Consider the following 57,671-nt stretch of genomic DNA (forward strand, 5'->3'; position numbering starts at 1 on the left):
TCCTTGCCGCCGGAGAACAGGATCACCGGCCGTTCGAACTCGCCCGCCACCTCACGCAAGACATGGACCGCCTCGGACTCCAGCGCGTCCAGGTGGGACAGCGTGAAGGTGCTCATGCCAGCCCTCGCTCCACCAGCAGCGCGTGCACCGCGTCCGCCGACTCCTGCGGGGTCTGGTCCTGGGTGTGCAGCACCAGCGCCGGGTCGGCGGGTGGCTCGTACGGGTCGTCGACACCGGTCAGCCCGGTCAGCTCACCCGCGGCCTGCCTGGCGTACAGGCCCTTCACATCCCGCTCGTTGCACACCTCGACGGGGGTCGCGACATGTACCTCCAGGTACGGCGTGCCGCTCTTCTCGTGCCGGTTGCGGACCGCCTCGCGGCTGTCGGCGTAGGGGGCGATGACCGGGACCACGGAGAGCACGCCGTTGCGCGCGAGCACCTCGGAGACCAGTCCGATGCGCTGCACATTGGTGTTGCGGTCCTCCCGGGAGAAGCCGAGGCCGACCGAGAGGAAGCGGCGTATCTCGTCGCCGTCGAGAACCTCCACGCGATGTCCCTGGGCCTTGAGCCGATCGCCCAGCAGCCGGGCGATCGTCGTCTTGCCCGCGCTCGGCAGCCCTGTCAGCCAGACCGTGGCCCCCTGAGCCCTTGGCGTGGTGGTCATGCGCAACAGACCTCTTCCTTACCGTCTCGTCAAGCTCGCGTACGACCTGTCGAAGAGTAGGTAAGAAATCTGAGAGGAGTGGTCAAGGAAGCTGAGGGTTAGCTGAGTGACGCGTGGTATGCAAGAGGTCACGGGGCCGTGCAATGAACATTTCGCAATCGTCGGTCTGTTCACAGACCGACGAAGGCACCGCCCGCATCCCGAAGCCGCTCGTGCAGCGCCCGGAAGACGGCGGCCGAACGGGTGCCCGGCCAGTCCGCGGGCAGCAGGCTCGTCGGCAGCCCGGGATCGGTGTACGGCAGATGGCGCCAGGAGTCGAGGGCGCGGAGATAGTCCCGGTAGGCGTCCTCGGGCGCGGTGTCCGTCCGGTGCTCCCAGTCGCGCAGCACCGGCTCATGGGCGTCGAGGAACTGCTCGTGCGCCTTGGCGATCGCCGTCAGGTCCCACCAACGGGCGACCGCCTCGGCGGTGGGCGCGAACCCGAGATGCTCACCGCGGAAGAAATCCACGTACGGATCGAGGCCGAGCCGGCGCAGGGTGTGCCGGGTCTCCTCGAACAGCCGGGCCGGGGCGATCCACACCCCGGGGGCGGCCGTGCCGAAGCCGAGTCCGGCGAGCCGGGAGCGCAGCACGTGCCGCTTCTGCCGTTCCGACTCGGGCACCGAGAACACCGCGAGCACCCAGCCCGCGTCCTCCGGCGGCGCCCCCGCGTACACCCGGCGGTCGCCGTCGTCGAGCAACTGCCGTGCTTCGGCGGAGAGTTCGTAGCCGGCGGCGCCCTGTGCGGTGCGGGCCGGCGCCAGCAGCCCGCGGCGTTTCAGCCGGGACACCGACGACCGTACGGAGGGGGCGTCCACGCCGACGGCGGCCAGCAGCCGGATCAGCTCGGCCACGGGCACCGGGCCGGGCAGGAAGCGGCCGTACGCGCCGTAGAGCGTGACGATGAGGGACCTCGGGGCGTGTTGCTCGGACACGTTGATCATTTTAGGTCCCCGGCATCGCTGCTGGTCACCTTGGATACGCGCCTGAACGTGAGTCAGGATTCCGGGGACCGCCCGCGGGCGGCGGCCGGGGCGCGTCGAAGGGACCGGCGGGCAGGCCGGCGGCCGTGCACCCAGGGGTGTCCGGGAGCCGGGTCAGGCGGCGACGGAGAGCCGGCCGGCCGGGCCGCGGTGCGGCTCGACCACGCTGCCGTCGGCGTGCAGCTCGCCCGTGTCGTCGAAGACGATCGCCCCGTCGCACAGCAGGGTCCAGCCCTGCTCGGGGTGGGCGGCGACGATGTGCGGGAGGCCGCGGTCGGCCGTCGCGCTCGGGAACTGGTGGGAACACATGGCGCACCTCCACGGGTCTGCCTCCGGCGCGGTCGCCGACCGGCATGACCAGACCATGCTCCTGTCGTGAACGCCGTGGAACCTCCGGTCGCGACCTGTGACAACACGCGGACAACTCGCGGACGCTCCCACGACGACCGCCGCACGGCCAGGACGGACCGGTGGGACGCGCCACCGAAGGAGTGACGGTCACGCTTCCCGGGCCGGGCGCCCGGTATCCAGGGCATGCCCCACCCACGACCTGGGAAGGATGTCATGCCCCTACGCCCCGTCCTCGCCGCGGCCCTCGGTTCCGCCGCCCTGCTCTGCGCCGCCGTCGCCCCCGCGACCGCCGCCCCCACCGAGTCCGTCACCGTCGACCCCACCGGCCGTCTCGCCGACGACGGCACGGTCACCCTCTCCGGCACCTACACCTGCACCGATGCCGCGGGCCCCGTGTTCGTCAGCTCGTCGGTCAGCCAGGACTCGCCGAACTACCGCCACGGCGTCGGCGGCACCCGTGCCGTGTGCGACGGCGCCAAGCATCACTGGGAGAACAGCGGCAAGGTGATCTCGGAGAAGCTGAAGACCGGTGCGGCCCATGTCGAGGCCACGATCATGGAGCTGCGCCCCCAGGGCGGCCTGCCGCTGCCGTCCTTCCACGCCCTCCAGCAGCAGGACGTCACCCTCAAAAAGGCCTGAGGCGCGTTCCCGGGCGGCCCGGCACCCCGGCGGTGCCGGGCCGCCGCTCACCACGACTCCGTGGCCTCCATGGAAGACCGAGGCTGGAGAACGTGTCCACCACCCGGTCGTGCCGGGCAACGGGTCAGCAGCTTGCGCAGCGCGGAGGTGAGCTCGTCCGGCGCTTCCTCCGCCATGAAGTGCCCACAGCTCACCGTGTGGTGCTCCAGGTCCGGCGCGCAGGCCCGCCACAGCGCGGCCGCGTCGTGGCCGAGGGCGGCGCGGACGTCGGCGGGGACCGCCGAGGGGTCGCGGGTCCACAGGTCGAGAAAGTGGCCGAAGAAGAGGTCCGGGGCGGCGCCGATCAACTGCTCGGGCAGGCCCGGCGTTTGGGCCATCATCGCCCGCCGCGGGCATGGCTCGAGTGCACGACGAACGTGGTGTACGTGACGGAGCCCGCGCGCGGCGGTCACTTCGCTCCGTTCGAGGAGCCCGAGCTCTACGCGGAGGAGCCACGCGCGTTCTTCCGCCCCTACCGGGCGACGCCGAAGGGCTGAGGGCGCCGCCGCACGGGGGGGGGCCAGGGCCTGCCGGTTGCCGTCCTCGCCCAGCCGGGCGGCCATCGGCTCCACCGACTTGCGCCGCCCGTCCAGCGGCAGTCCTCGCAGGTACACCTGACCCCACCGGCGTTGATCCGCCCGCGCGAACGGCTCGAACACCTCTGCCGCGAAGTCCGCCAGATCACACCGGACCGCGGCCAACTCCCCGCCCAGCACACCCGGTCGCGGACACACCCGATCAAACGGACACGCCACCAGCGAATGAACCTGACCAAGCACTACTGGGCGACCGGCGGCCGGTTGTTCACTGGGGGCTGCACACCGACCGCGGTGCCGCTCTGCCAGGGGTGCCCTGTGCGTCCTGAACCCGCTGGAGGTCCCGGAGGAGGCCCGGGATGCCGGGGCCCTGGCCGGCGGCGACCCTGGCGATGGTCTGCAGGACGGCCTCGTAGAAGGCGTCCCGTACGGCGGGTGCCATGACGTCCGAGGCGTCCAGGCAGCGCGGGCCCTCGCGGAGCCGTGCCGCGATCCTGCGTTCGGCCGGGTGGTTCTGCGGGGTCACCTGCCGGTTCGCCGAGAAGAAGTCCGCCGAGCGGGCCCACTCCTGCTGGCCGTCCTTGGAGGCCAGCCGCCGGATCAGCTCACGTGCCCGGTAGTTGTCGCTGAACAGGGCCGCGAAGTCCCCGGTCACCTCGTGGGCCCGGACCGGGCCGCCGCCGGGCAGCAGCGGAGCGGAGTCCGTCAGGTCCGCGTGCCGCGCCTCGTTCTTGTAGAAGGAACGCGCGAAGGAACCCTGGTGCTCCAGACCGCATCCGCCCCAGCCGTCGAACAGCAGCCCGTCGCTGTCCGGAGCACCGCGATGGTCGGTGAGCAGGGCGTGCCGGGCCCTGGTCCGGTCCTGCCCGAGCAGACCGGCCCAGGCCTCCCAGGCGGAACGCACCGCGGCGCTCTGCCACCACTTCTTCCCGCCGGTGCCCAGCGCCCACGGCTCGTAGCCGGCCGGGCCCGCCCGTTGCAGCACGAGGTCCTCGATCCAGTCGGTGCCGGGCCAGCCGGAGGCGCCGTCGTCACCCATGCCGATGCACCAACTCGCCAGTGGTGCGGGCGAGTCGGCGGGCTTCTCGTCCTGGCGGTACCAGACGATGCTCTTCAGGTCCGCCTTGACCGGCACCCAGTACGCGGACGAGGAGGAGATGCCGGTCGCGTTCCAGGGGGCGCCGTACTGCTGTGGGTCGTAGAGCCCGTTCAGCGGTTTGAGGCGGTTCTGGTCGGCGTACTCGGCGAGTTCACCGATGCCCGGCATGATCACGATGTCCGGGGGCTCTCCCGACTGCACCTTGGAGAGCAGCACCTCGCGCTGGGCCGCGGTGCCCTGGTAGTGGAAGGGAATGCCGAAGTCCCGCAGCACGGACTCGAACTGCTCCGCCTGCTCACCGGTCCAGGTTCCGAGAATGGTCACCGGCTCCCCGTCGTCGTGCCGTGCCCAGGCCACCACCACCCCGACGGCCGCGATCAACAGCATGACCACGAGTACGACCAGTAGCTTGAACCGCCGGGTCATCGCCGCCTCCAGTAGTCGCTGTCGAGCCGGAGCCCGAGGCCCAGCGCGGGCAGGACGACGACCAGCAGGCCGCCGACGACCGTGCCCCGGTACATCCGGTCGGTCCAGCCACCGTCGGTGAGTTCCTGCCGGACCTCGTCCGACTTCTGCGCGACAGTCTGCTGCGCCGTGGCCAGCCCCGGGCCGGTGTGCCGGGACACCTCGGTGATCCGGCCGAGATCCCCGAGCGCTCGGTCCAGGCGGTCCTCGGTGGCGGACGTCGTCATCAGCGGGAACACCGCGAGCAGCACGGTGATGACGAAGGCCGCGAGCAGATACGGGTTCCAGTCGCGGCCGCACCGGTCGCGCAGCACGAACAGCGCCGAGAGCAGGGTCAACGCGAGTGCGGCCAGGGCGAGTTCGGCGAGCCACCAGCCGGGCCGCCGCCACCGCCCCATGGTGGCGGTGGCCTTGGCGTGCCGCAGCTGGACCCGTTGCAGCGCGTCGAGGCGGGGCGCGAGCCCGACCGTGCTGCGGGTGAGCAGCGAGTCCGCCTCGTCGAGTTTCTGCTCCCGCATCAGCGGCTGGTCGCGGTACATGGACGTACCGAGGTTGAGCGAGTTGCCGTAGGTGGCGAGCAGACCGTTGACCGTGCCGAGGTCCTGGTCCGTGCGGTCGGCGATCCGGGACAGGCCCTGGTCGGCGGCGGAGAGCTGGGACCGGTAGGTCTCGCCCGAGCCCGCCACGTCGACCAGGTGCGTCCGCACCAGCGCGTGGGCCTCCTGGTCGGCCCGCAGCGCCGCCAGCCGGGTCGCGGCGAGCCCCTGCACGGCCGGCGCCTCACGGGCGGCGAGGGCGGCGGCCCCGCGCTCGGTCTGCCGGTAGGAGAAGAACAGGGCGGTCGAGGCCACGGCCGCACACAGGAACAGCACCAGCAGATGCGTCTCCAGCAGTCGGCGGGTCCGCCAGTGACCGAGCCGCCCGCGCCAGAACGCGGCGGGGGAGTACCGCCGTAGGAAGGACGTCCGTACGGTTGTCACAGCAGCTTCTCCCCACAGGCGATGCAGTAACGGGCCTCGCTCCCCGCTCGGTTGCGGCAGGTGCCGCAGCGCGGGCCCGGGGGTGCGTCGACGGCGTCGTCCAGTGGGACGCCGGGACGCGAGCCGGCCCGCAGGATCATCGGGCCGAGGGCGCCGGCGTCGACGGCGCGCAGCCGGATCCGCCCCGAGGCCGCGTCCTCGATGTCGGCGACCGTTCGGATCTCGTCCAGCACCCAGTCCGTGCCGAACCGCGCGGCCAGCCGCGCCGCCTGCCCCAGGCACTCCCGGGCGGTGTCGGGCCGGTGCTCCTGGAGGGCGGTGAGCCCCTCGCGCAGCGCGCCGCGCATCCGGGCGGTGGCGTGGAGGCTGCGCACGCTGCCGCCGCCCGCCGGGGCGGGCGGCGCGGACTGCCCAGGGAGGTGCCAGCGGGCGACGACGGGCGCATGGACGTCGCCGATGGAGACCATGGCGAACTGCAGCTCGGTCTCCAGCGGGTCGTCGTCGGCGCCCGCGACCAGGGTGAGCAGGTAGTCGCGGCTGCCCTGCTCCCACTGGTGGGTGGGGAAGCTCCAGCAGTGCGACCGGCCGGGCCGGGGCAGCCCGACGAGGCGGTGCGGCCGGGGCGCCTTCTCGCTGAGCGAGACCTGGCGCACGGAGGGCCGCAGGGTCACCTCGATCGGCAGTTGGGGTGTGGGCACCCGGCGCAGACGAGCGACGGCGTCCGTGACCGCCCGGCCCAGCCCCTCGTCCACGAACTGGGCGGTGCCGTGCAGCCGTTCGGCGAGGGTGAGCAGCGGATCGGGCGCCCATTCGGTGCCCACCGCGAACACATCGCAGGTGAATTCCCCGGCGCAGACGTCCAGTTCCGCCTCCAGACGGGTCTCGCCGGCCGCGCTGCTGCCGTCGGTTATCAGCATCAGATGCCGCACGGACAGTGGGCGGCCGGCGAGCAGGGCCCGCGCCCTGGCCGCCCACGGGGCGTACCCGGCGGGCCGCGGACCGTCCCGGTGCAGCGGCAGCGAGCCCGCGGCGAACGCGGCCCGGCGCCGCTGGTTCTGGTCGGCGACGGCCCACTCGTCGTCGCCGAGCGGATAGCACCGGACCGGCTCGGGGCCGCTGCCGAGCACGGCGAAGGAGATCCGGTCGGGCAGGGCGCGCAGCGCGGCCGGCAGAGCGTGCCGTACGGCCGCCCGGTTGGACTCGGCGACGTCCACCGCGATGATCACCGCGAGTTCGACGGCGGGCAGATCATTGGGGGCGCCGTCGGCGGACACGTCGACCCGCAGATGGGCCTCGATCTTAGCGCTGCGGTGCGGGCGCAGCTCGCCGTCGAGGTCGACGTGGAGTCGGATGCCCGGCTGCGGCGGCCGGGTGTGGCTGCTCATGTCCTGCGTCACCGCTCCTTCGCTTCGTCCCCATGCACACCGCGTCCCCGGTGCCTGCCGATCGATCCCGTCGTGCTGATCGGTCCGTCGTGCTGTGCGGTCCCGTCATGCTGCGCAGTCCCTTTGTGCTGCGCGGGCCCTCCGTGCTGCGCGGTCCCGTCAAGCTGCGCAGTCCCCTGGTGCTGTGCGGTCCCTCCGCGCGTGCGGTCCCGTCATGCTGCGCAGTCCCCTGGTGCTGCGCGGTCCCGTCATGTTGTGCGGTCTCTCCGTGCTGTGCGGTCCTTTCGTGCTGGGGGTCCCGTCATGTTGTGCGGTCCCTTCGTGCTGTGCGGTCCTTTCGTGTGTTGTGCGGTCCCGCTCATGTCGGGCGGTTCCGTCGTGTCGTGCGGTCACACGCGGGTCTGCGGGCGTACCGCGTGGACGAGGTCCACGAGGTGTTCGTGGGTGGCGGCCGATTCCCGGTGCCGCGCCGCCAGTTGCCGGTAGAGCGACTCCATCCGCCTGCGCTGCTCGCGCTCCGGCGGGGGCAGGCGTCTGAGCCGGCGGGCGTCGAGCCGGCCGGCGCCCGCGCCCGGAGCGCCGGCCCGGTCGCTCTGGTGGTGCAGCGCGTCCAGTTTCCATTCGTGCAGCTCGGTCCTCAGCCGCAGCGCCTCGTCCTCGGACAGGCTCGGCTCGCCGGCGCCCGGTCCGCGGCCCACCAGGCCGGGCAGTTCGGCCAGCGCCGCGTCGACCTCGGCGGGCGCGGGCAGCGGATCGAAATTCCTCGGGGGCGCTCCGGCGTCACCGGGCAGGCGGGCCGCGCGGATCCGCAGGGAGGCGATCCGGGCCACGGTGTGGTCCAGGGTGCCGGCCCGGACCCGGCCGAGGACGTCGAGGGCCGCTCGCCGGTCGCCCGCGCGCAGCGCCAGCCTGGCCAGGCCCAGGGCAGCGCCGCCGTGCGCGGGGTTGCGGGCGAACACCGCCTCGTACAGCTCCCTGGCGCTGGGCCCGTTGCCGTGGTCGCCGAGCCGCTCCCGGCAGTAGGCGAGGGCCAGTTTGGGGGCGTACTCGCCGGGCAGTTCGTGGAGGACCCGCAGGAAGTGGGCCTGGGCCTCGGCGACCTGCTGGGGGTTGTGGTAGAGACCGGCGTGGCGCAGCGCGAGCAGCGCGCGGTGCCACTCCAGCCGCCAGCGGCGCACCGCGGACGGACCGGGGATGGAGTCGGCGGTGTCGAGTTCCGCCTGGGCCAGTTCCAGATCGTCCCTGGTGTTCCGGGCCAGCAGGACGCGCACGTTGTGCAGACAGATCTCCACCGACGCCGGCTTCTCGTCCTCCTGGTCGAGGAGCAGCCCGGGGTCGTAACCGCTGCTCACCTCGAACCGCGCCGTCTGCGGGTCGCCCGGATAGCGCCGCGGCACCGGCAGACAGCCGGCGATCTCGGTGGGCGTGGGGGTGCCGAGGTCGAGGGCCGGGGCCACCGGCGGCTCGTAACGGTCGCGGCGGGGCCGCCCCAGCCAGTGCTCGATGCCCGGCACCGTGCCGAGCCGGGCGCCGAGCAGCTGCGGGGACGGACGGAAGTGGTCAGAGGGCTCGGGCGGGTCGCTCTTGCCGCGCAGGGCCCTGATCTCCCGCAGTGCGCCCCGCAGTTGGCCGGCCATCTCGCGGGCGTCGGCGAAGCGCAGGCCGGGGTCGGTCCGCACGGCGCGCTCGACGACCTGCCAGAAGGAGCCGGTGCCGAGGCCCGGCACCTTGTCGACGGCCCAGTGGGCGAGTTCCCGCAGGGTGACGCCGACGGTGTGCAGGTCGTGGGCGACGGTGGGCAGACCGGAGAACGCGATCTCGGGCGCCATGTAGTCGCTGGTGACGTGGGCGGGCGGCCGGCTCTGGCCCTCCTCGCGCATACCGCCGAGGTCGATGACCTTGACGCCGTTCCCGTGGTGCACGACGTTCGAGGGCTTCATGTCGCCGTAGACGAAGACCCGTTCACCGCCGGCGTGCAGGTGCACCAGGGCTTCGAGGATCTGACAGCCGTACGCCGCCACGTGCTCGATGTCGAGGACCGACTCGCCCCGCCGGGTCTCCTCGACGACCTTCTCCAGGGTGCCGTCGCCGACGTCGTCCATGACGATGTAGCCGCCGGTGATCTCCCCGGTGCTGTCGCCGCGGGCGACGAAGTCGCGGATCTGGACGATCCGGGGGTGGCGCATGGCGACCAGGTTGCGGCGCTCGACGTCGGCGAGCCGGGCGCCGTCGTGCTCGTACCGGTTGAGCAGACCCTTGACGGCGACGACGTCCCCGAGATGGGTGTCCTCGGCGAGGTAGACCCAGCCCTGGCCGCCGTGCGCGATCGGCCCCATGATCCGGTACTGGTCGCGCAGCAACTCGCCCTCGGTGAGCTCCGGTTCGTACGAGTAACGCTCGCCGCACGCCGGGCAGTACCCCGTGACGGGCACCGGGCCCTCGGTGTAGGGCGGGGCGAAGGTGATACCGCAGTCGGCGGCCGAACAGCCCATCCGGATGCGCAGCGGCGTCTGCGCACGGACGAGGCGTGCCTCGGCAGGGCGGGGCGTGCGGTCGGGGAGCGCCAGCAGGTCATGGGGGCCGAAGTCCCGCGGGTCCTCGGGCAGGGCGGGCAGTCCTGGACCCTGCTCCGCGCGGCCGCACTGGTCACACCAGCCGGTGGGCAGTACGGAGCCCTTGCAGGGGGATCCGTCGAAGCTCCGGTGCGGGCAGCCGGTCGTCCTCCCATCGCCCTCATTGCCGGGCTCGGTCCGGGCGGCGCCCCGCATCACCGGCCTCCCTGGCGGTCCAGGTCGGTGCGCAGGGTCCTGAGCAGCGAGCGCAGTCGGGTGAGCTGCTGCTGCGGTTCCCGTAACGCGCCGATCCGGCGGAGCTCGGCGCGGCGCAGGTCGGCCGTCTCGGTGACGGAGTCCAGGGAGGCGCTGTCGACGACGTCACGGCGTATGGCGTTGCCGAACTCGGCGAGCTCGAGCCGGCCGAGCAGCGCGTCCGCGTGGTCGAGGAGGGCGGGCCGCAGCAGCTCGTCGCGGGCCGCGCTCCAGCCGGTGCCGCCCTCGTGGCGGAAGACGAGCAGCAGCCGGAATCCCAGCATCCGTAACCGGCTGAGGAGTTCGAGGAGAGGACCGGGCTGGGGCTCTTCGTCGAAGGCGTCGACCACGACCGTGACGGGCCGGACGGGCGTGACATCGGCCGACCGCGGGGGCCGGCGGTCGGTGCCGAGCAGCCAGTCCCAGTACGCGAGGTACTCGCCGACCGGGAAGGAGACCCGTCCCAGGGCGTGGTCGGCGAGGTCCGGTCTGCTGTCGCCGCCGCGACGGACGACGTCGGCGCGGTGCAGCAGATGGCGCAGCGAGCGGTCCTTGCCGCTGCCCGGGGGCACTACGGTGATCTTCACCGGGTCCTCGTCCGGATCGTCGTACCATCGGCTCAGCCGTTCCTCGAAGCCGTGGTCCCAGGCGTCCGGGCTGCACAACTTCTTGACGACGGGCGAGAGTTCGGCGATGCGGTCGACCGGGATCAGATACGAGAAGGCGAGCCGGTTGTCCTCGGGCAGCAGCTCTCCCATGTCCCCGCGCCAGCTGACGACAAGGCCGACCACCCGGGCAGGGCGGCCCTCCCGAGGCCGGGTGCAGACGGCGGCGCCGCTGAACCCGGCCCGCACCACCTCCGCCCTGGTGACGGCGTCGAGCTGCACCTGCTCACCGGTGACGCCACCGATGCGGCCCCACAGGCTCATGCCGTCGTCGAAGCCCTCCGCGTACCCGGTCGCGTACACCTCCGTACCGGCCCTGGGCACCGGTTCCAGCGGAGCGGGACGCGCCTGCGGGCGCGGGCTGTCCAGCCGTAACACGGCGACGTCCTCGCCGTGTTCGCCCTCCTCGAGCCAGCCGCCCGCCATGACCCGTGCGGCCACCGGCTCCAGCGCGCTGTTCTCGGCGAACTCCAGCCACATCACGGCATCCGGGTGGCGCACCACGTGCGCACAGGTCAGCGCCGTGTGCTGGTCGACGAGTACACCGGCCCCGCAGATGGGACCGTGCGCGTCCTCGCGTCGCAGCCTGAGTCTCCAGTCCGCACGCAGTTCCCCCATGCTGTCTCACACTACGCGCGGGGCATGGTGCGTCCCTAGACCCGTGACCAGGTTGGATCGGTCAATCAACGGAATTCGGCGTTGTGTTCCCCTGCCGGACCCGGAACCGAGGAGGACGGCCCCCTCTCACGGGAGTGGGGGGACGCCTGTTCGGGGACGTCGATGCCGGCCGGGCGCCGTGCGCGCATACCGGCGCAGACTTAACTGGGCGGCCAGGGAGGCCACCAGGGCGAGGTCGCCGAGCGCGACCGTCGGACGGGGACGAGGGGGCGGTCCGACGACGTGCTCTGCGGTCGTGACCGGCAAGTTGGCAGCGCGAGCCTGAACGCATCCCGAGAGGGTCCCCAGGGGGGGCGCCGGTCGCTGCCACAGCAACCTGTCTCACCCTTCTCGGTCACTTCAGCCGCTTTTCTCTGATCCGGCTGCCCACGGCCATCCCCGCCGACACCACGCCGTGGGTGGTGTGGCGACGCGGGCGTCCCGTGGAGTCGACGTCCACGGAGGCGCCCAGGCCTTCCTGGTGAGTGCGGCTCTCGGCGTACGGGAGGCGGACCACGGCGTCGAGCCCGCCGTCGGGAGCTTCCTCCAGGGTGACCTCACCACCGCCGGCGCGGACGAGTTGCCGGACCATCGGCAGGCCGAGGCCCGTGCCGTCGTGGTCGGCGTCAGAACCTCTCCAGAACCGGTCGAAGGCCTTCTGCCGTTCGGCCTCGGTCATGCCGGGACCCTGGTCGATCACATGCAGCTCGGCCATGGGCGGTGTGCGGCTGCCGTCTTTCGGGGCGGTGGTGACGCCCAGAGTGATGGCGGTTCCCGGTGGGGACACACGCAGCGCGTTGGAGAGCAGGTTGTCGATGATCTGCTCCAGTGCTCCCGGGACCGCCCACACCCGGACGGCCGTGGCTCCGGAGACGACGATGCCGACGTGTTGTTCGTCGGCGAAGGCCGTCCAGATGGCCGCGCGGTCGGCGACGACGGCGTCGAGATCGACCGCCTCCGGTCTGATCGCGGAGTTCTCCAGTCTGGCGAGTGCGAGCAGCCCCTGCACCATACGACTGAGCCGCTCCATCTCCGCCAGCGCCGTGTCGAGGCTGTCCTGGGCGCAGGGGGCGAGGTGCGGCTCGAAATTCTCCAGGCGCAGGCGTAGTGAGGTCAGCGGGGTCCTCAGTTGGTGCGACACCTCGGAGGCGAACGCCTGCTGAGCCCGGAGCACGTGCTGCAGCCGGGTTGCGGTCCTCGTGAACGACGCGGCCAGCCGGCGCAGTTCCGGCGGCCCGTGATCGGTGGCCGGCGGATCGGTGAGTCGCCCTTCGGCGAGTTGTGCGGTGGCGCGTTCCAAGGCCCGCACCGGGCGGGTGATCGAGCGGGCGAGGACGAAGCCGATCAGGGCGACGGTGGCCAGCACGCCCAGCCCGACGGCGGCCAGCGCCAGCCAGGTGGCATGGACCCTCGCCTTGAGCGGGCCGAGCCGGTACACGGTCCGCACCACACAGGGGACGGCGACGCCGGAGCCACCCGGCACGGTGACGAACAGGACTTCGCCACCTGCGGACGGGTCGCTCCGGGTACCGACAGCGGGCTGATCGCGCAGCGCGTCGGCGATGTCCGGCGCGGCGGACAGGTCCTTGCCGACCAGGGCAAGGGCGGTGTCGGTGAGGACGACACCCTTCTCGTCGGCGACGAGCACGCGGCTGCCGGTTCGCCGCCCGTAAGCGCGGGCCAGGCCGGGGAGGTCGGCCGCCAGACCGTGCTCCATCCTTTCCTCGCAGACCGCGGCGAGCGTCATCGCCCCCTGCTGCGCCGTACGGGAGAAGCGGGACAGCTCGCTGCGGGCGTAGAAGACGCCGAACGGCACTTCCAGCGTGAGCAGGACGAGCAGTATCAGGCTCAGATGGCTGAGCAGGATGCGACGTGTCACCGGGGCCCTCCGTCGTACGCCGACGCCGCCGCGGACGTGGCGGACGTGGCGCCGACCTCGTACGCCGAGGCCGACGCGGACGTGGCGGACGTGGCGGACGTGGTGTCGACGGGAGCCGGCGACACCAGGCGGAAACCGATTCCGCGGATGTTCTCGATCCAGGCGGAGTCCCCGAGTTTGCGGCGCAGCGCGGCGATGTGGACATCCAGGGTCTTGGTGGGGCCGAAGTAGTTCGGCTCCCACGCCGTGTCGAGAATCTGCCGGCGGGAGCAGACGGCTCCGGGGTCTTCCGCGAGGCAGGTGAGCAGGTCGAACTCCTTGGGGGCAAGGGCGACCGGCGCCTGATTGAGGTGCACCTGCCGGGTGCGGCGGTCGATGGCCAGCGGGCCGATCCGCTGGACGTCGGGCATCCCGGGCCGCGCCGGGTCGGCCGACGGCTTCCGCTCGTCGTGGCGCGTGTCCGGCCCTGCGAGGCGGGTGCGGCGGGTGACGGCCCGGATCCGGGCGACGAGTTCCCGTACGCCGAACGGCTTCGAGACATAGTCGTCCGCACCCAGCTCCAGACCGAGCACCCGGTCCACCTCGTCGTCCCTGGCAGTGATCATGATGATCGGCACCGCCGAGCGGGCCCGGAGCGAACGGCAGACGTCAATGCCGTCCATGTCGGGCAGCCCCAGGTCCAGCAGCACCATCGCCGCCTCCGGCGCGGCGAGGCCGTCGGCGCCCCGTCTGGCGTGTTCCACGGTGAACCCGAAACGGCGCAGCCCCTCCATCAGCGGTCCGGCCACCCGGTCGTCGTCCTCGATCAGCAATACACGCATGCCGGAAGGCTCACAGACTTCCGGCGGAGCGTGCGGCGCAAACGCCGGAACCTCCCCCGAGCCGGTGATCCTTGTCTTCGCGGGCAGCTGGATTCACCACGGACGGCGTAGCCGCCGAAACCCGATGCGACGGCGACAGCCAGTAGGTCGCCGGCCGGATCAAGCAGAGAGCCAGGACATTCGAACACCGGCGGATGCCGGCTCCGCCCCCGCGGCAGGCAACTCGGCTCCCAAGCGGCGATGTGCGGGCCACGGCCGGGTTCGGCCGTCCCACCGGAGTCGAAAACTGATCCAGCGTCAGACCTCATCGGTTGAAGTATCGCCGCGGAATCGGCCGGAGGCGGGAAAAGCACAGCACCTCCTCGAACGATTCCGGGATCCCCGCTGTATTTGCTCTGGCAATCCCCTTGATCGTCGTCGCCTAGCGTCGGTTGCACGTCCGGTGCCACTGGACACCGCGTGACAAGCGCCTCCGAGCCCCTGGGACACCTCATGCCCATTGATGAACTGCGCCGCATCCGACCGGACCTGGTGGAGCCGTTCACGGCCGCGCTCCCGGGAGCGCGGGCAACCGTGCTGGGCCGCCTGTGGGGCGCCCTCGCACGAGAACCCGTGCCCGGTGTGGTCGGACATCACCGGGAGTCCGACAGTCTCGTGGTCGACCTGCAAGGGGGTGGCTCACTGTCGGCGGATCAGCGGTGTGCGCTGCCGTTCGCCGAGGTGCCGGCGGGCTTCACCGTGTCCGGTTCCGAGGGACCGATCAGGGGGCCGGCGGAGCTCCTGGCGCAGCTCGGCCTGCACACCCCCGCGGCGGAACGACTGGCGACCGAGCTCGACAACAGCGTGGTCAACCTGGCGCTGGCCAGGGCCGCGAACACAGACCGGACGGCCCCGCCGAGCGACTCGACGGACGCCGAGCAGGCGGTTGTCGACGGCCACCCGCAGCATCCCTGCAGCCGGACGCGTACCGGTATGTCGATCGCCGATGTGCTCGCCTATGCTCCCGAGCACCGCCCAGTCGTCCCGCTGGCGCTGCTCCGGGTCCCGGCCGACCGCTGGCAGGGGGCCGGCGCCTGGCCGCCGCAACTGCGCGACGGCGACACGATCCTGATGCCGCTGCATCCCTGGCAGCACGACCATGTGCTCGCGCACCATCCAGACCTGGCCGTCGCGGAGGAGACGATCCCGGCACGGCCGTTGCTGTCGTTGCGGACCCTCGTACCGCTGGGCGTCCTGCCGGGGTGCCACATCAAGACGGCGCTCGACGTGCAGGTCACCAACTACCGGCGCACCATTTCCCCGGCCGAGGTCGCCGACGGGCCCCCACTGTCCGATCTGGTCTCGGCTCTCCTGGACAAGGCCGGGTACGGGGGCAGCCTCCGCATCCTGCATGAGTTGGGCGGCGGAGCGGTGCGGGCGGACGGACAGCCCTCGGCGAGCCTGGCGGCGATGATCCGGGAATCGACCGAGCGCTACCTCGACCCCGGGGAGATCGCGGTTCCGCTCACCGCCGTCCATGCGACAGGAGCCACCGTGATCTCGGGAAATCCGGTGCGCTGGCTCGCGGACTTCGCCGGGCTCGTCCTGCCGCCCGCACTGACCTTGCTCTCCATGGGCGTGGCACTGGAGGCCCACGGCCAGAACACCCTGGTCGTGCTGCGGAACGGGCGGCCGGTGCGGGTGCTGTACCGGGATCTGGACGGCGTACGAGTCAGCCCACGGCGCCTGGCCCGGTGCGGCTTCGAGCTGCCACCGCTGCTCGGCACCCGCGCGGGCGACGACGTGGGCGAGCTGCACACCAAACTGTTCGGCGGCCTGATCAGCGGAGTCTTCAGCGAGCTGGTCGACGTCCTCACGCGGACGCGGGAGGCCGATCCCCGACAGCTGTGGCGTGCGGTGGCCGAGGTCGGCCGCCAGGTGTACGCCGATCTGCCGGACCACGAGGACGCCACGGCGTTCTTCGGCGACACGATGCCGCTGAAGGCGACCGTCGCCATGCGCCTCTCCGAGAACCCGGGCAAGGCGCAGTGGACGTACATGCCCAATCCGCTGGCCCTGTACCGCTGACATCCGACACCGATCGTCCTGGAGCGACCCCATGACCACCGGCACCGCCCCCCACACCAGGTTCGCCGCCACCACCGTCACCGCATCGGCAGGCGAACCGATGCGGACGGCCGACGCCGTCACCGCCCACACCCTGCTCAACTGCCTGATCCGCGAGGTGTCCGCCCCCGAGCACCAGGTGACCGTCGACAACGGCCACCTCCTGCTGCTCCTGCCCCGCCGGGGCCTTCTGCTCCGTTCCCAACTGCGCCGGGCCTCGCTGATCGGAGCGCACCGCTTCCAGGGCCCGGTACAGCGGCTCGACAACGAAGCCTGGGTGACCGTCGGGTGGAGGGACCTTGCCGGTTACATCCAGGACGAACTGGAGCTGCGCACGGGTGTCGCCAACGAGGAGTTCGTGACCCAGGTCGCCGACAGCCGCGAGACGATCCGCACCGTACTGGAAGAGCGGGCGGGAGCCACTCCGCACACGGACCCGTACCTGGCGTCGGAACAGTCCCTGGTGTTCGGCCATCGCTTCCACCCCACCCCGAAGGCCCGTACCGGCGACCCGGTGGACTGGCTGGCGTACGGCCCGGAGACCGGCGCACGGTTCCGTCTGCGCTACCTGGCAGTGCGCCACGGCCTCGTGCGTGAGGAGGGCGAGCTCCACGAGATGGACGCGCTGCACCCGACGGCCGACCCGGAATACGCGGTACTGCCGGTGCACCCCTGGCAGTACCGGCTACTCCAGGGCCACGCCCGGTTGCGCGAGGCGGTCGCCGCCGGCGATGTCGTCGACACCGGCGTGAGCGGACCGGAGCTGATGCCGACCGCATCGGTGCGCACCCTCTACCACCCGGACACCGACACCTTCCTCAAGTTCAGCCTGAACGTCCGCCTCACCAACTGTGTCCGCAGGCACACACGTGACGAACTGGCCGGCGCCGTCGCCCTCAACCGGCTGCTCCAGCCCGTCTTCGCCGACCTGTCCGGCCGCTTCCCGGGATGCGCGCTCCTGGCCGAGCCCGGTTACCGCACCCTCGCCACCGACGGTGACCTCGACCTTCTGGAAGGTCTCGGCGTCATCGTCCGCTCCGGCCTGCGCCCCCACCTGCGCCCCGGGGTGACACCCCTGCTCGCCGCCGCGGTGGCGGACGAGTACCCCACCGGTCCGGCCCATGTCTCCCACCTGCTCGCGCGCGGTGACGGAGACATCCTCGCCTGGTGGGACGCCTATCTACGGCTGCTGCTCCCACCGGTGCTGGCCGCCTACTTCGAACACGGCGTCGTCCTGGAACCCCACCTGCAGAACGTCGTCGTGGGCGTGCACGCAGACGGCACCCCGGCGCAGATGATCTTCCGCGACCTGGAGGGCACCAAGCTCCTGCCCGGCCATCACCAGCGCACCCTCGCCGACCTGCCGGAGGACGTCCGGGGTCCCCTCACCTACGACGCCGAACGCGGCTGGAACCGGGTCGCCTACTGCCTCCTGGTCAACCACACCGCGGAGCTGCTCGGCACACTGGCCGACCTCGACCCGACGCTGGAACCCGCGCTCTGGGGCCTGGTACGCGACCACCTCGACGCCTACGCCCGCACCGCCGCCGAACCGCCACGCCTGCGCGCCCTCCTGTCCGGCGTACCGCTGCCCGCCAAGGCCAACCTCCTGCTGCGCTGGGCCCGCAAGGCCGATCGGCACGCCACCTACGTCCCCCTGCCCAGCCCGCTCGGCGCGGACTTCCCCCATGAGGTGATCCGGTGAGGCCCGCGGTGTCCGCCCTGCTCGGCGGGATGACCGAAGACGACCTGCCCGCCTATGTCTACGACCTGCCGGGCCTGCGCGAGCACGTTCAGGTGATCCGGGCCGCGCTGCCGGAACGTGTCGAGCTGCTGTACGCGGCCAAGGCCAACTCCGATCCCCGGATCCTGCGGACACTGGCCGGATACGTCGACGGGTTCGAGGTGGCTTCCGGCGGTGAGCTGAGCCACGTCCGCGGGCTCGCTCCCGATGCGCCGATCTCCTTCGGCGGCCCCGGCAAGACGGAGACGGAGCTGACCTGTGCGCTGCACGCCGGAGTGGAGCGCCTGCACGTCGAGAGCGAACAGGAACTACGTCTGGTCGGCACGGTGCTGGGCGACGGGCTCGTCAACGTCCTGCTGCGCGTCAACCTGCCCGTCGACCTCGGCCAGGTCGCACTGGCCATGGGCGGCCACCCCAGCCCCTTCGGTATGGATCCCGCGCAGCTGGACCGTTGCCTGGAGCTGATCGCGACCGACCCGCGCATCCGGCTGCGCGGCCTCCACCTCCATCTGGCCAGCGGACTCCAGGCCCCGGCCCAACTGGCTCTTGTCGACAAGGTCCTGAACTGGGCCGAAGCCTGGGCTCGCGAGCACGGAGTCGACCTGGCCGAGGTCAACGTCGGAGGGGGAATGGGCGTCGACTACGCCCGTCCGCACGAGGTGTTCGACTGGTCCGTCTTCGGCGCCGGACTGCGCCCCGTCCTGGCCCGCCATCCCCGCCTCACGCTGCGCATCGAACCCGGCCGATCGGTCACCGCCTACTGCGGCTGGTACGTCACCCAGGTCCTGGACATCAAGTTCAGCCGCGGGCAGGCGTTCGCCGTGCTGCGCGGCGGCACCCACCATCTGCGCACACCGGCGGCGAAACAGCACGACCAGCCCTTCGAGGTGATCCCCGACGACGACTGGCGGCGGCCCTGGGACCGCCCGGAAGCCCGTGACGAACCGGTGACGCTGGTCGGACAGCTGTGCACGCCCAAGGACGTCCTGGCACGCGGCGTCATGGTGGAGCGACTGCGCGTCGGTGACCGCGTCGCCTTCGCCATGGCCGGCGCCTACGCCTGGAACATCTCTCACCACGCCTTCCTCATGCACCCCCACCCGGCCTTCCATCACCTCGACGATGCGGAGGTGCCCGCCCTGGGCACGTACGCCCACCAGATGTCATGAGCTCGGTGCTCGCCACACTCACCGCACGGCACTTCCGCCGCTACCTGCTCGGACAGCTGACCTCCAACGTCGGCACCTGGATGCAGCGCGCCGCCCAGGACCTGCTCGTCCTCCACATCACCGGTGACAGCGGCACCGCGGTCGGCATCGTGACCGCACTGCAGTTCCTGCCCCAGACACTGTTCGGACTGACCGGAGGCGTCCTCGCCGACCGATACCCCAAGCGGCGGCTTCTGCTGCTCACGCAGACCGCCATGGCGGCACAGTCGCTCCTGCTCGGACTGCTGACCGTCGTCGGAGCGGTGAACCTGCTGTCCGTGTACGCGCTGGCCTTCGCGCTCGGCACCGCAACCGCCGTGGACAGTCCCGCCCGCAACGCCTACATCTCGGAACTGGTCGCCCGCGAGCGCGTGGCCACCGCGGTGAGCCTGAACTCCGCCCAGTTCAACGTGGCCCGTATCCTCGGTCCCGCCCTGGCGGGCCTGACCGTCGCGGCCTTCGGCACGGGCCCCGTGTTCCTCGCGAACGCCGTCTCGTACCTGGCCGTCCTCTACGGCCTGATCACCATCCGTACGGTCGAGCCGCGCGCCCCCGGCCACTCCCCACCCGGCCGCATCCGGCTGCGTGACGCCTTCCAGGCCATCGCAGCCAGCCCAGACCTGCTCCTGCCGATCTGCGTCATCGCCTTCGTCGGCACCTTCGGCCTCAACTTCCAGGTCACCATCTCGCTCGTGGCCGTCACGGTCTTCCACTCCGGCGCCGCCGCCTTCGGCTACCTCTCCGCCGCCTACGCCGTGGGCAGCCTCATCGGCGCGATCTACGGGGCGAGCCGCGGGAAGCCCCCCACCGCACAACGGCTGATCACCACCACGGTCGTCTTCGGGGCGCTGGAAGCCACACTGGGCCTGATGCCGGGCTACGGCACGTTCATCGCCTTGCTGATCCCCACCGGCTTCGCCGCGGTGACCGTCACCACCACCGCCAACGCGGCGACCCAGCTGCATGCCGACCCACGCCTACGAGGCCGCGTCCTCTCCGTCTACTTCCTCGTCCTCCTCGGCGGCACCCCACTCGGCGCCCCGCTGGTCGGCCTGATGTCGGACGCCTTCGGCGTCCGATCCAGCCTCGTCCTCGCCGGCGTCGTATCGGCGTCCTCAGCGCTCGCTCTGTCCGCCTTGATCCCAGCGCGAGCCCGACGGCTCACCCGGACCGAGAGCCCCGCCTCCGCAGCCGGTTCACCCCGCACCGACGGCCCCGGCGCCCCAGTGCCGTGGGACGACTCGCGCCCGGCGGAGACGCCGGGCGCGAGTCCGAACACCGGCGGCCCAGGACGTACAACCCCCTGGTGACGGGTCGTCCCAGCGGCGCCGCCGCGCCCTGTCCAGGCTCGCGTTGATACAGGTCGGACAAGATGCGGCGGCATCCGCAAGTCAGATGTCCCGGAAGATCTCGATCTGCGCCCCGATCGTGTTGAGGCGCTCCGCGAGGTCCTCGTAACCGCGGTTGATGACATACACGTTGCGCAGGACCGACGTGCCCTCGGCCGCCATCATGGCCAGCAGGACCACCACGGCGGGGCGCAGCGCCGGCGGGCACATCATCTCGGCCGCGCGCCAGCGGGTCGGGCCCTCCACCAGAACCCGGTGCGGGTCCAGGAGCTGGAGGCGGCCGCCGAGGCGGTTCAGGTCGGTCAGATAGATCGCGCGGTTGTCGTAGACCCAGTCGTGGATCAGGGTCTTGCCCTGTGCGACCGCCGCGATGGCCGCGAAGAACGGGACGTTGTCGATGTTCAGGCCCGGGAACGGCATCGGGTGGATCTTGTCGATCGGCGCCTCCAGCTTGGAGGGGCGGACCGTCAGGTCTACCAGGCGGGTACGGCCGTTGTCGGCGACGTACTCCTCCGTGCGGTCGTGGTCGAGGCCCATCTCCTCCAGGACGGCGAGTTCGATTTCGAGGAACTCGATCGGCACCCGGCGCACGGTCAGCTCCGACTCCGTCACCACCGCAGCGGCCAGCAGGCTCATCGCCTCGACCGGGTCCTCGGAGGGGGAGTAGTCCACGTCCACGTCGATGTTCGGGACGCCGTGCACGGTCAGGGTCGTGGTGCCGATGCCCTCGACCTTGACGCCGAGCGCCTCCAGGAAGAAGCAGAGGTCCTGCACCATGTAGTTGGAGGACGCGTTGCGGATGACGGTGACGCCGTCGTGGCGGGCGGCGGCCAGCAGCGCGTTCTCGGTGACCGTGTCCCCGCGTTCGGTCAGCACGATCGGACGGTCCGGCCGGATCGAGTGGTCGACCTGCGCGTGGTAATGCCCCTCGGTCGCCGCGATGTCCAGCCCGAACCGGCGCAGCGCGATCATGTGCGGCTCGATGGTCCGCGTACCGAGGTCGCAGCCGCCGGCGTACGGCAGCTTGAAGTGGTCCATGCGGTGCAGCAGCGGGCCGAAGAACATGATGATCGAGCGGGTGCGTACGGCGGCCTCGGCGTCGATCGACGCCATGTCGAGGTCGGCCGGCGGCACCAGCTCCAGGTCGACGCCCTCGTTGATCCAGCGGGTGCGCACGCCGATGGAGTTGAGCACCTCCAGGAGGCGGTACACCTCCTCGATCCGGGCCACCCGGCGCAGCACCGTGCGCCCCTTGTTGAGCAGCGAGGCGCACAGCAGGGCCACGCACGCGTTCTTGCTGGTCTTCACGTCGATCGCGCCGGACAGCCGGCGGCCGCCCACCACCCGCAGATGCATCGGGCCCGCGTAGCCCAGTGAGACGATCTCACTGTCCAGGGCTTCACCGATTCGAGCGATCATCTCAAGGCTGATGTTTTGGTTGCCGCGCTCGATGCGGTTGACAGCGCTCTGACTGGTGCCGAGCGCCTCCGCGAGCTGTGTCTGTGTCCAGCCGCGGTGTTGCCGGGCGTCACGGATGAGCCTGCCGATGCGTACGAGGTAGTCGTCTGCCATGAGGTTGAGGTTATCTCAGATATGAGATGGAGCCTGTTGGGCGGTCCGTTCGGGTGATGCCCTGTCAGCAAGCCCGGCTGTTCGGCCCGTCGACCGTTGTCCCGACGCACACAAGGGCGCGGCGAGAGAACGCCAAGGTGGCTTCCAGTCTTTGGTCGTGCATTCCGGCGGCCGTTGTCCGAAGGCCGTTCCTCCGTACGCTGGTGTGGTGCCCGGTTCGCACAACAGGCACATGTCACCAGGCTCAAGTCGGAGGTACGAGAAATTCCTCGGGTGGCGAGCCGTTCCTCGCGATCATCTACAACGGAATCTGATTCGCGGTTGGTTGTGCTGTCCGCCGCCGGTTTCCTCCTCGAAATGCGTGCCGACGGCGGCCACGGGAATTCCCGCACTCTCTCCCCACGCAGTGGGTATCCCAAATGTCTCGAAGGATTTGGGCGGCGGAAGGCGTGACCGGTGACGGTGACATATACGGCCGCGCCCTGAAGTTGCCGGACGGAGAACCGGAGCCCGGCGCGGATACGGGCGGGGGCGTTCGGCGGCGGACGCCGCCGGTCCTCAAGAGTTGTCTGGGTGACACCCCGACCTGCCCCTGCCTGGCCGCGCCGACGCCCGATGCGTGACGGGCTGCTGGCCAACTTGGGCGTGGTGTTCGCAGGCCAGAAAGCCGGAATCATGACCGACGCCCCCGGCCTGGTGGGCGGTCGCGGTACCGCTGGACTAGTGCCGGGTGCCCTCCCGCCGGGCCCTGCGTGACATCCTTTCCGGGACCAGCGTGCCGTGGATTCCGGTGGCCTCCTTCTCCGCCGATCCGCAGGTGGCCGGATACGGCTCGGAGGGGTTTTCCGAGATCGACATCACTGGCCGCGTCGCGGCGAATCACCGGATCATCTCCCACTTCTCCCGGCCCGCGAAGAAGCACGCATGACCGGCCCCGGAACTGATCACACCATCCGCCTTCCGGAACAACTCCAGCCCTCCAGCCTTACCCGCCCCGAACTTCTCCCGGACCGGCCGATCTGTCCGGCCGTCCCGACACCCGCCCGCACGGTTTCCGGAACATCGCGGACAGATCCCGTTCCCGTCGTTAAACACCGAGAACTGAATGGTGCCCGCGCTGATCGATTCAGGGCCGCCGCCGAAATCGCGGAGAAGATTCGGAAATCCGGGCCGCTCCAGCTGCGGGTCGAGGGTAACCGGTTCGCCGACGGGTCCGGCCCCTTCGCCGACGGCATCCGCGCCACGGGCGCTCCGGAGTGGCGAGGCGCGGTCACCGAGGTCGCCATCGGCACCGGCGTGCTGTCCGCCGACCGGGTGGACCGGTGCCTGAACTGCCTGCTCGACGCGGGTGTGGCGGGCGTCCGTCTGGGGTGGGCAACGGCCTGACCGGCAGGCACTTCGACCCCATCTCCCCGGAGCCCGACTTGACACGCTCTGACACGATTTCCGACACGCCGACGATCCGCCTTGTGGGTTCCCCGCGCCGCCGTCCGGAGCCGGACGGCGGCGCCCAGGTGATCGACGACACGACCTTCACCGCCCCCCATGTGAACAAGGCGGCCCGCACCCTCCTGGGGGCGCTGAGCGAACCCCGCACCGCACAGGACCCGGTGGCAACCCTCGCCTCCGCCGCCGACTGCTCCCCGGCGGAGGCCGGCCGGATGGCGCCGCGGGCCGGACCGCTCACGTCTCCGGTCCGCCCGCGGACGTCATCGCCGACGTTCCCGGGACCTGTGCCGCCACCCGAAGGGTCCGGGCAGATCCATCGACGTCGTCGCGCGTCCCGTGCTGCTGTGCGTGTGGCGGGGCCCGTGCCTGCCCCCGGTGGTGATGGACCAGGAGTGCCGATTGATGTTGAGGCGCACTCCGGGCAGGATCCGAAAGCTCTTCCGGAAGGTGAGCGGCATGACTGCGTCTCCTTTCGCTTCCTCCGTCGGCTACCCCCGCTCCGCCAACTGATGGGCGCGAAACCCGGATTCACTCACGAGCGCGCGATCGGAACGTGGAGATCCGCTCCCATGCGCCCGCTCGGGATGTGGTGACCAGCCCCCGGGGCCTGGCTCCGGACACGCCACGGGGACAGGGGGGGCGGGCCCGGGCATGACCATTCCGCGCCGGTGTACTAGAGTTATCTCGACATCGAGATATCTGCCCAGACGCACCGTAGCCGCCCCCTCTAGTAAGGCGTGCCTAACTTAGCCTGACCTTACTGGATCGGCCAAGTCGGCGTGGCGGCACGATTGACGGTGGTACGCGCACATCAATGAAGGAGACTGTCGTGTCGGCGAACAGCTTCGACGCCCGCAGCACGCTGCAGGTGGGCGACGAGTCGTACGAGATCTTCCGGCTGGACAAGGTGGAAGGCTCGGCTCGCCTTCCGTACAGCCTGAAGGTGCTGCTGGAGAACCTGCTCCGCACCGAGGACGGCGCGAACATCACCGCCGACCACATCCGTGCCCTCGGCACCTGGGACTCGCAGGCCCAGCCCAGCCAGGAGATCCAGTTCACGCCTGCGCGCGTGATCATGCAGGACTTCACCGGCGTTCCGTGTGTCGTGGACCTCGCCACCATGCGTGAGGCCGTCAAGGAGCTCGGCGGCGACCCGGCGAAGATCAACCCGCTGGCCCCGGCCGAGCTGGTCATCGACCACTCCGTCATCGCCGACAAGTTCGGCACGAACGACGCCTTCAGGCAGAACGTCGAGCTGGAGTACGGCCGCAACCGCGAGCGCTACCAGTTCCTGCGCTGGGGCCAGACCGCCTTCGACGAGTTCAAGGTCGTCCCGCCGGGCACCGGCATCGTCCACCAGGTCAACATCGAGCACCTCGCGCGTACCGTCATGGTCCGCAACGGGCAGGCGTACCCCGACACCCTGGTCGGCACCGACTCGCACACCACCATGGTCAACGGCCTCGGTGTGCTGGGCTGGGGCGTCGGCGGCATCGAGGCCGAGGCCGCCATGCTCGGCCAGCCCGTGTCCATGCTCATCCCGCGTGTCGTCGGCTTCAAGCTGACCGGTGAGCTCAAGCCCGGCACCACCGCCACCGACCTGGTGCTCACCATCACCGAGATGCTCCGCAAGCACGGTGTGGTCGGCAAGTTCGTGGAGTTCTACGGCGAGGGCGTCGCCGCCACCTCGCTCGCCAACCGCGCCACCATCGGCAACATGTCGCCGGAGTTCGGCTCCACCGCCGCGATCTTCCCGATCGACGACGAGACCCTCAGCTACCTGCGCCTGACCGGCCGCTCCGACCAGCAGGTCGCGCTCGTCGAGGCGTACGCCAAGGAGCAAAGCCTCTGGCTGGACCCGAAGGCCGAGCCCGACTTCTCCGAGAAGCTGGAGCTGGACCTGTCGACGGTCGTCCCGTCGATCGCCGGCCCGAAGCGCCCGCAGGACCGTATCGTCCTCGCCAACGCCGCCGAGCAGTTCAAGCAGGACGTCCGCAATTACGTGGACGTCGTGGACGAGGCCGGTGTCGAGTCCTTCCCGGCCTCGGACGCCCCGGCCCTCCGCCCCAACGGCGCCCCGTCCAACCCGGTCCAGGTCACCGCCCCCGACGGCACGACCTACACGATCGACCACGGCGCGGTCACCGTCGCGGCCATCACCTCCTGCACCAACACCTCCAACCCGTACGTCATGGTCGCCGCCGCGCTGGTGGCCAAGAAGGCGGTCGAGAAGGGCCTGACCCGCAAGCCCTGGGTCAAGACCACCCTCGCCCCGGGTTCCAAGGTCGTCACCGACTACTTCGAGAAGGCGGGCCTGACCCCCTACCTCGACAAGGTCGGCTTCAACCTGGTCGGTTACGGCTGCACCACCTGCATCGGCAACTCCGGCCCGCTGCCGGAGGAGGTCTCCAAGGCCGTCAACGACCACGACCTCGCGGTCACCTCGGTCCTCTCCGGCAACCGGAACTTCGAGGGCCGTATCAACCCCGACGTCAAGATGAACTACCTGGCCTCCCCGCCGCTGGTCGTCGCCTACGCCCTCGCCGGTTCCATGAAGGTGGACATCACCCGCGACGCGCTCGGCACCGACACCGAGGGCAAGCCTGTCTACCTCAAGGACATCTGGCCGACCGAGGCCGAGGTCAACGAGGTCGTCGCGAACGCGATCGGCGAGGACATGTTCAACAAGTCCTACGCCGACGTCTTCGCCGGCGACGCCCAGTGGCAGTCGCTGCCGATCCCGACCGGCGACACCTTCGAGTGGGACGCGGAGTCGACGTACGTCCGCAAGCCCCCCTACTTCGAGGGCATGGCCCACGAGCCGTCCCCGGTCACCGACATCACCGGCGCCCGCGTCCTCGCCAAGCTCGGCGACTCGGTCACCACCGACCACATCTCGCCCGCCGGTGCCATCAAGGCCGACACCCCGGCCGGCAAGTACCTCACCGAGCACGGTGTGGAGCGTCGTGACTTCAACTCCTACGGCTCCCGCCGAGGCAACCACGAGGTCATGATCCGCGGTACCTTCGCCAACATCCGCCTGCGCAACCAGATCGCGCCGGGCACCGAGGGCGGCTACACCCGCGACTTCACCCAGGCCGACGCGCCGGTGGCGTTCATCTACGACGCCTCCCGCAACTACATCGAGCAGGGCATCCCGCTGGTCGTCCTGGCCGGCAAGGAGTACGGCTCCGGTTCGTCCCGCGACTGGGCCGCCAAGGGCACCGCGCTGCTCGGCGTGAAGGCCGTCATCGCCGAGTCGTACGAGCGCATCCACCGCTCGAACCTCATCGGCATGGGCGTCCTCCCGCTGCAGTTCCCGGAGGGCGCCACCGCCGAGTCCCTCGGTCTGACCGGCGAGGAGACCTTCTCGTTCACCGGTGTCGAGGAGCTCAACAACGGCACCACGCCGCGCACGGTCAAGGTCACCACCGACACGGGCGTCGACTTCGACGCGGTCGTCCGGATCGACACCCCCGGTGAGGCCGACTACTACCGCAACGGCGGCATCATGCAGTACGTGCTGCGCAGCCTGCTCCGCAAGTAGCCTTCAGGGGCCTGTGAGGGCCGCGTCCCCGGTCAGCCGGGGGCGCGGCCCTTCGCCGTACCTGTGTGCGACCGCCGCGGGACATCGCCAGGGCTCAGCCGGAACACAGCATTCCCTCAGCGGACCGGCACAGACTTGATACATGTCTGCCACCGCAGGGTCCCGAACCGGCCGAGTCCGCGTCCTGATCGTCGACGACGAGCCCGTTCTCACCGAACTGCTCTCCGCCGCCGTCGCGGACGCGGGCCGGCGCCCCTACCCCGCGCTCGACGGACAGCCGGCCCTGCGACCGGCCCGCGGCAACACCCCGCACGCGGTGGTGCTCGACGGGATGTTGCCCGACCTCGACGGCCTCCAGGTACTGCGCAGACTGCGCTACGAGATGCCGAGGCTGCCCCTCCCGATGCTCACCGCCCACGATGCCGTCGAACACCGTATCGACGGGCTGGAGGCGGGGGCCGACGACTACGTCAGCCCGCTCCTGGACCATCCACGCCAGGTGCTGAGCAAGGCACAGATCCTCGACCACGTCTGGAGCACGTCCCTCGACGGCGGCGGCAACCTGGTCGACGTCTGCATCTCCAGCCTCCGCCGCAAGATCGACCGAGGCCGTACGCCGATGAACCACACCGTCCGCGGCATGGGCTATGCCGTACGCCCCGTGGAGGACGGCAGATGACCGCCCGGCTGCGGAGCCGGTCGCTGCGCACGCGGCTGCTCGTCTTCATCACCGCCGTCCTGGTCTGCGTCTGCGCAGTGATGGCCCTGACCACCGTCTTCGTCCAACGTGCCTATCTGATGGGCAACCTGGACGACCGGGTGAGCGATGCGGTCGAGCGCAACGCGGGGGGCGCCGCCCTGCATCCCGGGCTGACCCGCGACCTGACCTTCCTCAACGAGGGCGGCCAGCCGGCCGGCATGCTCGCAGCCCGCATCGACACCCAGGGCGACATCCTCAGCGCGGCCGTGATCACCCAGGACGCGCCCCCGCGCTCGCTCACCACCGCCCAGACCCACGCCCTCAAGGGCCTCGCACCGGACGGCTCGCCCGACACCCGCACGGTTCCCGGCCTCGGCACCTACCGGGTGGCCGCCCTGGACGCGAGCGGCGTCCGCGTCGTGACCGGCCTCCCCATGGACGACGTCCTGGACACGATCGGAGACCTCGTGGAGGTCGAGGTCGCGGTCGCCGCGGTGGGTCTCACGGTCGCGGGCTGCCTGTGCGCGGTGGTGATACGACGACAGCTGCGTCCCCTCGGCCGGGTCGCCGCCACCGCCGTCGAGGTCTCCCACGCACCCCTCGGCCACGGCCAGGTCACCGGCCTGACCCGGGTACCGGAACGGGACACCGACCCCGGCAGCGAGGCCGGCCAGGTCGGCGCCGCCCTCAACCGCATGATCGACCATGTCGAGACCTCCCTCGCGGAACGCCGGCGCAGCGAGGAACAGGTGCGCCGCAGCGAGGAGCGCATGCGCCGCTTCCTGGCCGACGCCAGCCACGAACTGCGCACCCCGCTCGCCTCGATCGCCGGATACGCCGAGTTGATGAACCGCGGCACCGACCCCATCGAACCGGGCCTGGCCTGGCGCCGGGTCAACGCCGAGTCGGCCCGGATGCGCAGTCTGGTCGAGGACCTGCTGCTGCTCGCCCGTCTCGACGAGGGACGGCCGCTGCAGTCAGCCGAGGTCAACATGGCCGCGCTGGTCGCGGAGGCGGTGTGGGACGCGCGGGTGGCGGGCGCCGCTCATGTCTGGCAGCTGGAACTCAACCTGGACGGCCCGGCGTCGGTCCTGGGCGACGAGGCCCGGCTGCACCAGGTGGTGGCCAACCTGCTGGCCAACGCGCGGATGCACACGCCCGCGGGTACGACGGTGACCGCCACGGTCGAGGCCACCGCCGCCACGTGCGTGATCCGCGTCCACGACGACGGGCCGGGCATCCCGCCCGAGCTCCTTCCCGCCGTCTTCGAACGCTTCACCCGCGCCGACTCCTCCCGCACCCGCGCCGGTGTCCTGGAGGGCGGCTCGGGGCTGGGCCTGGCCGTCGTCGCGGCGATCACCACGGCCCACGACGGCCACATCAAGGTGGAGAGCACTCCGGGCCGCACGGAGTTCATCCTGGAACTCCCGCTGGCCGAACTCCCGTCGGCCGACACCGCACTAGGGGCCCGGCCCGCCTCCGTATAGTCCCTGCGGAAAGCGGCACCGGGCGGCGCGGGGCCGACCTACCCTTGCCGGATGACATCCACCGACCCTCTCCTGAGGGCCCTGCAGGACCCCGTGGACCCGCCGCTGCGACCGCTCCCGGAGCGGGCGGCGGTCCTGTTGCGGGACCTGGACGCGCCGCCTCGGCTGGCGGCCATCTGCGGGCGGTGCACGACGTGGCCTGCCGGCTGGTCGACTGGGTGGAGACGCGCTACCCGCAGACCCGCCTCGACCGGGACGCGGTGCTGCCCTGCCCGTGGCAACGGCGAGGTCACCGCCATCCACGACCCCGGCGACCCCACCGAACCCCCGCCCGGCACCTGCACGGCCACCCGGAGCACGACCTGCGGCCATGTGGTCCGGGGCGAGGGCGGGGACACCGCAACCGCCCTGCCGGGTCGGTTGACGTCGCTGGTCCGCTCTGGGCGGACCCGGTGTAGGTGCACACCGGGTCCGCGAGCCGGGCAGGCGAGGGGGTGGGGGCCTGCCCGGGGGGAAGTGGCTCGAACTGCCTCTTGCGCACTCTGCTGTTCGGCTTGTGTCGATGCCGTGACGCACGACAACGTTGTCTCATGGTCTGTACATGACTCTACCGCCTCAACGGACAACGATGTCAACCCGCTTCGGGTAACCCGACCGGGTGAACTGAGACCCTTCCTGCCGAGATGTACGCGGTCTTCCGTGCTACGGGTGGCGCACGTTACTGTCCCTGCGGCTTGTGCGACCTGTGGTGCGCGACCCGTCCTGAGGAGGAGGGGCCGCGTCATGCGTTTCCGTCCCATGTCCCTGCTGCTGGCCGCGGTGCTCGCGACCGGCGGTGCCACCCCCGCCCTCGCGGCGACCGCGAGCGGGCCACCCGAACTGGTCCCCCAACTGGTCAAGGACCCCACGGCGTACGTGGATCCGCTGATCGGCACCAAGAACGGCGGCAACACCTTCCCGGGCGCCGTCGTGCCGTTCGGCATGCTCTCCTGGAGCCCGGAGAACACCAGAGGCGACGCGACCAGAACCGCCGCGCCCGGCGGCTACCAGTACGACGCCACCCGCATCCGCGGCTTCAGCCTCACCCATATGTCCGGCACCGGCTGCGCGGGCGGCAGCGGCGACATCCCGTTCTTCCCGTACGCCGGTGAGGTCACCTCGTCCCCCGCGAGCGACACCAGGGACGCCGTCTACGCCTCGGACTTCAGTCACAGCGACGAGACCGCCGAACCCGGCCACTACAAGGTCGGTCTCGCCTCCGGCGTCACCGCCGACCTCACTGCGACCACCCGAACCGGCTCGGCCCGGTTCACCTACCCGGACGGAAAACCGGCCTCGTTGCTCGTCCGTACCGCCAACTCAGAAGTGGGCTCGGCCGATTCGACGGTCACCATCGACCCGGCCACCCGCACCATCTCCGGCTCGGTCACCTCCGGCGACTTCTGCGGCTACCTCGATGCGGAGGCCCAACGCGCCTACTACACCCTGTACTTCACGGCCCACTTCGACCGCGCCTTCACTGCCACCGGCACCTGGCAGGACGACAGGCTCACCCCGGGGTCGACAACCGCCTCCGGCGGCACCGGCGGCTTCGCGAACGGCGGGCGTCCGGTCGCGGGCAAGGGGACGGGCGGATACGTCGGGTTCGCGCCCGGCACCGGCCCGGTGAACGCCAAGGTCGGTATCTCGTACGTCAGTCAGGCCGCCGCCGAGGCAAACCTCAGGGCGGAGAACCCACCCGGCCGCTCCTTCGACGCCGTCCGCGAGGCGGCCCACCGCGCCTGGCGCGACCGCCTCGGTGCCCTCCGCGTCGGCGGCGGCACGGACACCGACCGCACCACCTTCTACACGGCCCTCTACCACTCGCTCTTCCACCCGAACGTGATCAGCGACACCGACGGCCGCTACCGGGGCAGCGACGACCAGGTGCACCGCGTCGGACGCGGCCACCGGGCACAGTACGGCACCTTCTCCGGCTGGGACGTCTGCCGCGACCAGGTCCAGCTGCTCACCCTGCTGGATCCCGGGACCGGCTCGGACATCGCCCAGTCGCTCTACGAACTCGCCCGGCAGAACGGCGGGGTCTGGGACCGCTGGCTGCACGGCGCGAGCGGCACCCACGTCATGAACGGCGACCCCTCGCCCACCGCCCTCGCCGGCATCCGCGCCTTCGGCGGCACCGACTTCGACCTGAAGGGCGCCCTGGACTCCCTGGTGAAGGCGGCCACGGTACCGACCGCACAGGACCTGTCGCCGGCGGGCAAGCCTGTGCTGTCGGTAGGCCAACGCCCCTCCCTGGACAAGTACCTGGACAAGCACTACATGCCCTCCGTGTCGAACGCCTGGGGTGGCGCGGCCGAGACGCTGGAGATGTCCACGGCCGACTTCGCCCTCTCCCAACTCGCCTCGGCGGCAGGGGAGAAGAGCACCGCGGCCGCCTTCGCCGACCGTTCCCAGTGGTGGCAGAACAACTTCAACATCGCCGCCGATCCCACCGGCGGTTACATCGCCAACCGCAAGGCCGACGGCAGCTGGGTCACCGGCTTCACCCCCGCCACCGGCAACGGGTTCGTGGAGGGCACGGCCGCCCAGTACACCTGGATGGTCCAGCACAACCCGGCCGGGCTGTTCGCCGCGATGGGCGGCACGGACCAGGCCCTCGCCCGCCTCGACGCCTTCTTCCACAACAACGACGGCAGCTGGGCCTTCACCGGCAGCGGGGGTGACAAGTCCGAACTGGACAACGAGCCCTCGGTCAACGTGCCCTACCTGTACGACTACGCGGGCGCCCCGTACAAGGCGCAGCAGACCGTCCGCGCGGCCATGACCACGCTCTGGTCCACCGGTCCGGGCGGTATCCCGGGCAACGACGACCTCGGCGCGATGTCGTCCTGGTACGTCTTCTCGGCGCTCGGTATGTACCCCCAGGTCCCGTCCCGCGCCGAACTCGTCCTCGCCTCACCCCTGTTCGAGCGCGTGGAGATCGACCGCCCGGGCGCCAACGACATCTCGATCCGCGCCCGGGGAGCGGCCGCGGACGCCCCCTACGTCCAGTCCCTGAAGGTCAACGGCCGTGCCAGTGACCGACCTTGGCTCGACAGTTCCTTCGTCCGTGACGGCGGCCGTCTCGACTACACCCTCTCCGCCACCCCGAACCGCACCTGGGGAACCTCCTCCGTGCCGCCGTCCTTCCGCCAGGGCGAGCAGCCGTACCAGATCGGCGTCGGACCGACCACCGCGACGCTCGCCCCCGGTGACAGCGCCCAGGTCGCCATCCGCGCCCTGTCCCTCACGGGCGGCACCGGCCCGGAGGTCCGCTTCCGGGTGGAGACCCCGGACGGCGTCAAGGCCACCCCGGCCGAGGGCACGGTGACCGACGGCTCCCAGCAGATAACCCTCTCCACCACCTCCGATACCCCGCAGGGCTATTACGACGTGCAGGTCACGGTGACCTCCACCGGCACCTCCTACTCCCAGCCGGTCGCCCTGACCGTCGCCGCACCGGGCACCCTCCTCGCCGCCTACGACAACACCGGTGTCTCGGACGACGTCGGTGACCACGACGAGGCCGACTTCGACGGCGGCGGCTGGAGCTACTCCCGGCAGGCCCTCGCCGCAGCCGGACTCACCGCGGGAGCCCCGGGCACGGTCGACGGCCTGACCTACACCTGGCCGAGTGCCCCCGCCGGCCGCCGCGACAACGCGACAGGGGCGGCCCAGACCATCGAACTCGCCACCCCGGCAGGCAGGTTGTCCTTCCTCGGCAGCGCCACCAACGGCAACCAGTCCGCGCCGGCGACGGTCACCTACACCGACGGCACCACCGGCACGGTCGATCTCTCCTTCACCGACTGGACCGTCGGCGGCGGAGGCGGCACCGTCCAGTACGGCAACGAGACCGTGGCGAAGACCGCGTACCGCAATGTCGCGGGGGCGGACAAGGACCCCGTGGCGACCTACGTCTTCGCGACCAAGCCGTTCAATGCGCCGGCGGGCAAGAGCATCAAGAGCGTCCGGCTCCCTGAGAACACCGACCTGCACGTGTTCACCCTCGCCACCGGGTGAAGAAAGGGGGGCGGACCCGAACGGGCCCGCCCCCTTCTCCGTGCCGTGCCTCAGGCCAGCAACTCCACCTCCGACAGCGTCGATTCGCCGTCCAGGACGAGCCGGTAGTGCGCGTACGTCCCGGGCGTACGGACCGTGAACGCGCGGGTCTGCAGGTCCCAGGTGAAGGTCTCGCCCGAACGCCGGTCCACCGTCCGCCAGTCGGTGCCGTCGGTCGAGGCCTGGAGGGTCCAGCCCGTCGGGGCCTTCGTGTGGTCCGCCGGTGAGGTGAGCGTGTACTGGATCCCCTTGACCGAACTGCTCACCGGCAGGTCCGCCGAGGTCACCGCCTGCTCCGTCGCCGACGTGTTGTCGAACAGGGAGCCGTCACCCTTCAGGACGTCCGCGCGCGGGGTGGGGACCTTGTCGTCCTCGGCGATCGAGACCGGGCCGGCGTTCTTGCCCGTGCCCCAGGTCGACGGCTTCGGGCCCATCGCGAAGTCGATGATCCCGCCCTTGGAGATGAGCGAGTGGGGGAGCGAAGTCGACGTCCAGATACGGCCGTTGACCCGCACGCCCTGCACGTAGACGTTCGTCGCGCTGTTCCGCTGCGCCCGGATCACAAGGTCGTGGCCGTTCTCCAGGTGAACCGTCGCCTTCTTGAACAGGGGGGAGCCGATCGAGTAGTCGCCGCTGCCCATCGCCAGCGGGTAGAAGCCGAGAGCCGAGAAGAGGTACCAGGCCGACTGCTCGCCGTTGTCCTCGTCGCCGTGGTAGCCCTGGCCGATCTCGCTGCCCAAGTAGAGCCGGGAGAGCGCCTCGCGGACGTAGGCCTGGGCCTTCCAGGGTTCGCCGGCCGCGTCGTACATGTAGATGACGTGGTGGGCGACCTGGTTGGAGTGGCCGTACATGCCCATCCGGACGTCCCTGGCCTCGGTCATCTCGTGGATGACCCCGCCGTACGAGCCGACGAAGTCGGCGGAGGCCGTCTCGGGTGTCGCGAAGTACTCGTCCAGCTTGTCCGCGAGTCCTGCCCGGCCGCCGTACAGGTTGGCGAGGCCCCGGCTGTCCTGCGGGGCGGTGAAGGCGTAGCCCCAGCCGTTGGTCTCGGTGTAGTCGTAACCCCACACCCGCGGGTCGTACGACGACGAGTCCACCCGCCACCTGCCCTGGGCGTCCTTGCCCTGGAAGAAGCCGGCCTTGGAGTCGAAGAGGTTCACATAGTCCTGGGCGCGGTTGAGGAAGTAGTCCGACTCCTCCTTGTAGCGCTTCTCGCCGGTCTTCTTGTACAGGGCCAGGCCCATCTCGGCGATGCCGTAGTCGTTGACGTACCCCTCCATCGCCCACGACAGGCCCTCACGGGTCTCGTCGCTGGTGTAGCCGAGGAAGGGGGAGGTCGACATGCCCTTGCGGCCCACGCCGGAGGAGGGCGGGACGACCGTCGCGTTCTTCAACGCCGCCTCGTAGGCCGCTTTCGCGTCGAAGTTCACGCCCTTGACGTACGCGTCCGCGAACGCCACATCCGAGGAGGTGCCGGTCATCAGGTCGGCGTAGCCGGGGGAGGACCAGCGGGAGGTCCAGCCGCCGTCCTTGTACTGCTGAACGAACCCTTCGACCATCTCGCCCGCCTGACTGGGCGTCACGAGTGAGTAGGCCGGCCACGTCGTGCGATACGTGTCCCAGAAGCCGTTGTTGACGTACACCTTGCCGTCCACGATCTTCGCGCCGGTGTGCGTCGGAGTGTCCTGACTGGTCATCGGCGAGAAGGGGGAGGCGTACTGGTCCTTCGAACCGACCTTCTCGAAGCCGGAGTTGGGGTACAGGTACAGCCGGTACATGCTGGAGTAAAGGGTGGTCAGCTGGTCCGCGGTGGCGCCCTCCACCTCGACCTTGCCGAGCAGTTGGTCCCAGACCTTCTGGGCATGCGTCTTCACGCTGTCGAAGGCGGTGCCGTCCGGGATCTCCTGGCGCAGGTTGTCCTTCGCCTGGTCCAAGCTGATCAGGGAGGTGGCCAGGCGCAGGGTGACGGTGTGGTCGGCGCCCGTGTCGAAGCGCAGATAGCCCTTGACCCCGCTGGAGTCGCCGCCCGTCACCGGCTTGTCGAAGACGCCGTAGACGAAGAGGCGGGTGGCGCCGGTCGACAGGCCGGACTTGACGTCGGAGTAGCCGGTGACGACCCCGTGCTCCTCGTCGAGGGTCAGGCCCGCCTGCTCGGTGACGTTGTCGAAGATCACGCTCGCGTCGTCGCCCGGGTAGGTGAAGCGCAGCGCTGCGGCGTGATCGGTCGGCGTTATCTCGGCCTTGAGGCCGTTCTCGAAGCGCACGCCGTAGTAGTACGGCCGCGCGGTCTCGTTCTCGTGCCGGAAGGCCAGCTCGCGTGCCTCCCGGCCGGTGTCCGGGGTGCCGGCGGCGACGGACGGCATCAGCTGGAAGGTCTGCCGGTCGCCCATCCAGGGGCTGGGCTCATGACTCGCGCTGAACGCCTGGATCGTCGGCAGGTTGTCGTCGTTGTTCGCGCGTGCGTACTCGTACAGCCAGCTCTCCGAGGACGCGTTGGTCACCGGCGTCCAGAAGTTGAAGCCGTGCGGCAGGGCCGTCGCCGGGAAGTTGTTGCCACGCGAGAAACTGCCGCTGGAGTTGGTGCCGCGGGTGGTCAGCGCGTAGTCGGACAGATGCGCCTTGGGCTTCTCGGGGGCGACGCTCCTGATGTCCACGTCGTCGATCCAGCCCCGGAACTTGGCCGGCCCCGCCGGCGAGTCGTACCCCACGAGTATCCGGTCGACGGTCTTGCCGGCCGCGACCGAACCGATCACCGACGAGACATCGTTCCACTGGTTGACGTACAGCCCCTTCGACGCGCCCTGCCCGCGCGGCGACAGCGCGAACCCGTGCTGGTCCACGGCCCCGAGGCCGCTCAGATACGTGCCGTCGGTGAAGGCCAGGTCCACGGAGACGTTGGTGGCGTCGTAGTCGAGGTCGCCGTCGGCCATCGAGGGGAAGATCCGGTACGACAATCGTGTGTCGCGGCCGACCTTCACGTTCACGTCGAAGACCCTGTTGAACGAGTACGCCCGTCCGCTCGCCGTGTGCCGGCCCGCGTAGCGCAGCGCACGGGTCCCGGTGAAACCGGCCCGTGCCTTCGCGGTCGGCGAGCCGCTCGGGCCCTTGTCGACCAGCGAGAGCATGTCCTGGGGCACCGGACCGCCGCTGCCGCCCGTGGAGAACTGGACGTCGGCGATCTGCAGGATGTCCGGGGCGCCGTTGTTCTTCGTGACGTCGAGCCGGAAGTGCTGGTACTCGGCGGGTGCGGAGAGGTCGTACGACCTGGTCTGGAACCGTTCGGCGAAGCTCTCGCCCGTGCGGGTGTCGACCGTCTTCCAGTCCTTGCCGTCCGTCGAGCCCTGGAGGGTCCAGTCCGCGGGGTCGCGTTCGGCGTAGTCGTTCGCCGAGGTGAGGGCGTACGTCACCAGCTTGACGGGCTTGTCGAAGTCGAACTCCACCCAGCCGGTGGGCTCGAAGGTGAGCCACTTGGTGCCCGCCTCGCCGTCGACGAGGTTCTCCTTGACCTCGCCCGCGCCGGTGTTCTCGCCGCTGGCCCGCATGTCGGTCACATGGTCGGTGACATTGCCGGGGATGCCGGTGGTGTAGCCGCCGTCGACGCCGGAGGCGCGCGGGGCGCCGCTGGGGTCCGTGTCGACCGTGTCGGTCCACTCCGGTGACGGATCGCCAGACTCGAACGAGGAGGCGAACTGCGTCGCGGCGGCCGGTGCCCTGGCCGGCAGGGCGACCGCGGCTCCCTGGGAGCCCAGGGTCATGACTACGGCGGCCGTGATCACGACCGCCGTACCAGATCTGTGTCCTGTTCTTCGCTGCGTTCTCCGCTGCATCACAACGGGTACCCTCCCTGCCACATGAGACAACGTTGTCAGATGCGTGGCGCAGGAACCAGTAGGTGGTCAAGTGGTCCGTGATGTCAAGGGCGTTGGCTGCGGCATTCAGGGGTCTATGTCGGCTCTTTTTCCGGCAAGGCGTACTCAGGTCGCTCAGATTTCCGACAGGTCTCAACTAGGAAAAGACCCTTGGCCAACCTTGCATTCGATCTTGCCCCGCTGGCGTGAAGTGGACTATACCTGTCGGCGTTTCCTGAGTGACTTCCTGCACGACCCAGCACTACCCGACCGCGGTGCCGGGGAGGATCCGGTTCACCGCCTGAGTCCTGGAGAAGGCGAGGACTTGAGCATGGGATCCACATCCGCAGCCAAGCATGGTTCCGAAGGCGTCGGCCGCCGCGATCTGATCAAACGGTCAGCGGCACTCGGCCTGATTTCGGTCCCCACCGTCGGATTCCTCTCGGCCTGCGCCAGCAGCGGCGGAGGCGGCCAGTCCAAGGACAAGGCCGGCAAGAAGACGACCAAGAACCCGCTCGGCGTCAACGACACCGCCCAGATGGAATTCGTCCTCTTCGACGGCGGCTTCGGCAAGGAGTACGCCGAGGACGCGGTGAAGATCTACGAGAAGGACTTCCCGAAGGCCAAGGTCAAGTTCTCCGCCACCCAGAAGATCCAGTCCACCCTGCAGCCCCGTTTCAACCAGGGCACCCCGCCGGACCTCATCGACAACTCCGGTGCCGAGCAGATGGACATGGGTGTGCTGGTCGGCAAGAACCAGCTGGCCGATCTCACCCCGCTCCTCGACGCGCCGTCATATGACGACCCGAACAAGAAGGTCCGCGACACGCTGCGCCCCGGCATCGTCGAGATGGGCCAGTTCGACGGCAACCCGGTGTGGATCATGTACTACGCCTACACGGTGTACGGCGTCTGGTACTCGCAGAAGGCCCTGGACTCGCTCGGCGCGGAGTACCCGCAGACCTGGGACCAGATGATCGCCGTCTGCGAGAAGGCCAAGAAGAAGGGCATCGCCGGCTGGACGTACGCGGGCAAGTACCCGTACTACATCCCCTTCTCGCTGTACCCGATGATCGGCAAGGTCGGCGGCGTCGAAGTCCTGAACGCGATCGACAACCTGGAGCCGAACGCCTGGAAGCACCCGGCCGTGAAGGCGTGTTTCGAGGCCTACTACGAGCTCTACAAGAAGGGGTACATCCTCAAGGGCACCCCCGGTCTGGACCACATCCAGTCGCAGACCGCCTGGGCGCAGGGCAAGGCGCTGTTCATCCCGAACGGCTCCTGGGTGGAGAACGAGTCGGCGAACGTCATCCCCTCCGACTTCAACCTCGCCGTCTCCGCGCCCACCGGCATCGACAAGAACGACAAGATGCCGTTCGGCACCATCTGGGCCTCCGGCGGTGAGCCGTTCATCGTCCCCGCCAAGGCGCAGAACGCCGAGGGCGGCATGGAGCAGTTGCGCATCATGCTCAGCGAGGCGTCCTCCAAGAACTTCACGTCCAAGGTGAAGTCGCTGACCGCCTACAACGGCGGCACCGACGGCATCACCCTCACCCCGGGCCTCACCTCCGGGGTCGCCGCGCTGAAGCTGGCCGGGTCGAACGTGGTCAACCCGCGGCTCCAGGACTGGTATGTGCAGCTTCAGAAGGAGAAGATCGGCGTGGCCGGTCTCGGCGAGATGATGGCCGGCCGACTGACCCCGGCGGAGGCCATCAAGAAGATCCAGGGCTTCGCCGACGAGGCCGCCAAGGACAGCTCGATCAAACACTACAAGCACCAGTAACCGGAAACCCTCACCGCACCGGAGTGGCGATGCAGCACGGCAAGTACCGGTTCATCGTGGGGTTTCTGACGTTGCCCCTCGGACTGTACGCGCTCTTCGTGGTGTGGCCGTTCATCCAGTCCATCTACTACTCGTTCACGGACTGGACCGGCCTGAGCCCCGAATTCAAGATGGTCGGCCTGGACAACTACCGGAGGATGCTGCACGACGAGATCTTCTGGAAGTCCTTGCAGCACAGCTTGATGTTCGCGGTCGTGCTGCCGCTGGTGACGATCAGCCTTGCGCTGTTCTTCGCCTTCATGATCAATGTCGGTGGTCGCAGAAGGAGGGGCGGCCCGGTCGTCTCCGGTGTCCGGGGCTCTTCCTTCTACAAGATCGTCTATTTCTTCCCGCAGGTGCTGTCGATCGCGATCGTCTCGCTGCTGTTCGCCTTCGCGTACAACCCGGACAGCGGCGCGATCAATTCACTGCTGCGCGGAATTGGTCTGGACAGTATCCAGCCGCTGTGGCTCGGCGACCCGAGCCTGGCACTGTGGTGCGTGATGGCCGTACTCGTCTGGTCCACGGTCGGTTTCTTCGTGGTCCTCTTCTCAGCGGGCATGGCGTCCATCCCCACGGATCTCTACGAGGCCGCCCTCCTCGACGGCGCCGGCCGGGCGACGACCTTCTTCCGCCTCACCCTGCCGCTGCTGTGGGACACCGTGCAGTCCGGCTGGGTCTACATGGGCATCCTCGCGCTGGGCGCCGAGTCGTTCGCAGTCGTACAGATCATGACGACCGGACCGGGCGGCCCCGACTACTCGACGACCGTGATGGTCCTGTACGTGTACCAGAAGGCGTTCCGGGACGGTCAGGCCGCCTACGCCACCACCATCGGCGTCGCCCTGCTGGTCGTCACGCTCGCCTTCGCGGCGGTCGTGATGCGGCTGGGCCGTCGCGAGCGGCTGGAGTACTGAAGCGATGACGACGACCGAGACCGACGCCACCGTCACCAAGGCCGAGGCCGCGCCCGCGCCGAAGCCGCCCCGGCGGCGGCGCGAGGGCGGGATCCTCAACGCCTTCTCCCACGGCATCCTGGTCCTCTGGGCGGTCATGGTGGTCATGCCGCTGCTGTGGGCGGTGATGACCTCCTTCAAGGACGACAGATCCATCTTCAGTTCGCCCTGGGCGCTGCCGGACAGGCTGCACTTCGACAACTGGGCGCGGGCATGGACCGACGCCAACATGAGCGACTACTTCCTGAACACCATCCTGGTGGTGGGCGGTTCACTCATCGGCACCCTGGTGCTCGGCTCGATGGCGGCCTACGTCCTGGCCCGCTTCGACTTCCCGGGCAACCGCTTCATCTACTTCCTGTTCGTCGGCGGCATGAGCTTCCCGATCATGCTCGCGCTGGTCCCGCTGTTCTACGTCGTGAACAACATGGGCCTGCTGAACACGATCCACGGCCTGATCCTGGTCTACATCGCGTACTCGCTGCCGTTCACGGTCTTCTTCCTCACGGCGTTCTTCCGCACCCTGCCCACCTCGGTGGCCGAAGCCGCCTTCGTCGACGGCGCCTCCCACACCCGCACGTTCTTCCAGATCATGCTGCCGATGGCCAAGCCCGGCCTGATCAGTGTGGGGATCTTCAACTTCCTGGGCCAGTGGAACCAGTACATGCTCCCGACGGTCCTCAACACGGACCCCGACAAGCACGTCCTCACCCAGGGTCTGGTCCAGCTGGCGGTCAGCCAGGGTTACAAGGGCGACTGGTCGGGCCTGTTCGCCGGCCTGGTGATGGCGATGCTCCCGGTCCTGGCTGCGTACATCATCTTCCAGCGCCAGGTGGTGGCGGGCCTGACCGCGGGTGCTCTGAAGTAGGCGCCGCCCATTTGGTGATCCACCCCTCCCACACCCTCTCCGACCTGCTCATCAGTGGCCTGGACATGTCCAACGCATGTCCGCCGGGAAACCGCCGAGCCGCCAACGATTTCTGTCAAGGACTTGACGGCGGTAACCCGTTCAGCAGAGCTTGGAGTTCATAACTTGTAAGTGACCCGGTTCCAGTGATGTGACTTGGGTCACGTTGGCGGCACCGTGGCCGCCTCCGATGGCGGGAGTGGATGGGTCGATGGAGACTCCGGGGTCGCAGTCGTCGCTGCACCGAGCCAACCTGGAACGTGTCGTACGGGCCGTACGGCTGGCCGGATCGCTCACGCAGGCGGAGATCGCGCGCACGACCGGCCTGTCGGCGGCGACGGTCTCCAACATCGTGCGCGAGCTCAAGGACGGCGGAACCGTCGAGGTCACGCCCACATCGGCGGGCGGCCGCAGGGCCCGCAGTGTGAGTCTCAGCGGTGACGCCGGCATCGTCATAGGGGTCGACTTCGGCCACACCCACCTGCGCGTCGCGATCGGGAACCTCGCCCACCAGGTGCTCGCCGAGGAGTCCGAGCCCCTCGACGTGGACTCGTCGTCCAGCCAGGGCTTCGACAGGGCGGAAGAGCTGGTCAACCGCCTGATCGCGGCGACCGGCGTGGACCGCTCGAAGATCGCCGGCGTGGGCGTCGGCGTCCCCGGCCCGATCGACGTGGAGTCCGGCACCCTCGGCTCCAGCGCCATCCTGCCCGGCTGGATCGGCGCGAGACCCGCCGAGGAGCTCAGGCTCCGCCTCGGCGTCCCCGTGCACGTCGACAACGACGCCAACCTCGGCGCCCTCGGCGAGCTGGTCTGGGGCAGCGGCAAGGGCGTCCGTGATCTCGCCTACATCAAGGTCGCGAGCGGTGTCGGCGCCGGTCTGGTGATCAACGGGAAGATCTACCGGGGCCCAGGCGGCACAGCGGGCGAAATCGGCCATATCACCCTCGATGAATCCGGCCCGGTCTGCCGCTGCGGCAACCGAGGCTGCCTGGAGACCTTCGCGGCGGCCCGCTACGTGCTGCCGCTGCTCCAGCCCAGTCACGGCACCGAACTGACCATGGAAGGCGTCGTACGGCTGGCCCGGGACGGTGACCCCGGCTGCCGTCGGGTGATCGCCGACGTCGGCAGGCACATCGGCAGCGGTGTGGCCAATCTCTGCAACCTCCTGAATCCGAGCCGGGTGGTCCTCGGCGGCGACCTCGCCGAGGCCGGAGAACTGGTCCTGGCGCCGATCAGGGAGTCCGTGGGGCGCTATGCGATCCCCAGCGCCGCGCGTCAACTCTCGGTGCTTCCGGGGGCACTTGGCGGCCGTGCGGAGGTGCTCGGCGCGCTCGCTCTCGCGCTCAGCGAGATGGGCGATTCGACCCTTTTGGACGGCACGTTGCCTGTCGTTACACCTGCCTTCACTTAGAGAACGAATGGCGCCGTTGCCATCTCGTTAGTATTTACTTCTTGACGCCGCAGTCACGGCCGAGTTGACTTCCAGCCACCTCGGCCGCAGCGTTGCGGCCCTGTCAGGGAGGCACCCCCAAATGAACGCAACGATGCGTAGAGTCGTGATCGGCACCGCCGCGGTTTCCATGGCTCTGTCGCTCGCCGCCTGTGGCAAGGCCGGCGGCAAGAGCAGCAGCGACTCGTCCAGCAGCAGCTCCTCCGGTGGTAGCAAGACCATCGGCCTGCTGCTTCCCGACAGCGTGACCGCGCGCTACGAGAAGTTCGACAAGCCGTACTTCGAGGCGAAGGTCAGCTCGCTGTGTGCCGACTGCAAGGTCGAGTACGCGAACGCCGCCGGTGACTCGGCCAAGCAGGCCCAGCAGGTCAGCAGCATGATCACCAAGGGCGTCAAGGTCATCGTGATCTCGTCCCAGGACGCTGCCGCCATCAAGTCCTCCGTGCAGGCCGCCGTGGACAAGGGCATCAAGGTCGTCGCGTACGACCGCCTCGCCCAGGGCCCGGTCTCGGCCTTCGTCTCCTTCGACAACGTCAAGGTCGGCGAGCTGCAGGGCCAGGCCCTGCTCGACGCCCTCGGCTCCAAGGCGACCCCCAAGTCCAAGGTCGTCATGATCAACGGTGACGACGCCGACCCGAACGCCGCGCAGTTCAAGCAGGGTGCCCACAAGGCGCTGGACAGCAAGGTCGACGTCGCCTACGAGCAGTCCGGCCTCTGGAAGGACACCACCGCCGCACAGAAGATGAAGGCGGCCATCACCCAGCTCGGCGCCAAGAACATCGCGGGTGTCTACTCCGCCAACGACGGCATGGCCGGTGGTATCGCCACCACCCTCAAGGGCGCCGGCATCAGCGGCATCCCGCTGACCGGTCAGGACGCGGAGCTCGCCGGTATCCAGCGCATCGTCGCCGGCACCCAGTCCTCCACCGTCTACAAGGCGTTCAAGCCGGAGGCCGAGGCCGCCGCCACCATCGCGGTGGACCTGCTGAACGGCAAGAGCATCTCCTCGCTCGCCACCAGCACGCAGACCAGCGGCTCCGGCGACAAGGTGCCCTCGCAGCTGCTGACCCCGGTGTCGGTCACCAAGGCCAACATCAAGGACACGGTGATCAAGGACGGTCTGTACACCGTCTCCGACATCTGCACCGGCGAGTTCGCCAAGGCCTGCAAGGCCGCCGGCCTCCAGTAGTCCGGCCCGGCGTCCCGGAGCCGTCCGGCTCCGGCCCGTCAGCGCCCGGGTGATCGCAGTACGACACCCGGGCCCCGGCCGCCCGGCGCACCCGGCCCCTCCACAGGGCGCCTCGTCCGTCCGGCGGTCTCGCGAAACCCCTCCGACGCCCGCTCCGGCCTTCATACCCCGCTGCCGGAGCGGGCGTCGGACGGACCCGTTGCCAAGCGCAGCGGATTCGCGCATGTTCATCTTGTAAACCACGTGCGTACACCGACCAACCTGAGGTACCGCACGGCCCTCCGCGCCTGGCCACCAGGCGCGGCATCCCCGCCGGTCAGGCGGCGAAGGAGATGGTTCACGTGTCCGCTACGCCCGTGCTGGCGTTGCGCGGAGTCTCCAAGCGATTCGGTGCGGTCCAGGCACTCACCGATGTCGATCTGGAGGTCCACGCCGGAGAAGTGGTCGCCCTGGTGGGCGACAACGGCGCAGGAAAGTCGACCCTGGTCAAGACGATCGCGGGTGTGCACCCCATCGATGAGGGCGTCATCGAGTGGGACGGCAATCCGGTCAGCATCAACAAGCCGCACGACGCCCAGGGTCTCGGCGTCGCGACGGTCTACCAGGACCTCGCCCTCTGCGACAACCTCGACGTGGTCGGCAACCTCTTCCTCGGCCGTGAGCTGCTGCACCGCGGCGTCATCGACGAGGTGACGATGGAGAAGCAGGCCCGCGAGCTGCTGAGCACGCTCTCCATCCGCATCCCGAGCGTGCGCATCCCGATCGCCAGCCTCTCCGGTGGCCAGCGCCAGGTCGTGGCGATCGCCCGCGCCCTGATCGGCGACCCGAAGGTCGTCATCCTCGACGAGCCCACCGCGGCCCTCGGTGTCGAGCAGACCGCGCAGGTCCTCGACCTGGTCGAGCGGCTGCGCGAGCGCAACCTCGCCGTCATCCTGATCAGCCACAACATGGCCGACGTGAAGGCGGTCGCGGACACCGTCGCCGTGCTGCGCCTGGGCAGGAACAACGGCATCTTCCCCGTGAAGAGCACCAGCCATGAAGAGATCATCGCCGCGATCACGGGTGCCACGGACAACGCCGTGACCCGTCGTGCGGAGCGTCGCACCCCGGAGGCGGCAAAGTGAGTGAGACGTCGAACAAGACCGTAGCGGGCGACGAGTCGCCCAAGACCGAGAAGACCGCGGTAGCCGAGGCCGCCGCGGCCACCACGACGGTGGCCCCCGCCGACGACCCCACGGCCGCGCCGGTCGCGGTCGTCGACCCGCGGCTGCTGGTCCGTGAAGAGGGCTTCAAGGGCTACCTCACCGAGTTCAAGCGCCGGGTCCGGGGCGGCGAGCTGGGCTCGCTGCCGGTGGTCATCGGCCTGATCATCATCTGGACCATCTTCCAGGCGAAGAACAGCCTGTTCCTCAGCGCGGACAACCTCTCCAACATCAGCTACTTCCTCTCGGCCACCGGCATGCTCGCCATCGGCCTGGTGTTCGTACTGCTGCTCGGCGAGATCGACCTGTCCGTCGGTTCGGTGAGCGGCCTCGCCTCCACCGTGTTCGCCGTCTTCGTGGTCAACCACGGAATGAACGGCTGGCTGGCCCTGGTCCTCACGATCATCACGGGCATCGGCATCGGCGCGCTGCACGGCTGGTTCTTCGCGAAGATCGGCGTACCGGCGTTCGTGGTCACCCTGGCCGGCTTCCTCGGCTGGAACGGTCTGATGCTGTGGCTGCTGGGCGACAGCGGCACGATCAACATCCCGTCCGACAGCGGCCCGGTGCACCTCCTCGGCCAGAGCTCCTTCTTCATGGACCAGGCCATCATCGGCGCCTACCTGCTGGCCGGCCTCGGTGTGGTGCTCTCGGCCCTGGGGCAGTTCAACGAGCAGCGGCGGCGCCGTGCGGCGGGTGTGCCGTTCCGGCCCACCAGCGAGATCCTGATGCGCGTCGTCCTGCTGGCGATCGCGTCCTTCGTGGCGGCGGCGGTGCTGAACAACGCGTCCGGTGTCTCCAACGCGCTGGTGATCTTCCTCGCGTCGCTGGTCGTCGTCGACTTCGTGCTGCGTCGTACGACGTACGGCCGCAAGGTCTTCGCGGTCGGTGGCGGCATCGAGGCGGCGCGCCGTGCGGGTATCAGCGTGCCGATGGTCCGGATCACCGTGTTCGCGATCTCCGGTGGCTTCGCGGCGATCGGCGGTATGTTCTTCGCCGGTCAGACGGCGAGTGCGACGCTGAACGCGGGCGGCGGCAACACCCTGATGCTCGCCATCGCGGCGGCCGTCATCGGTGGCACCTCGCTGTTCGGTGGCCGGGGTTCGGTGTGGTCGGCACTGCTGGGCATGCTGGTCATCCAGTCGATCCAGACCGGTCTCGACCTGCTGAACATGAACACGTCGATCCAGTACATGATCACGGGTGGCGTTCTGCTCGGCGCGGTGGTCATCGACTCCGTGTCCCGCCGGAGCCAGAAGGCCGCGGGTCGCGGCTGACGCCGATGAAGTGAGACATGTGCCCGGTGCCTTTCAGGCACCGGGCACAGTCGTGTCATAGGAAGGGTTCTCGATGGGTACGGCCCTTCGCGTGACCTATGACCCATGGGCCGGAGTCAGGCCGCCCGGGCGGAACATTAGACTCGACGAGCCCGGCAACAGCTCGATCAGCTCTACTGCAAGGAGGCACGGGTGCCGCTGCTGACCCGTATCAGGGGACCGCGCGATCTGGACGGGCTCAGCCCCGAGGAGCTGCTCCAGCTGGCAGAGGAGATCCGTAGCTTCCTCGTGGAAGCGGTGTCCAAGACCGGCGGACACCTCGGTCCCAACCTGGGCGTGGTCGAGCTCACCATCGCCCTGCACCGCGTCTTCGACTCGCCGAAGGACAAGGTGCTGTGGGACACCGGCCACCAGTCCTATGTGCACAAGCTGCTCACCGGCCGTCAGGACTTCTCCCGGCTGAAGCAGAAGGGCGGCCTGTCCGGCTACCCCTCGCAGGCCGAGTCCGAGCACGACGTCATCGAGAACAGCCATGCCTCCACGGTCCTCGGCTGGGCCGACGGCATCGCCAAGGGCAACCAGCTGCTCAAACGCGACAGCCATGTCGTCGCCGTGATCGGTGACGGTGCCCTCACCGGCGGAATGGCCTGGGAGGCGCTCAACAACATCGCCGACGCCAAGGACCGGCCGCTGGTCATCGTCGTCAATGACAACGAGCGGTCCTACGCCCCGACCATCGGCGGCCTCGCCAACCACCTGGCGACCCTGCGCACGACGGACGGCTACGAGCGGTTCCTCGCCCGTGGGAAGGACCTGCTGGAGCGCACGCCCGTCGTCGGAAGGCCGCTCTACGACACCCTGCACGGCGCCAAGAAGGGGCTGAAGGACTTCATCGCCCCACAGGGCATGTTCGAGGACCTGGGCCTGAAGTACGTCGGCCCGATCGACGGCCACGACATGGAGGCCCTGGAGTCGGCCCTCGCCCGGGCCAAGCGGTTCGGCGGCCCGGTGATCGTGCACTGCCTCACCGAGAAGGGCCGCGGCTACCAGCCCGCCCTCCAGGACGAGGCCGACCGATTCCACGGCATCGGCCCCATCCACCCCGACACCGGCCTGCCGGTCAAGGCCTCCGGCGCCGACTGGACCTCCGTCTTCGGCGACGAGATGGTCAGGCTCGGCAAGGAGCGCGAGGACATCGTCGCCATCACGGCGGCCATGCTCCAGCCGGTCGGCCTGAAGAAGTTCGCCGACACCTTCCCGGAGCGGATCTACGACGTCGGCATCGCCGAGCAGCACGGCGCCGTCTCCGCGGCGGGCCTCGCCACGGCCGGGCTGCACCCGGTCTTCGCCGTGTACGCCACCTTCCTCAACCGCGCCTTCGACCAGGTGCTGATGGACGTGGCCCTGCACAAGTGCGGGGTGACCTTCGTCCTGGACCGGGCCGGCGTCACCGGCACCGACGGCGCCTCCCACAACGGCATGTGGGACATGTCGATCCTCCAGGTCGTCCCCGGCCTGCGGCTCGCCGCCCCGCGCGACGCCGACCAGGTCCGCGCCCAGCTCCGCGAGGCCGTCGAGGTCGACGACGCACCGACCGTGGTCCGCTTCTCCAAGGGCGCCGTCGGCCCCGCCGTACCCGCCGTCGGCAAGGTGGGTGGCATGGACGTGCTGCGCGAGCCGGGCACCGACACCCCCGACGTGCTGCTGGTGTCGGTGGGTGCGCTGGCGCCCATGTGCCTGGAGATCGCCGGTCTCCTCGACAAGCAGGGCATCTCCACCACCGTCGTCGACCCGCGCTGGGTGAAGCCGGTGGACGAGGCGATGGCCCCGCTGGCCGAGCGGCACCGGGTGGTCGTCACGGTCGAGGACAACATCCGTGTCGGCGGCGTCGGCGCGACGGTCGCCCAGGCGCTCCGGGACGCGGGCGTGGACATCCCGCTGCGCGACTTCGGCATCCCGCCCCGCTTCCTCGACCACGCGTCGAGGGGCGAGGTCATGACGGAGATCGGCCTGACGGCTCCGGACATCGCCCGCCAGGTGACGGGCCTGGTGGCCAAGCTGGACGGATCGACGGCCGAGGTGGACTCGGTGGAGTCGGCGAGGGATTAGAGGCCCCTGCGGGGCGCTCCCAAAGGCGCGGGGCGAAAACCGCCCAATGGGCTGGTTCCGCCACCTCCACCGGTGGCGGAACCAGCCCATTTGCGTGAACCTGCCTTTGCCGGGGCATACGCATCCCCGGCCCTCTCGATCATGTCGAGGACGACAAGCGTGGGAGGTAGGCAGGTGGCCAGTACGCTCTTCAGGACCAAGAACGTCGAACAGTCCATCCGGGACACCGAGGAACCGGAGCACGCGCTCAAGAAGTCGCTGTCGGCCCTGGACCTCACGGTCTTCGGCGTGGGTGTCATCATCGGCACCGGCATCTTCGTCCTGACCGGCACGGCCGCCAAGAACACGGCCGGCCCCGCCGTCGCCCTCTCCTTCGTCGTGGCCGGTGTCGTCTGCGGCCTCGCCGCCCTCTGCTACGCGGAATTCGCCTCCACCCTCCCGGTGGCCGGCTCCGCGTACACCTTCTCGTACGCCTCGCTCGGTGAGTTCCCGGCCTGGATCATCGGCTGGGACCTGGTGCTGGAGCTGGCGCTGGGCACGGCGGTGGTCGCCGTCGGCTGGTCGGGGTACATCCACTCGCTGCTCGACAACGCGGGCTGGCATCTGCCCCAGTACCTCAGCGGCCGCGACGGCGCCCACGGCTTCGGCTTCGACATCCTCGCCGCCGCCCTGGTCCTCGTGCTCACCGCGATCCTGGTCGTCGGCATGAAGCTCTCGGCCCGGGTCACCTCGGTCGTCGTCGCCATCAAGGTGGCCGTCGTCCTGGTCGTCATCATCGCGGGTGCCTTCTTCATCCACAGCGGCAACTACGACCCGTTCATCCCCAAGGAGCAGCCGGTGCCGACGGGCGGCAACCTCAAGGCCCCGCTGATCCAGCTGATGATCGGCTGGGCGCCCTCCAACTTCGGCGTGATGGGCATCTTCACCGCCGCGTCCGTCGTCTTCTTCGCCTTCATCGGCTTCGACGTCGTCGCCACGGCCGCCGAGGAGACCCGCAACCCCCAGCGGGACGTGCCGCGCGGAATCATCGGCTCGCTGATCATCTGCACCGTGCTGTACGTCGCCGTGGCGGTCGTGGTGACCGGCATGCAGAAGTACAGCTCGCTGTCCGTGGACGCCCCGCTCGCCGACGCGTTCAAAGCCACCGGGCACCCCTGGTTCGCGGGCCTGATCAGCTTCGGCGCCGCCGTCGGCCTGACCACCGTCTGCATGATCCTGCTGCTCGGCCAGTCCCGGGTGTTCTTCGCGATGAGCCGGGACGGGCTGCTGCCCCGGTTCTTCTCGCACACCCACCCGAGGTTCCGCACCCCCTACCGGCCGACCATCCTGCTGGGCGTCATCATCGCGATCGTCGCCGGCTTCACCAGCCTCAGCGAACTCGCCGAACTGGTGAACATCGGCACGCTCTTCGCCTTCATCGTCGTCGCGATCAGCGTGATCATCCTGCGCCGGACCCGGCCCGACCTGGAGCGGTCCTTCCGCACCCCATGGGTGCCGGTCCTGCCGATCGTGTCCGTGCTGGCGTCGCTGTGGCTGATGCTCAACCTGCCGGCCGAGACCTGGCTGCGGTTCGCAATCTGGATGGTCATCGGCCTGGTCGTCTACTTCTTCTACAGCCGCTCGCACAGCCGCCTCGCCGGGCAGGAGCGGACCTCCGTCGACGCTCGGTAATCATCAGGCTCGCCACTTCGGCCCCGTATGTCCCGTCCGGGTGGGACTGCGGGGCCGGATAGCGTGCTCCCCATGCTTGTCGCACCCCTCGCCCCGTCACCGGCCGTAGTCGTACTGAAGGGGTACTGGGCGCGGCTGCTGCCGCTGCTCGCCGTGCTGGCCTGCGTCACCCGGGTGCCGTCCTTCCGCCGGCCGCTGTGGAACCCGGACGAGGGCTTTCTCGCCGTGCAGGCGCGCATGCTGGCGCGGGGCGGGCAGCTGTACGAGACGGTCGTGGACCGCAAGCCGCCGCTGCTGCCCTGGCTGTACGAGGGGGTGTTCGCGGTCTTCGGGTCCGGGTCCCTCACCCCCATCCGGGTACTCGCCGTGCTCGCGCAGCTGGCCACCGCCGTACTGCTCGCGTCGATCGCCCGGCGCCGGTGGGGCGACCGCGCGGGACGCACCGCGGGGGCGCTCTATCTGCTGGTCTCCGTGGGGCTCAACCCCGAGGACGCGCAGGCGGCCACCTTCGAGGTGTTCATGCTGCCCGCCACGGCCGCCGCCATGTGGTGCGCCGACCGCCGCCGCTGGGGCGCCGCCGGAGCCGCCGTCGCCTGCGCCCTGCTCACCAAGCAGACCGGCGGCGCGGTCCTGCTGCCGGTGGTCTATCTCCTCAACCGGTACGGCGGCCCGCGCACGAGCCTGCTCAGACTGGCGGCCGGTGTCGCCCTGCCCGTACTGGGTGCGGCCCTGCTCACCGACCCGGCCGGCTTCACCTTCTGGACGGTCACCGGCTCCGGCGCCTACGCCTCCTTCACCGGCTCCGAACTCCATGTCCTGGCGCGGGCGGTGACCAACACGGCGATCCTCGCCACGGCCTGCGCCGGTCTGGTCCCGCCGGTCGCCCGCGCCCTGCGTATCGCCCGCACCGGCGCCGGCGACCTGTGGCTGTGGCTGGCCGCGTCGGCGGTCGCCGTCACCCTCGGCTTCCACTTCTTCGGCCACTACTTCCTGCAACTCACCCCGCCCCTCGCGCTGCTGGCCACGGCCGCGCTGCGGCTCCTGCCGAGGGAACGGACCCATGCCGCCGTCCGCACCTCGGCCTGCGTCTGCTTCCTGTTCCTGACCTGGGGAGTCCTGGCCCCGCGTCCCGAACTCGCCCACGCCCAGCGGCTCGCGCTCGCCCTCGCCCATCGCACCGAACCTGGCGACCGGGTGCTGGTCTGGGGCATACACCCGGAGACGTACTGGCTCGCCGACCGCACCCCCGCCACCCGCTATCTCACCGCCGGCCTCCTCACCAACTTCAGCGGCGGCCGGGACGGCCCCCAGGTCGGCGAGAAGTACGCCGTCGAGGGCACCTGGCCGGTCTTCCGCGCGGAGCTGGCCGACCGGGCACCGGCCCTGGTGATCGACGACTCCCGGGGCAAGCCGTACGGCCCCGACCGCGTCCCCAGCCTGCGCCGACTGCTCACGGCCGGATACGAACAGGTGGGCGAGGTGGACGGTGCGGTGCTGTACGCACGGGTGCCGGGGGAGTAGGGCGGGGGCACGAGGGGCACGGGCAGGGCCGACCCAACTTGGTTGTGGGTGTGGGTGGATTCGGTCCGGGGGCCCGGTTCAGCGGAGCAGGGCGCTCGGGCCGATCACCTCTGCGCCCAACTCCGTCACCCTGCGCCGTAGTTCACGGTCGGCGGTGACGACGAGCCGGGGCCGCCCGGGGTTCGCGGCGACGAGTTCCACGATGCGGTCGTCGCCGCTGCCTGCCGCCGGCTCCACCCGCACCCCGGGCACCGACTCCACCCCGCGGGCCGCGCCCTCGACGACGAGCACCAGTTCCACGGGGGTCGGGTGGCCGGGCAGGCCCCGCTCGGCCAGCCGGTCGCGCAGCCGCTCGGCGGCCCCCTTACGGTCCCGCCACCAGCCGTCCGGCCGTGACCCGACGACGTTCGCGCCGTCGACGATCACCAGCAGGGGAGCTTCGTCTTCCATGCCCCCAGCCTCGCACGCCCGGGGCCGGGCCACTGCCCCGAACGGCCCCGCTTAGAGTGAAGCGGTGAACGGCGACTGGCTCCTCCGCGGCCGTGACGGCCGGCTCAGTGTCTATCTGCCGTCGGGCGATGCTGTGCTGTGCCGGGCGGAACGTGGCCCCGGCAGCCCCTGGGGCGCCCCCCGGAAGATGGGCGGCGACCAGCGGCTGCACCCCGGTTTCTATGTCGGCCAGGGCGTCAACGGATACGCCCACCTGGTCGCCTGGCGGCCCACGGTGAAGGGTGAGTCGGGCCTTGTCCACTCCACCCACTACCGTCCGCACCTGGCCGCCCTGGACTGGCAGCCGATCGGCCACCCCAGCAGGAAGGGCGAGGTCACCGGCGCCCCGGCCGTCGCGGTGGACGCCGAGGGCCGTGCCCATGTCTTCGTCCGCAACCGGGGGCGCGGGGTGAGCATGGTCGCCCAGAAGGAGAAGGGCGGCTGGGATCCGTGGCGTGATCTGAGGGGCCGGCTGGTCGAGGACGGGCTCGCGGCGGTGACCGGTGAGTCGGGGCGGGTCGAGGTGTACGCGGCCGTACCCGGCGGGCTCGTGTACTGGCGCCAGGAGGAGGCGGGGAAGCCGCCCGTGCTGCAGGAGTCGCTTGAGACCCCCGTCCGCCCGGGCACCCTCACCGCCCTCGCCACTTCCCCTGAGAGCACGACCCTCTACTACAGCGACGAGGCCGGCGACCTCTGCGCCTGGCGCCCCGGCGGCAAGCCGTACCACCTGCTGCCCTCGGCCGGGCCCGGCCCGGTCGCCGCGGCCCGCTGCGACCTCGACGGGTACGACTGCACCCTGCTCGCCCAGCGCTCGGCGAGCGGCCGGGTGGCCTTCGCCGCGTACCCCACGGAGGACGAGCGGGCCGGCGCGTGGTGGACCGAGTCAGGACCGCAGCTCCCGGCCGACGCGGCGGTCGCCCTGGCCACGGACGGGGACGACAGGGTCACCGCGGCGACCCTGTCCCCGTCCGGCGGGCAACTCCTGGTCACCCGCCGCAAGGACGAACCGGGGCTGGCGCTGGAGGCGTGGCGCGAGGTCTGACGTATCGCCGGTTGCCGGATTGGGCGTACCGTCAGCTGCCGCCCGTGGCGGGGGACTTCCTCGCCGACTCGGGGATCGTGGCGTCGGTGCGGACCGGGCCTTGCCGATGTCGACGCCCTTGATGCCCTTCAACGGCATGCGAAAGGGGGGCCTCCGCGTACTGCGGGGCCCCCTTCGGCTGTCGGCCGTTACGCCGGGACCGAGGCCACGCCCGGGGCAAGGAACTTCTTGCCGTTCACGCGGTCCGAGACACCCTCGCGGTCCAGGTACGGCGTGATGCCGCCCAGGTGGAAGGGCCAGCCGGCGCCCGTGATCAGGCAGAGGTCGATGTCCTGGGCCTCGGCGACGACACCCTCGTCGAGCATGAGCCCGATCTCCTGGGCGACGGCGTCCAGGACGCGGTCACGGACCTGCTCCTCGGTGAGGACCACGTCGCCCTGCTTGAGCAGCGCGGCGACCTCGGGGTCGAGCTCCGGCTTCCCGCTGTCGTACACGTAGAAGCCGCGCTTGCCCGCCTTGACGACGGCGGCGAGGTTCGGGGAGACCGTGAAGCGGTCCGGGAAGGCCCGGTTGAGGGTCTCCGAGACATGCAGGCCGATGGCCGGGCCGACCAGCTCAAGGAGGACCAGCGGGGACATCGGCAGGCCGAGCGGCTCCACCGCCTTCTCCGCGACCTCGACCGGGGTGCCCTCGTCGATGACGTTCTGGATCTCGCCCATGAAGCGGGTGAGGATGCGGTTCACGACGAACGCCGGGGCGTCCTTCACCAGAACCGCGGTCTTCTTCAGCTTCTTGGCGACGGCGAACGCGGTGGCCAGCGACGCGTCGTCGGTCTGCTCGCCGCGCACGATCTCCAGGAGCGGGAGGATGGCGACCGGGTTGAAGAAGTGGAAGCCCACGACCCGCTCGGGGTTCTTGAGCTTCGACGCCATCTCCGTCACGGACAGCGAGGAGGTGTTGGTGGCGAGGATCGCGTGCGCCGGGGCGACCGCCTCGACCTCCGCGAACACCTGCTGCTTGACGCCGATCTCCTCGAAGACCGCCTCGATGACGAAGTCGGCGTCGGAGAAGCCCTCAGCCTTGTCCAGGACACCGGTCACCAGCGCCTTGAGGCGGTTGGCCTTGTCCTGGTTGATACGGCCCTTGCCGAGCAGCTTCTCGATCTCGGCGTGGACGTAGCCCACACCCTTGTCGACGCGCTCCTGGTCGATGTCGGTCAGCACGACCGGCACCTCGAGGCGGCGCAGGAAGAGCAGCGCGAGCTGGGAGGCCATCAGACCGGCGCCGACGACACCGACCTTGGTGACCGGGCGGGCCAGGTTCTTGTCCGGGGCACCGGCGGGACGCTTGCCGCGCTTCTGCACCAGGTTGAACGCGTAGATACCGGCGCGCAGTTCACCGCCCATGATCAGGTCGGCGAGCGCCAGGTCCTCGGCGTCGTAACCCTGCTGGAGGTCGCCGTTCTTGGCGGCGGCGATGATGTCCAGGGCGCGGTAGGCGGCCGGGGCCGCGCCGTGCACCTTGGAGTCCGCGATGAAGCGGCCCTTGGCGACGGCCTGGTCCCAGGCCTCGCCGCGGTCGATCACCGGACGCTCGACCTCGATGTCGCCCTTCAGCACGTGGGCGGTCCAGATCAGCGACTGCTCCAGGAAGTCGGCACCCTCGAAGAGGGCGTCGGCGATGCCCAGGTCGAAGACCTGCTGACCCTTGAGCTGCTTGTTCTGGTTGAGGCTGTTCTCGATGATCACCGAGACGGCCTTGTCGGCGCCGATGAGGTTCGGCAGCAGCGCGCAGCCGCCCCAGCCCGGGACCAGGCCCAGGAACACCTCGGGGAGCGAGAACGCCGGGATGGCCTTGGAGACGGTCCGGTACGTGCAGTGCAGACCGACCTCGACGCCACCGCCCATCGCGGCGCCGTTGTAGTACGTGAAGCTCGGCACGGCCAGACCGGAGAGGCGCTTGAAGACCTCGTGGCCGCCCTTGCCGATGGCGAGCGCGTGCTCGTGCTCCTTGAGGAGCTCGACACCCTTCAGGTCCGCGCCGACGGCGAAGATGAACGGCTTGCCGGTGATGCCGACACCGACGATCGCGCCGTCGGCCGCCTCCTTCTCCACCTGGTCGATGGCGGTGTTGAGGTTCGCCAGCGAGGCCGGGCCGAAGGTGGTCGGCTTGGTGTGGTCCAGGCCGTTGTCCAGGGTGATCAGCGCGAAGCGGCCGGCCCCGAGCGGCAGGTCGAAGTGGCGTACGTGCGCCGACGTCACGACCTCGTCGGGGAACAGGTCCGAGGCCTGCTTCAGAAGCTCGGCGGTGGTGCTCACTTGTCCCCCTCGAAGTGCGGGTTCTCCCAGATGACCGTCGCGCCCATGCCGAAGCCGACGCACATGGTGGTCAGGCCGTAGCGGACGTTCGGCTGCTCCTCGAACTGACGGGCCAGCTGCGTCATCAGACGCACACCCGAGGAGGCGAGCGGGTGACCGAAGGCGATCGCGCCGCCGTACTGGTTGACGCGATCGTCGTCGTCCGCGATGCCGTAGTGGTCGAGGAAGGCCAGCACCTGCACGGCGAAGGCCTCGTTGATCTCGAACAGACCGATGTCGGAGATGCTCAGCCCGGCCTGGGCGAGCGCCTTCTCCGTGGCCGGGATCGGCCCGTAGCCCATGACCTCGGGCTCGACGCCCGCGAAGGAGTAGGCGACGAGACGCATCTTGACCGGCAGGTTGTTCTCGCGGGCGAAGTCCTCGCTCGCGATGAGCGAGGCGGTGGCACCGTCGTTCAGACCGGCCGCGTTACCGGCGGTGACCCGGCCGTGCACGCGGAACGGCGTCTTCAGACCCGACAGGTTCTCCAGGGTGGTCCCCGGCCGCATCGGTTCGTCGGCGGTGACCAGACCCCAGCCGGTCTCGCCGCCCTCGGGGTTGGTCCGGCGCACCGATATCGGCACCAGGTCGGCCTGGATCTTGCCGTTGGCGTACGCCTTGGCGGCCTTCTCCTGCGAGCGCACCGCGTACTCGTCGGCGCGCAGCTTGGTGATCTGCGGGTAGCGGTCGTGCAGGTTCTCGGCGGTCATGCCCATGAACAGCGCCGACTCGTCGACCAGCTTCTCGCTGACGAACCGCGGGTTCGGGTCGACGCCCTCGCCCATCGGGTGACGGCCCATGTGCTCGACACCGCCGGCGATGGCGACGTCGTACGCGCCGAAGGCGACGGAACCGGCGACCGTGGTGACGGCGGTCAGCGCGCCGGCGCACATGCGGTCGATGGAGTAGCCGGGCACGGAGGTCGGCAGGCCCGCGAGAATGCCCGCGGTGCGGCCGATGGTCAGACCCTGGTCACCGATCTGCGTGGTCGCGGCGATGGCTACCTCGTCGATCTTCTTGGTGTCCAGCCCGGGGTTGCGGCGCAGCAGCTCCCGGATCGCCTTCACGACGAGGTCGTCGGCACGGGTCTCGTGGTAGATGCCCTTCGGGCCCGCCTTGCCGAACGGGGTGCGGACGCCGTCGACAAACACGACGTCCCTGACGGTACGAGGCACGATTGGCTCTCCTCCAGGGTGCGGGATGGCACTGCTGCGATGCGCTGAGCGCGCGCTCAGTCCCATGCTACTTGTGGGTAACGTAGCTGCACAGTCTCGGGGGCTGGAGCGGCGAACATCACACCCCTCGCCCAGCGAAGAGGGCAGTCGAAGTCTGCCCTTTTTCCTGTGGTCCTGGAACTGGCCGCGCTCGCCGCCGATGCGCCCACCTATGCCCGCTTCGCCATGGTCGAGGCAATCGAGTCCGTGTCCATCACGATCTTCACCCGTTGCCGGGGCATCACCTTGCGGGACGGCGGTGAATGCGAGTTCTTCGGCACCAAGCACTATCTGGCCGAGTCCTCGCACACCATCAAGTCGCCGGAGGTGGAGGAGGAACGTCTGCCCGTTCTGGACGAGGCCCGGCGGCAGGAGGCGACACACATGGTGGACCGGGTGTTCGCGCATTTCGACGACTGGTCCAGCGCGCTCCTGAAGTTCGCCCTTGACGGCAACGGGGACCACGAACGCACCTACCGGAGAATGATCCAGGAGAGCAGGGACCAGCTGCCGGAAGGCGAAGCGGCGGCCGCAACCGCTTTCTGACCTTCCCCGGCCGGGCTTACGGACCCGACCTCCGTGCGCGGCGGGCATGCCGTCCGCAACGACTTCTGCATCCCCTTCCTCCCCTTCCTCCGCAGGCCCTCCGGAACCTTGGCGTGATCTCGACGTCCCTGACGGGCTGCAGAAGCAGCGCACCATGCTCCCGAACGAGCGGCCCGGGCAGGCCCTAGGCGGACAGCGCCGTCACCAGCACCGGCGTCACCTGCTCCACCTGCCACGGCCGCGCGCCGTACCCCTCCAGAGCCGCCCCCACCGTCTCGGCGTCCACGACCTTCGGCGGCTCCCAGCAGAGCCTGCGCACCGTGTCCGGCGCGATCAGGTTCTCCTGCGGCATGGCGAGCTGTTCGGCCAGCGCCGACACCGCGGCCCGCGCCGCGGACAGCCGAGCCGCGGCCGCGGGATCCTTGTCGGCCCACGCCCGTGGCGGCGGCGGCCCCGTCACCGGCTGCCCCGGCAGCGGCAGCCCGGCGTCCGGCAGCGCCTTGGCCCGGTCCACCGCCGCCTGCCACTGCTCCAGCTGGCGCCGCCCCATCCGGTGCCCGAAGCCGTTCAGCCCCGCGAGGGCGTGCACATTCGCCGGCAGTGCGAGCGCGGCCTCCACGATCGCCGCGTCACTGAGCACCTTGCCGGGCGACACGTCCCGCTTCTGCGCGATCCGGTCCCGTGTCTCCCACAGCTCCCGCACCACGCCCAGCTGCCGGCGCCGCCGCACCTTGTGCATCCCGGACGTCCGGCGCCAGGGATCCTTTCTCGGCTCCGCCGGCGGCGCGGACGCGAT

At 70.1% G+C, this 57,671-nt stretch carries 40 protein-coding genes and 4 pseudogenes (1 of these 44 running past the window's edge); 24 read left to right on the forward strand and 20 right to left on the reverse strand.

All coding sequences use genetic code 11. From position 1 onward, the window contains the following. From ACZ7OO_RS33950 to ACZ7OO_RS33965, 4 genes and pseudogenes are all read right to left on the reverse strand, one after another. Nucleotides 1-116 (reverse strand): annotated as a pseudogene (locus ACZ7OO_RS33950) (sulfate adenylyltransferase subunit CysD); the annotation flags it as partial. Next, nucleotides 113-664 (reverse strand): adenylyl-sulfate kinase, encoded by a 552-nt coding sequence (cysC, locus tag ACZ7OO_RS33955; RefSeq protein WP_471510792.1) that lies wholly within the window; start codon nt 662-664, stop codon nt 113-115. The pseudogene ACZ7OO_RS33950 and the gene cysC, both read right to left, overlap by 4 nt. 170 nt (nt 665-834) lie before the next feature. Beyond that, the gene (locus ACZ7OO_RS33960; protein WP_471510794.1) at nt 835-1,647 is read right to left on the reverse strand and encodes a PaaX family transcriptional regulator; all 813 of its coding nucleotides are present in this window, start codon (nt 1,645-1,647) and stop codon (nt 835-837) included. Between the two features lie 153 nt (nt 1,648-1,800). Next, a complete protein-coding gene (locus ACZ7OO_RS33965) occupies nt 1,801-1,995 on the reverse strand; it encodes a DUF5999 family protein (protein ID WP_352225444.1) in 195 nt (64 codons plus the stop codon). A gap of 255 nt (nt 1,996-2,250) precedes the next feature. Between ACZ7OO_RS33965 and ACZ7OO_RS33970 the strand changes: the two genes are divergently transcribed. Next, nucleotides 2,251-2,676 (forward strand): DUF6299 family protein, encoded by a 426-nt coding sequence (locus tag ACZ7OO_RS33970; protein WP_471510796.1) that lies wholly within the window; start codon nt 2,251-2,253, stop codon nt 2,674-2,676. A 47-nt stretch (nt 2,677-2,723) separates the two neighbouring features. On the opposite strand, the pseudogene ACZ7OO_RS33975 reads toward ACZ7OO_RS33970, so the two are convergent. After that, a pseudogene (locus ACZ7OO_RS33975) lies at nt 2,724-3,056 on the reverse strand (hypothetical protein); the annotation flags it as partial. On the opposite strand from ACZ7OO_RS33975, the pseudogene ACZ7OO_RS33980 reads away from it, so the two are divergent. Next, nucleotides 3,057-3,212, forward strand: a pseudogene (locus tag ACZ7OO_RS33980) (epoxide hydrolase); the annotation flags it as partial. A 21-nt stretch (nt 3,213-3,233) separates the two neighbouring features. On the opposite strand, the pseudogene ACZ7OO_RS33985 reads toward ACZ7OO_RS33980, so the two are convergent. From ACZ7OO_RS33985 to ACZ7OO_RS34020, 8 genes and pseudogenes are all read right to left on the reverse strand, one after another. Further along, nucleotides 3,234-3,431: pseudogene (locus ACZ7OO_RS33985) on the reverse strand (transposase); the annotation flags it as partial. Between the two features lie 88 nt (nt 3,432-3,519). Further along, on the reverse strand, nt 3,520-4,776 hold the full coding sequence (locus tag ACZ7OO_RS33990; protein WP_471510798.1) for an extracellular solute-binding protein: 1,257 nt from the start codon (nt 4,774-4,776) through the stop codon (nt 3,520-3,522). Further along, entirely contained in the window at nt 4,773-5,795 is a 1,023-nt protein-coding gene (locus ACZ7OO_RS33995; protein WP_471510800.1) for a hypothetical protein, read from the reverse strand. The genes ACZ7OO_RS33990 and ACZ7OO_RS33995 overlap by 4 nt, the downstream gene beginning before the upstream one ends. Then, on the reverse strand, nt 5,792-7,180 hold the full coding sequence (locus ACZ7OO_RS34000; protein WP_471510802.1) for a vWA domain-containing protein: 1,389 nt from the start codon (nt 7,178-7,180) through the stop codon (nt 5,792-5,794). The genes ACZ7OO_RS33995 and ACZ7OO_RS34000 overlap by 4 nt, the downstream gene beginning before the upstream one ends. 389 nt (nt 7,181-7,569) lie before the next feature. Further along, complete coding sequence (locus tag ACZ7OO_RS34005) at nt 7,570-9,948, reverse strand: serine/threonine protein kinase (protein WP_471510804.1); 2,379 nt, start codon at nt 9,946-9,948, stop codon at nt 7,570-7,572. After that, nucleotides 9,948-11,270, reverse strand: coding sequence for a S1 family peptidase (locus ACZ7OO_RS34010; RefSeq protein ID WP_471510806.1), 1,323 nt, complete (start codon nt 11,268-11,270; stop codon nt 9,948-9,950). The genes ACZ7OO_RS34005 and ACZ7OO_RS34010 overlap by 1 nt, the downstream gene beginning before the upstream one ends. Before the next feature lie 394 nt (nt 11,271-11,664). Continuing rightward, nucleotides 11,665-13,188 (reverse strand): sensor histidine kinase, encoded by a 1,524-nt coding sequence (locus ACZ7OO_RS34015; RefSeq protein WP_471510808.1) that lies wholly within the window; start codon nt 13,186-13,188, stop codon nt 11,665-11,667. After that, nucleotides 13,185-14,009 carry a response regulator transcription factor gene (locus ACZ7OO_RS34020; protein ID WP_471510810.1) on the reverse strand — a complete coding sequence of 275 codons (825 nt, stop codon included), beginning with the start codon at nt 14,007-14,009 and terminating at the stop codon, nt 13,185-13,187. Before ACZ7OO_RS34020 ends, ACZ7OO_RS34015 begins: the two co-directional genes overlap by 4 nt. A 492-nt stretch (nt 14,010-14,501) precedes the next feature. On the opposite strand from ACZ7OO_RS34020, the gene ACZ7OO_RS34025 reads away from it, so the two are divergent. From ACZ7OO_RS34025 to ACZ7OO_RS34040, 4 genes are read left to right on the forward strand one after another with little or no spacing between them, the layout of a single operon-like run. Next, complete coding sequence (locus ACZ7OO_RS34025; RefSeq protein WP_471510812.1) at nt 14,502-16,076, forward strand: IucA/IucC family protein; 1,575 nt, start codon at nt 14,502-14,504, stop codon at nt 16,074-16,076. Nucleotides 16,077-16,107: 31 nt separating this feature from the next. Further along, the gene (locus ACZ7OO_RS34030; protein ID WP_471510814.1) at nt 16,108-17,820 is read left to right on the forward strand and encodes an IucA/IucC family protein; all 1,713 of its coding nucleotides are present in this window, start codon (nt 16,108-16,110) and stop codon (nt 17,818-17,820) included. Nucleotides 17,821-17,849: 29 nt separating this feature from the next. Further along, on the forward strand, nt 17,850-19,028 hold the full coding sequence (locus tag ACZ7OO_RS34035) for a type III PLP-dependent enzyme (protein ID WP_471511016.1): 1,179 nt from the start codon (nt 17,850-17,852) through the stop codon (nt 19,026-19,028). Next, a complete protein-coding gene (locus tag ACZ7OO_RS34040) occupies nt 19,025-20,377 on the forward strand; it encodes an MFS transporter (protein WP_471510816.1) in 1,353 nt (450 codons plus the stop codon). The genes ACZ7OO_RS34035 and ACZ7OO_RS34040 overlap by 4 nt, the downstream gene beginning before the upstream one ends. Before the next feature lie 81 nt (nt 20,378-20,458). On the opposite strand, the gene ACZ7OO_RS34045 is transcribed toward ACZ7OO_RS34040, so the two are convergent. Next, nucleotides 20,459-21,988, reverse strand: coding sequence for a helix-turn-helix domain-containing protein (locus ACZ7OO_RS34045; RefSeq protein WP_471510818.1), 1,530 nt, complete (start codon nt 21,986-21,988; stop codon nt 20,459-20,461). Nucleotides 21,989-22,763: 775 nt separating this feature from the next. Between ACZ7OO_RS34045 and ACZ7OO_RS34050 the strand changes: the two genes are divergently transcribed. Continuing rightward, complete coding sequence (locus tag ACZ7OO_RS34050; RefSeq protein ID WP_471510820.1) at nt 22,764-22,916, forward strand: hypothetical protein; 153 nt, start codon at nt 22,764-22,766, stop codon at nt 22,914-22,916. Continuing rightward, nucleotides 22,913-23,374, forward strand: a complete 462-nt coding sequence (locus ACZ7OO_RS34055; protein ID WP_471510822.1) for a hypothetical protein — start codon at nt 22,913-22,915, stop codon at nt 23,372-23,374. Before ACZ7OO_RS34050 ends, ACZ7OO_RS34055 begins: the two co-directional genes overlap by 4 nt. A gap of 323 nt (nt 23,375-23,697) precedes the next feature. Here the strand turns inward: ACZ7OO_RS34055 and ACZ7OO_RS34060 are convergent, their stop codons facing one another. Beyond that, nucleotides 23,698-23,895, reverse strand: a complete 198-nt coding sequence (locus ACZ7OO_RS34060; RefSeq protein ID WP_471510824.1) for a DUF4236 domain-containing protein — start codon at nt 23,893-23,895, stop codon at nt 23,698-23,700. A gap of 371 nt (nt 23,896-24,266) precedes the next feature. On the opposite strand from ACZ7OO_RS34060, the gene acnA reads away from it, so the two are divergent. From acnA to ACZ7OO_RS34080, 4 genes are all read left to right on the forward strand, one after another. Beyond that, the gene (gene acnA / locus ACZ7OO_RS34065) at nt 24,267-26,984 is read left to right on the forward strand and encodes an aconitate hydratase AcnA (RefSeq protein WP_471510826.1); all 2,718 of its coding nucleotides are present in this window, start codon (nt 24,267-24,269) and stop codon (nt 26,982-26,984) included. A gap of 142 nt (nt 26,985-27,126) precedes the next feature. After that, entirely contained in the window at nt 27,127-27,663 is a 537-nt protein-coding gene (locus ACZ7OO_RS34070) for a response regulator transcription factor (RefSeq protein WP_471510828.1), read from the forward strand. Next, a complete protein-coding gene (locus ACZ7OO_RS34075; protein WP_471510830.1) occupies nt 27,660-29,171 on the forward strand; it encodes a HAMP domain-containing sensor histidine kinase in 1,512 nt (503 codons plus the stop codon). Before ACZ7OO_RS34070 ends, ACZ7OO_RS34075 begins: the two co-directional genes overlap by 4 nt. Nucleotides 29,172-29,954: 783 nt before the next feature. Then, a complete protein-coding gene (locus tag ACZ7OO_RS34080) occupies nt 29,955-33,236 on the forward strand; it encodes a GH92 family glycosyl hydrolase (protein ID WP_471510832.1) in 3,282 nt (1,093 codons plus the stop codon). 50 nt (nt 33,237-33,286) lie between these two features. Here the strand turns inward: ACZ7OO_RS34080 and ACZ7OO_RS34085 are convergent, their stop codons facing one another. After that, nucleotides 33,287-37,030 (reverse strand): GH92 family glycosyl hydrolase, encoded by a 3,744-nt coding sequence (locus ACZ7OO_RS34085; protein ID WP_471511018.1) that lies wholly within the window; start codon nt 37,028-37,030, stop codon nt 33,287-33,289. 424 nt (nt 37,031-37,454) lie between these two features. Here ACZ7OO_RS34085 and ngcE point away from each other — a divergent pair, with 424 nt between their 5' ends. The 10 genes from ngcE (at nt 37,455) to ACZ7OO_RS34135 (ending at nt 51,227) form a co-directional block, all read left to right on the forward strand. Next, the gene (gene ngcE / locus ACZ7OO_RS34090; RefSeq protein WP_471510834.1) at nt 37,455-38,906 is read left to right on the forward strand and encodes an N-acetylglucosamine/diacetylchitobiose ABC transporter substrate-binding protein; all 1,452 of its coding nucleotides are present in this window, start codon (nt 37,455-37,457) and stop codon (nt 38,904-38,906) included. A gap of 29 nt (nt 38,907-38,935) precedes the next feature. Further along, the gene (locus ACZ7OO_RS34095; protein ID WP_471510836.1) at nt 38,936-39,862 is read left to right on the forward strand and encodes a carbohydrate ABC transporter permease; all 927 of its coding nucleotides are present in this window, start codon (nt 38,936-38,938) and stop codon (nt 39,860-39,862) included. A gap of 4 nt (nt 39,863-39,866) precedes the next feature. Further along, complete coding sequence (locus tag ACZ7OO_RS34100) at nt 39,867-40,769, forward strand: carbohydrate ABC transporter permease (protein ID WP_471510838.1); 903 nt, start codon at nt 39,867-39,869, stop codon at nt 40,767-40,769. Between the two features lie 250 nt (nt 40,770-41,019). Continuing rightward, on the forward strand, nt 41,020-42,219 hold the full coding sequence (locus ACZ7OO_RS34105) for an ROK family transcriptional regulator (protein ID WP_471510840.1): 1,200 nt from the start codon (nt 41,020-41,022) through the stop codon (nt 42,217-42,219). 121 nt (nt 42,220-42,340) lie between these two features. Then, nucleotides 42,341-43,447, forward strand: coding sequence for a sugar ABC transporter substrate-binding protein (locus ACZ7OO_RS34110; protein WP_471510842.1), 1,107 nt, complete (start codon nt 42,341-42,343; stop codon nt 43,445-43,447). 332 nt (nt 43,448-43,779) lie between these two features. Then, entirely contained in the window at nt 43,780-44,571 is a 792-nt protein-coding gene (locus ACZ7OO_RS34115; protein ID WP_471510844.1) for an ATP-binding cassette domain-containing protein, read from the forward strand. Beyond that, nucleotides 44,568-45,926 carry a sugar ABC transporter permease gene (locus ACZ7OO_RS34120; protein ID WP_471510846.1) on the forward strand — a complete coding sequence of 453 codons (1,359 nt, stop codon included), beginning with the start codon at nt 44,568-44,570 and terminating at the stop codon, nt 45,924-45,926. The genes ACZ7OO_RS34115 and ACZ7OO_RS34120 overlap by 4 nt, the downstream gene beginning before the upstream one ends. A 192-nt stretch (nt 45,927-46,118) precedes the next feature. After that, the gene (gene dxs / locus ACZ7OO_RS34125) at nt 46,119-48,035 is read left to right on the forward strand and encodes a 1-deoxy-D-xylulose-5-phosphate synthase (protein WP_471510848.1); all 1,917 of its coding nucleotides are present in this window, start codon (nt 46,119-46,121) and stop codon (nt 48,033-48,035) included. A 174-nt stretch (nt 48,036-48,209) separates the two neighbouring features. Then, nucleotides 48,210-49,706: an amino acid permease gene (locus ACZ7OO_RS34130; protein WP_471510850.1), complete on the forward strand. Its 1,497-nt coding sequence runs from the start codon at nt 48,210-48,212 to the stop codon at nt 49,704-49,706. A 72-nt stretch (nt 49,707-49,778) separates the two neighbouring features. Continuing rightward, nucleotides 49,779-51,227 (forward strand): ArnT family glycosyltransferase, encoded by a 1,449-nt coding sequence (locus ACZ7OO_RS34135; RefSeq protein WP_471510852.1) that lies wholly within the window; start codon nt 49,779-49,781, stop codon nt 51,225-51,227. Between the two features lie 78 nt (nt 51,228-51,305). Here the strand turns inward: ACZ7OO_RS34135 and ACZ7OO_RS34140 are convergent, their stop codons facing one another. Next, nucleotides 51,306-51,677: a PIN domain-containing protein gene (locus ACZ7OO_RS34140; RefSeq protein WP_471510854.1), complete on the reverse strand. Its 372-nt coding sequence runs from the start codon at nt 51,675-51,677 to the stop codon at nt 51,306-51,308. 64 nt (nt 51,678-51,741) lie between these two features. On the opposite strand from ACZ7OO_RS34140, the gene ACZ7OO_RS34145 reads away from it, so the two are divergent. After that, the gene (locus ACZ7OO_RS34145; protein ID WP_471510856.1) at nt 51,742-52,758 is read left to right on the forward strand and encodes a DUF8189 domain-containing protein; all 1,017 of its coding nucleotides are present in this window, start codon (nt 51,742-51,744) and stop codon (nt 52,756-52,758) included. Between the two features lie 188 nt (nt 52,759-52,946). Here ACZ7OO_RS34145 and ACZ7OO_RS34150 read toward each other — a convergent pair whose 3' ends face one another. After that, nucleotides 52,947-55,076, reverse strand: coding sequence for a 3-hydroxyacyl-CoA dehydrogenase NAD-binding domain-containing protein (locus ACZ7OO_RS34150; protein ID WP_471510858.1), 2,130 nt, complete (start codon nt 55,074-55,076; stop codon nt 52,947-52,949). Then, the gene (locus ACZ7OO_RS34155) at nt 55,073-56,290 is read right to left on the reverse strand and encodes a thiolase family protein (protein WP_471510860.1); all 1,218 of its coding nucleotides are present in this window, start codon (nt 56,288-56,290) and stop codon (nt 55,073-55,075) included. The genes ACZ7OO_RS34150 and ACZ7OO_RS34155 overlap by 4 nt, the downstream gene beginning before the upstream one ends. 168 nt (nt 56,291-56,458) lie before the next feature. Here ACZ7OO_RS34155 and ACZ7OO_RS34160 point away from each other — a divergent pair, with 168 nt between their 5' ends. Then, the gene (locus tag ACZ7OO_RS34160; RefSeq protein ID WP_471510862.1) at nt 56,459-56,875 is read left to right on the forward strand and encodes a hypothetical protein; all 417 of its coding nucleotides are present in this window, start codon (nt 56,459-56,461) and stop codon (nt 56,873-56,875) included. Between the two features lie 184 nt (nt 56,876-57,059). Here the strand turns inward: ACZ7OO_RS34160 and ACZ7OO_RS34165 are convergent, their stop codons facing one another. Further along, nucleotides 57,060-57,671: the end of an HRDC domain-containing protein gene (locus ACZ7OO_RS34165; protein ID WP_471510864.1), read on the reverse strand. It continues 669 nt past the right edge of the window; 612 of the gene's 1,281 nt are visible here — the last part of the coding sequence; the start codon falls outside the window, past its right edge; its stop codon occupies nt 57,060-57,062.

Source organism: Streptomyces sp. NPDC111744 (genome assembly GCF_055634995.1).

Coding starts and splice junctions, on each gene's coding strand:
- ACZ7OO_RS34045 (WP_471510818.1), bottom strand. CDS start 21,988: ATGGCAGACGACTACCTCGTACGCATCGGCAGGCTCATCCGTGACGCC.
- ACZ7OO_RS34070 (WP_471510828.1), top strand. CDS start 27,127: ATGTCTGCCACCGCAGGGTCCCGAACCGGCCGAGTCCGCGTCCTGATC.
- ACZ7OO_RS33960 (WP_471510794.1), bottom strand. CDS start 1,647: ATGATCAACGTGTCCGAGCAACACGCCCCGAGGTCCCTCATCGTCACG.
- ACZ7OO_RS34000 (WP_471510802.1), bottom strand. CDS start 7,180: ATGAGCAGCCACACCCGGCCGCCGCAGCCGGGCATCCGACTCCACGTC.
- ACZ7OO_RS34135 (WP_471510852.1), top strand. CDS start 49,779: ATGCTTGTCGCACCCCTCGCCCCGTCACCGGCCGTAGTCGTACTGAAG.
- ACZ7OO_RS34100 (WP_471510838.1), top strand. CDS start 39,867: ATGACGACGACCGAGACCGACGCCACCGTCACCAAGGCCGAGGCCGCG.
- ACZ7OO_RS34055 (WP_471510822.1), top strand. CDS start 22,913: ATGACCGGCCCCGGAACTGATCACACCATCCGCCTTCCGGAACAACTC.
- ACZ7OO_RS34115 (WP_471510844.1), top strand. CDS start 43,780: ATGGTTCACGTGTCCGCTACGCCCGTGCTGGCGTTGCGCGGAGTCTCC.
- ngcE (WP_471510834.1), top strand. CDS start 37,455: ATGGGATCCACATCCGCAGCCAAGCATGGTTCCGAAGGCGTCGGCCGC.
- ACZ7OO_RS33970 (WP_471510796.1), top strand. CDS start 2,251: ATGCCCCTACGCCCCGTCCTCGCCGCGGCCCTCGGTTCCGCCGCCCTG.
- ACZ7OO_RS34030 (WP_471510814.1), top strand. CDS start 16,108: ATGACCACCGGCACCGCCCCCCACACCAGGTTCGCCGCCACCACCGTC.
- cysC (WP_471510792.1), bottom strand. CDS start 664: ATGACCACCACGCCAAGGGCTCAGGGGGCCACGGTCTGGCTGACAGGG.
- ACZ7OO_RS33990 (WP_471510798.1), bottom strand. CDS start 4,776: ATGACCCGGCGGTTCAAGCTACTGGTCGTACTCGTGGTCATGCTGTTG.
- ACZ7OO_RS34085 (WP_471511018.1), bottom strand. CDS start 37,030: ATGACCCTGGGCTCCCAGGGAGCCGCGGTCGCCCTGCCGGCCAGGGCA.
- ACZ7OO_RS34040 (WP_471510816.1), top strand. CDS start 19,025: ATGAGCTCGGTGCTCGCCACACTCACCGCACGGCACTTCCGCCGCTAC.
- ACZ7OO_RS34010 (WP_471510806.1), bottom strand. CDS start 11,270: ATGGGGGAACTGCGTGCGGACTGGAGACTCAGGCTGCGACGCGAGGAC.
- ACZ7OO_RS33965 (WP_352225444.1), bottom strand. CDS start 1,995: ATGTGTTCCCACCAGTTCCCGAGCGCGACGGCCGACCGCGGCCTCCCG.
- ACZ7OO_RS34035 (WP_471511016.1), top strand. CDS start 17,850: ATGACCGAAGACGACCTGCCCGCCTATGTCTACGACCTGCCGGGCCTG.
- ACZ7OO_RS34060 (WP_471510824.1), bottom strand. CDS start 23,895: ATGCCGCTCACCTTCCGGAAGAGCTTTCGGATCCTGCCCGGAGTGCGC.
- ACZ7OO_RS34105 (WP_471510840.1), top strand. CDS start 41,020: ATGGAGACTCCGGGGTCGCAGTCGTCGCTGCACCGAGCCAACCTGGAA.
- ACZ7OO_RS34075 (WP_471510830.1), top strand. CDS start 27,660: ATGACCGCCCGGCTGCGGAGCCGGTCGCTGCGCACGCGGCTGCTCGTC.
- ACZ7OO_RS34020 (WP_471510810.1), bottom strand. CDS start 14,009: ATGCGTGTATTGCTGATCGAGGACGACGACCGGGTGGCCGGACCGCTG.
- ACZ7OO_RS34095 (WP_471510836.1), top strand. CDS start 38,936: ATGCAGCACGGCAAGTACCGGTTCATCGTGGGGTTTCTGACGTTGCCC.
- ACZ7OO_RS34110 (WP_471510842.1), top strand. CDS start 42,341: ATGAACGCAACGATGCGTAGAGTCGTGATCGGCACCGCCGCGGTTTCC.
- ACZ7OO_RS34080 (WP_471510832.1), top strand. CDS start 29,955: ATGCGTTTCCGTCCCATGTCCCTGCTGCTGGCCGCGGTGCTCGCGACC.
- ACZ7OO_RS34140 (WP_471510854.1), bottom strand. CDS start 51,677: ATGGAAGACGAAGCTCCCCTGCTGGTGATCGTCGACGGCGCGAACGTC.
- ACZ7OO_RS34005 (WP_471510804.1), bottom strand. CDS start 9,948: ATGCGGGGCGCCGCCCGGACCGAGCCCGGCAATGAGGGCGATGGGAGG.
- ACZ7OO_RS34025 (WP_471510812.1), top strand. CDS start 14,502: ATGCCCATTGATGAACTGCGCCGCATCCGACCGGACCTGGTGGAGCCG.